Raw genomic sequence first — 56347 nt, 5'->3', positions numbered from 1 at the left:
GCATGAATGGCACCATATTGTTCCAGCTCATTGCGGCGAACCAGCCGTATGGCCTCGCGGAAGGTGGAACTCACCTGTTCGACCAGGGCGAGGCCCAGCGCGTCCATGTCGGGAAAGTGGCGATAGAAGGCCGCCGGCACGATACCCACCTGACGGGTGACTTCACGCAGACTGACGGCGCTGAAACCCTGGCCATCGGCCATCAGGGTCAGTGCGGCGTCCAGCAGGGCCTGGCGGGTCTGCTGTTTCTTTTCTGCGCGTATCAACAAAGTCATATACCCAAGGTAATCATGCAATTGCGCTGCAATGTAGCAGAAGGCGGCTACCTTGGGGCAGCCTGTAGAATATTTAGTGAACAACTGTTGACTGAGTTGCATTTGACTGGCATCTTGGTAAACACTTGTTCACTTCTCAATCTCAGACATGCCGCTTATCCCCGCTGCGCTCGTCAACCTCGCCCTGCCGCTGACACGTCCGCTGGCCGCCTTTCTGCGCGAGGACGTATTTGATTACTACGGCCGCCTGCTGCACCCCCAACTGCAATTGCGCCGGGTATTCGCCCGGCTCAAGGCCCGCCGGCTGGAGGGCGAGGCCACCGTGGTGCTGACACTATCGCCCAGCCGTAACTGGCGTGGTTTTCGCGCGGGCCAACATGTGGCCGTGACGCTGGAGAAAGACGGCGTGCGGCATACCCGCCGCTACAGCCCCATGCGGGCAGCCAATGGCCGTATCGAGATCGCCATCAAGCGCCTGAAGGAAGGCCTGGTCTCCAGCCTGCTGCACGAGGAGGCCGACTCCATCGGCTATCTGGAGATAGGCCAGGCCGAAGGTGACTTCGTGCTGCCCGATACCTTGCCGCCCCGTTTGCTGTTCCTGGCTGCCGGCAGCGGCATTACCCCCATCCTGGCCATGCTGCGCGAGCTCAAGGCCCGTGGCTATCAGGGCGAGCTGAATCTGCTCTATTACGGCCGCCAACGTAACCAAATGGCTTATCTGGACGAGTTGCGGGCCTACCCAGGCCTGCATCTGCATGTCTGCCTCACCGGGGAGCAAGCCCAGGCGGGGGAGCAGGCTGGACGCTTCAGCGCCGCCCAGCTCGATGCCCTGGTACCCAAGGCCGAGGGCAGCGCGGTGTTCGCCTGTGGCAGCCATGGTTTTACCGAGGCAGTGCAGGCGGTATGGCAGCAGCGCGGTTGGCAAGGTCTGGCCTGTGAGTCGTTTACGCCGCCTACCTGGCACCTGGAAGACGATAAGCCGGTGACGCTGACCTTTGCCAGGGCACGCCGGCAGCTGGCTGGCCGTACCGGCGGCACCTTGCTTGAGCAAGCCGAGGCGCATGGCCTCAAGCCTGCCAGCGGTTGCCGCATGGGTATCTGTAATACCTGTACCTGCCAGAAGCGCGAAGGCGCCGTGCGCGACCTGCGTACTGGCGAGATTTCCACCAAGCCTGACGAAACCATACGGCTGTGCATCACGGCACCCGTGGGCAATGTCGTGCTGGATCTGTAAACGAGGCCACCATGAGTAAAAGTCTGAGCTTGAACCCAGACCAGCTGGCGGCCTTCGGGGCCGAGCTGGATGCCCTGCGCAACCGCCACCTGGCCGAGCTGGGCGAGGCCGATGCACGGTATATCCGCCGTGTCCGTGCCAGCGTACGCATTACCGAGCTGGCTGGCCGGCTGATGCTGTTTGCTGGTTTTTTCCCGCCCACCTGGTGCCTGGGTGTGCTGCTGCTGGCCTTCTCCAAGATCGTGGACAATATGGAGCTGGGCCACAATGTGATGCATGGCCAGTATGACTTCATGAACGACCCGGAATTTTCGGGCAAGCACTTTGAGTGGGACCATAGCTGCACCAGCGATGCCTGGCGACGCACGCACAACTACCAACACCACACCTACACCAATGTGCTGGGCAAGGATCACGACATCGGCTACGGCACGGTGCGCATCTTTGCCGAACAACGCTGGCGGCCCTTCTACCTGCTGCAGCCCCTGTGGGCATTGCTGCAGGCGGTGTTCTTCGAGTACGCCATCGCGGTCTTCGACCTCAAGCTGGACCGCTATCTGCGGGGCCGCGCCAAACTGTCCGAACTCAAGGTCAAGGCGCCACCGGTGCTGCGCAAGCTATGGCGCAAGTTCATCAAGGACTATGTGTTCTTCCCGCTGATCGCCGGGCCGCACTGGCTGGCGGTGCTGGCCGGCAATGCGGTGGCCAATCTGCTGCGTAATCTGTGGACCTTCACCGTGATCTTCTGCGGCCATTTCACCGAGGACGCCGAAGTCTTTCCGCTATCCGTACTCAAGGACGAGACCCGTGGTGGCTGGTATGTGCGGCAGCTACGCGGTTCCTCGAATCTCTCGGGCAGCCGTTGGCTGCACTTCCTGACCGGCAATCTCAGCCATCAGATCGAGCACCATCTGTTTCCGGATATCCCCGCGCGCCGCTATGCCAGCATGGCGGTGGAAGTACGCGAAATCTGCCAGCGCTATGGTCAGCATTACAACACCGGCAGCTTTGCCGGGCAGTTCTTCACCGTGCTGGTGCGCCTGTTCCGCCACGCCTTCCCCAGCCGGCCGGCCATGCAGCCTGTTTGAACCCGGCAGTCACTGGCATGCAAAACGGCACCCCTGGAGGTGCCGTTTTGCATGGTGCCGCGAGATACCTTAATTGGCCGGCTTGCTCAGGGCCATGGCTGCCATCTTGCGGGCTGGTTCGTCGCGTCCGTCCTTGGCCAGCTTTTCCAGGGCCAGCTTGTGTGCGGTGGCCAGGGCCTCCGCCGCAGGCACGGCCACGTCCGGTACTACACCCGTGCCTTCCCAGTTGGTCTTGCTGATGGGGTTGATGGCGCGGCCGGTGGGAACAAACACGCTGAAGTGCGCGTGTGCCCGATAACGGTCGCCGGGATGGGCGCCGCCGCCAGTGGTTTCGCCGACGAGGGTGGCGCGCTTGAGGTTCTTCAGGTTGTAGCTGAACTCCTCGGCTGCCGAGAAAGTACGCTTGGCGGTCAGCACATAGACGGGGGTGTCAGCCATGCGGGCACCCGGCACATGGGCATGGGTCCAGTACTGGGTGGTTTCATTCTGTGGCCGGTAATAGAGGTCATTCAGGTGTACCGGGGTGGTGCCAAACAGGTAGGAGGTGATCCATTGCACCATCTCCGGGCTGCCGCCGCCGTTCTCGCGCAGGTCTACAATCAGCGCCTCGCTGTTGGCCAGCAGGTTCATGGCTGCGGTGGCAGTGGCGCCTCCGACCGAGGGGTCTTCAAAGCCGTCCAGCTTCAGATACCCTACATTGCCCGGCAGCCGCTCAATCTTGCTGAAACCATAGTTAAGGGCCCGAGCCTGGCGGGCATAGCGTGCCAATTCCTCGGCCGACTCACTGGCCGTGGTGCGGTCGTCGGCAATGGGTTCGTGCCGATAGCGGGCATTCAGGTGCTTGTCGCGGCTCAGGGCCTGCATGTCGGCGGTCAGCTGCTTGGCAAACTCGGTGGCGCTGGTGAGCTTGTCGTATTCGCCACGCTGTTGCCGTGCCTTGAGGTCTTGCACCAGCTTGTTGGCCATGTCGGGGAAGACATAGTTGTCACCCAGGTACTTGATGGTATTGCTGATGACTTCCTGGCGTACCTTGGCGTCTATGGTCATGTCGGGCTGTGCGGCTTGCAGGTCGGCGCTGAGCAGGCCGGTGGCCAGCAGGCCGGCAAACAGGGTGCGTTGTGAGCGTTGCATGGAAGTCATCTGGGTTCTCTATCTTCTATTGTAGGATTGCTGCTGAGACCGCCAATCTTATCGAGGTGCGCACGGAGATTGGTGAGTATTTCTGTGGTGTTTTGAAGATTGAACAGTGGAAAAATCTGCAATGGATAAGTTGGACAGAGATATTGTTGATCTGCTGCGACGCGACGCTCGGCTGACCTTCCGCGAGCTGGCCGAGCAGGTACACCTGAGCGCCAATGCGGTGGCGGAGCGCGTGAGGCGGATGCAGGCACAGGGCATCTTGCAGGGTTTTCATGCACGGGTGGACATGGGGGCGCTGGGTCTGCCGCTGGAGGCCCTGATCGATATCAAAATGCGGCCCGATACCTCGGCAGCCAACTTCGAGGCCGTGATACAGACCATACCGGGTATCGTTGAGGCGACGCTGCTGACCGGAGCGTTTGACTATATGGTGCGCGCTGCCTGTGCAGACCAGCAGGATCTGGTACGGCTGATAGAGGCGCTGCGTGAACGTGCCGGCGTACAGGAGACATACAGCCGGCTGATTCTGAGCCAGGTGCCGGTCAAGGGCAGATTGGGCCGCTAGGCCCTTGCTGCTGGCCCACGACATCATGGGCCAGCAGGGTGCAACCGTCGGTCGAAGCTGTGACGGTTGCTACGCGTGTCAGGGGGTGACCAGCCCATCCATGCGGATGACCTCGAAGTCAGCGCCCTTCACGCTACCTAGCTCGCGCACCAGTTTGTCATTGTTCCAGCGGTCATCAGGCGCGCCGCTGACATACCAGTTGCTGCCGTTGTCGGCCACGATCATGCCGTAAGTCTTCATGGCTTGCAGTATGGCCCGGCTCTCGGTGCTGAAGCTGGCGGGTATCGCATAGCTGGCCTTGAGCCTGACCCGCATGCCCATGGGTGCACGATTGGGGTCGGTGCTGCTGGCGGCCCAGTGGGTGGCAGGGGGCACATAGGCCCGTCGCGACTGGCTCACAGTGAAGCGCAGCGCATGGCGTATCGTGCCGCTGGCGGCTTCATCGTACCTCACCAAGCCAGGAAAGATGGGCAGGCCTGCTGCATCGGCACTGGTCCAGCCGGGCTTGCCGCCGGGGCGCACGATGTTGGAATCCAGGTGGAAGACAGCGCCGGCATCGGCGTTCCAGCTGCCATCGCTTTGGGGGAAAGCGCGATACAACTCATACAGGCGGTTGTTGTCCTTATCTACGACCAGCACATGTCTGTCGCCATCGAATGCTCCGCCATCGGGCCGTTTGCCCTCGATAGGTGCATTGCCCGGCACCGGATACGGGCCAGGGTCGCTTTCGTCGCCATAAGCGGTGAAGCGGATATTGACCTTGGCCTGGGTGCCGGCGACCACCACATAAGGTATGCCTATGGGCGCGCCTTCGTACAGGCCGGCACCGAAGTCCGGATGCAGGCCACGGGTCAGCCCTATGGTGGTAAGGATATTGGTGGAGTTGGAGTCTACCGGTGCTGCCGAGATATCCTGGTTCCAGGCATTGCTGGCCGGGAAGGGTAGGCTGCCGTTCAAGGCAGCACCTATGCCCAGGCTGGCCGCCGCCATGCTGCCATAGCTGCCATTGCTGTTGCCGCTACCCACGGTGACGGTGGTGCTGGCCGTGATGGTGCCGGCGGCATTGCTTGCCGTGAGCGTGTAAGTGGTGGTGGTAACAGGTGCAACAGCAACACTGTTGCCACTGACCAAGCCCACGCCAGGCGAGATGCTGAGGCTGGTGGCATGGCTTGATTGCCAGCTAAGCGTGCTGGATTGGCCCGCGGTGATATTGGCCGGCGTGGCGCCGAAAGACTGGATGCTGGGCTGGCTGGCACCGGGCGTGGTGGTTCCGCCGCCACCATCGCTGCCTCCACCGCCACCGCAGGCGGCAAGTCCAAGCAAGAGCGGTAGCAGGTAGTGAGTGCTATTCATGACGTTGTCCTGAGTTGTTTGGGCCGATGATAAGCAAACCTGACCCGTCGCGCATGTAAATAGCACCGAAAATCCGCTGTCCGGACGCAGCACAACGGCGAGATTCATACCAGAATGAGATGACGGGTCGGAATCGAGCCGTGGTTGATGGAGAGCATGGTGCTGATACCGCTATTGATGGCGACGCTGGCCACCCCTGCAGAGACGGTGATCTTCTATTATGAGACCCGTCCGCCGCTGACCTATGTCGAGGGCCAGGGCCTGGGCGGCTTGGTGGGCGGCCCGGCCTATGCGGCGATGCAGGCTGCTGCTGTCCCTGCCAGCCTGGTGGAAGCACCCTTCAAGCGCCATATGGCGCTGATAGAACAGAACCGGGAGCGGGCCTGCGCCATCGGGCGTTTCAAGACACCGGAGCGTGAGCGGCTGGGCAGGTACAGCCTGCCCATCTACCGCGACGGCAGCTTTGTGGCCATGGTACGGGCGGGCGATCATCGTATGGGCAATGGCAGCAAGCTACTGCCGCTATTGGGCCGGCGTGACATACGGGTGGTACTGAAGGAGGGCTATTCCTATGGCCCCACGCTGGATGCGGCCTTGGCACAGATGCAGGCGCAGCGCATCAACACGCCGGACACAGGTAGTGGCATTGTCCGTATGGTGGCAATGAATATGGCCGACCTGACATTCGCCGCAGAGGAGGAAGCGCGCACGCTGCTGGCGGAGCATGACGAACAACGGGGCGTAGTGGCCGTACGCCGCTTCGGCGATATGCCGCCGGGCGAGCTGCGCTACTTTTTTTGCAGCAAGCAGGTGCCGGACAGCGTGATGGACAGGCTCAATGCGGCCCTGCCGCCGCTGAAGTGAACGGCGCTAGCCTGCAGCGGGCTTCTGCGTCTGCATTGCATGTGCCATGTGGGCAAAGCGAACGGTGGCGATGCAACCGGGACCATCCTCACGGTTCTGCAGGGTCAGGATGCCATGATGGGACTCACTGATCTGTCGGCATAGCACCAGGCCTATGCCTGAACCTGTTGGCTTGGTGGTATAGAAGGGGATGAACAGATTGTGCGGGTTGGCAATGCCGCAGCCCTGGTCCAGCACACTCAGCTGCAATGGTTGTGCCTGCCAGCGCAGGGTGACATTGCCGTTGCCGGCTTCCACACTGTTCTTGAGCAGATTGATCAGCAATTGTTCGATCTGCGCGGGGTCGCCAAAAAAGGGCAGGGGAGCCGTGGGGCCATCCAGCGTGATGCGGCCCCCGGGTAGCAGGCTGGGCAGGCGCTGCAACAGGTGCTGCAGGTCGAATACCTGCTTGTGTGGCTCGGGCAATCGAGCCAGCGCGGCGTAGCGCCGGACAAACTCACCCAGGCGTTTGCTGCGTTCTGCAATGATCTCCAGGCCTTGCTGCAAATCGTCGAGATGGGCCTGCGGCCCCTGCGGGCCGTGTAACAGCGTGCCCAACGTGGCGCTGATACTGGCGATAGGGCCTAGCGAATTGTTGACCTCGTGACTCAGCACCCGTATCAGCTGCCGCCACGCCTTCAGCTCCTCGCTGCGCAAGACTTGCTTGAGATCAGTCACGAACAGCAGGGTGTGCTGCTTGCCCTCGACGCGATAGCCTTGGCACCGCAGCTGCCATAGACCAGCCCCGCCGGGGAACACCCATTCGACGACCCCCTGAGGATCGCGGGCCAGCAAGTCGGCCAGGCCCAGTTGCGCGGTTGTTTGCCCCTGCAAGGTGGCCTGGTTGCGGCCCAGCAGCCTGCAGGCTGCCGGATTGGCGAGTTTGAGCCGGCTCTCGCCATCGAAGGCAATAATGGCGACCTCGATACCATCCACCACCCTATCAACCAGCCTCAAGGCTTCTTCTGACTGCAGCCGCTGCCTGTGCAGGCTGCTTGCGAGCTGATTGATCTCGCCAGCCAGCTCACCTAGCGCATCGCCCTGCTGTTGGCGCATGCGCAAGGAGTAATCGCCCACACGTATGGCAGCGACCAGATTGCTGATGGTGCGCCGCTGGCTGAGGGTGCGACGATACAGGCCTATGGCACAGCCCAGAGGCAGCAGGCCAGTCAGTACCAGCAGCAGTATCCGGGGGTAGACCAGCCAGGGCAGTTGCCATACCAGCACGGCCTGTATCAGCCACACCGGCAGGCTGGCCGCCAGCATGGCCAACAGCCAGGCTTGATCTTGAGTAAGGCGCCCAAGCCTCACGGCTTACAAACCATATTTCTGCAGCCGACGGTAGAAGGCTGACCGGCTCAGGCCCAAGGCCATCGCAGCGGCACTGGCACTACCGTTATGGCGGCTCAGGGCAATGTGTATCAGCAGCTTCTCGGCGTCCTCCAGCGACAGGGTGTCGAGCCCTGCGGAATCGGCGGGGCGTTGCCCAGGCGCAGCCTGATGGGGCAAGGCCAGGTCTGCCGTTTCAATGACGCTGCCACGGCACAACAGGGTGGCACGCTCCATGGTATGGGCCAGTTCACGGACATTGCCAGGCCAGGCGTAGGCTTGCAGGGCCTGGATGGCAGAGGCCGACAAGGGCCGGCCGGGCTTTTGATAGCGCAGGGCCTGGCGACTCAGTTCATGTTGCGCCAGGGCGAGCAGGTCCTCTTGCCGCTCACGCAGCGGCGGCAGATGTATCGCCACGCTGTTGAGCCGGTACAGCAGGTCCTGCCGGAAGCTGCCTTCGGCGACACGTTCGGCCAAGGGCGCATTGGTCGCTGAAATCAGCCGTACATTGCTGAGTTGCGCTCGACTGGAGCCCAGCCGCTCGAATTGGCCGGTCTCTAGCACCCGCAACAGTTTGGCTTGCTGGCTCAATGGGATATTGCCGACTTCGTCGAGAAACAGCGTGCCTTGATCTGCCAGTTCAAAGCGCCCTATCCGTGCTTCCCGTGCATCGGTAAAGGCGCCTTTCTGGTGCCCGAACATCTCGCTCTCGAACAGGCTGTCGGCAATCGCCCCCATGTTGACGGTGATCAGGCTGGCATCAGCACGACGGGAGTGGCGGTGTATCCAGGCGGCCAATTGGCTCTTGCCGGTACCGTTCTCTCCCGTCAGCAGAATGTTGACGTCGGTCGAGGCGACCGACGCCAACTGCGCCATGACGGCTTGCATGGCGGGCGACTGGCATATCCAGGGGCGATCCTGGGCCTCTGCCTTCAGCAGGGTGTTCTCGGCGGCCAGCCTGGCGCCACGCCGGTGGCTCTGCCGCAGTTGGGTCAGATTGCGCACGATGCAGGCCAGGCGGGTGTTGTCCCAGGGTTTCTCGATAAAGTCGCTGGCACCCAGTTGCATGGCCTCTACGGCAATGCTGACCGTGCTCCAGGCCGTCATGGCCACAATGGGTAAATCGGGCTGGCTGGATCGCACCTGGGCAATCAGATCCAGACCTTCGCGTCCCGAGGTCGTGTCACGGCTGTAGTTCAGGTCGGCCAGCAGCAGGGCGTAGTCTTGCTGGGCGATGGCAGCCAGGGCCTCCTCGGGCGATGCCACCAGGTCGCAATGCCAACCCTCGCTCTTGCAGAATAGGCGGAGGGCGGCACGCACGGCGACGTCGTCATCACAGACTAGCAGTGGCAGGGGGGCAGGCGCGGTGGTGTTCATCAGTGCTGACAGAAACCCGTCTTCATCTTGGTGCGGGGCGCTTGAGTGTTGCAGTCGTACTGGCGGTTGCAGCAATACGGGCTGGGATCAGGCGTACTCCACCTGTAGGCACCGAGCATGAGCGGACGCTGGCGCTTCCGCTCATGCTCGCCTGCAGGCGCGACTCGCAGCATACAAAGAAATGCCACACTGCGCCTGTTCCTTGCCTATTCGTAGCGTAAGGCTGCGCTGGGGATCAGGGCGATGGCCCGGCGTGCCGGAATCAGCGTCGCCAGCAGGATGACGGCGGAGATCAGCAGGCTGACCAGCAGCATGGCCAATGGTACTGCAAGGCCAACCTGGTAGAGCAGTTCCGCCATGGCCGTGGTGACGCCCCAGCCCAGCAGCATGCCCAGTGGCAGGCCAATCAGCAGCTGCCTTACCCCTCGCCGCAGCAGCAGCCAGACGATGGCGCCATCGGTGGCGCCGATGGCGCGGCGCACACCGACCTCGTGGGTACGCAAGGTCACGGCACGGGCAGTAATGCCGTAGATGCCGCTCACTGCCAGCAGCAGGCTGATCAGGCCCAGTGCTACGAACCAGGCCCCCATCAGATCCAGGCCACCCGTATTGTCCTCATGCAATTGCTCGAAGCTGAACAACTCGGTCGGCGCCAGATTGGCATCGGCGCGGCTGATGGCCTGGCGCAGCAGTGCCAGTGTCGATGCCATGTCGCCACCGCCTACCAGGGCAATGCGCAGGGTATCGGGCACAGACTGGCGCAGGGGGCGGTAGACATTGGTCTGTACGCTGTCGTCACCGCCGCTGGGGCTGCCTTGCACCACTGGGCGGCTGACGCCTACCACGGTGATCCACTCGCCATCTGGCTCTGCAGCATTGATCCTGAAACGCTTGCCCAGCGGTGACACGCCAGGCCAATGCCGGTTGGCAAAGGCGGTATCGACCACCGCGACCTTGAGAGTATCGGCACGATCCTGATCGTTCAATGCCCGGCCGCTCAGTATCGGTATTTCCAGCGCAGCAAAGTAAGTGCTGTTGACACTGTAGAGCCCAGCATTGGGATAGCGGTCGTCGGTAATGGCGTGGCCTTCAGGCTGGATAAGTGTGCCTTCTGTCCTTCCATCACCGGGCAGCGCATTGGTCAGGGCGAAATGAGGCTGGCCGGGCAGGCTACGCAGGGCGGTATCCAGGCGTTGGAACAACTGCTCACGAGCCACTTTGTCGCGGTAGCCGGATATACCGTTGCGATCACCCAGGCGGGCAGTGGCCACGTCCTTGACCCGACAGCCGTAGTCGGCATGCAGGGTCTGGTACATGGCGTAGGTCAGGACACAGGCGGCCACCAGCAGCATGCTGCTGACCGCAATCTGTATCACCACCAGACTACCGCTTAAACGGCCGGCAGCCCGGCCTTGGCCATGGCGGGTACCATCGCGCAGCACCATCATCAGATCAGTGCGAGCATTGCGCCAGGCGGGTAACAGGCCGATGACCAGCGTGGAGACCAGCGTCAAGCCCATGGCAACCAGCACGATGGGCAGGGATAGGCCGAATTGCAGCCAGAAGGGCGCCTCTGGTGCGCTAGGCATGGCCAGCAGCACCTGATTGGTGGCAGCCAACGCCCAGGCTGCAAAAAACAGGCCGACCAGGCAGGCGCCTACCGAGAGCAGCAGGCCTTCGGCCAGCATATGACGCAACAGGCGATGGCGGGGTGCGCCCAGCGCCGAACGTATGGCGGTCTCCTGCTGTCGCTCGCTGGCGCGGGCCAGCAGCAGGTTGCCGGCATTGATCCAGACCAGCAGGAGCAGCAAGCCTGCCGCGCCACCCAGGGTCAGGTACATCGTGCTGACACCTTGTGTCGGTGACTGCACAAAGGGCACCACCATGGCACCTATCACCTTGTTGGTCTTGGGCCAGCTGGCGGCCAGGCGCTGGGCGATCACCGATATATCGGCACCGGCCTCGGTGATATCTACCGCCGGCTTGAGCCGCGCCAGAATCGTGACACGGTTGTCATCGCCAGGTGCGAAGTGTTTGGGGGCGGCAAAGGGTAGCCAGAGCTGCTCGGAGATGGGAAAGCGAAAGCCGGCAGGCATGACGCCGACGATGGTGGTCGTCACCCCGTCAACCTTGATCTGGCTGCCAATAATGGCAGGATCCTTGGCAAAGTGCTGCTGCCATAGGTCGGCGCCGATCACCATGACAGGTGCGGCTCCCGACAATTCGTCGCCGGCTTCCAGCTTACGCCCCAGCAGTGGCTGCACACCATGCAGTGCCCAACTGCCGGCAGTCAGGCGCGCGGCCACGAAGTTTTCAGGGTAGCGCTTACCCCCTATGGCGACCCGATTGCGCTGGGTGGGGTAAAGGTGCTCAAACCGGGTTTGCGCTTTGCTGTATTCCACAAAGTCGCTGTAGCGTATCTCGCTGCCGTTCTCCCGCCCGTCGTAGGTCTCCTTGATCACCACCAGCCTGTCGAATGAGGGCCAGGGCAGCCGGGTGAGCGCAATGGCGTGTATGGCGGCTGCCATGTAGATGGCAAAGGCCAGGCCTGCAGCCAGGGTAAGCAGGGTGAGCAGCGAAAAGCCCGGGGCTTTCAGCAATAGCCGCAAGGCATAGCGGAGGTCGGTCCACATGTTATTGCGCTCCCCAGGCCAGTTCGCGGCCTTGTGCCTGGCCCGTGGTGTTGAGATGGTCCTCCACCACGCGGCCATCAAAGAGCGCAACCGTACGCTTGGCCAGTGCCGCCGAACGCGGATCGTGGGTCACCATGCACAGGGTGGCGCCATCGGCATGTATCTGGTTGAGCAGGCTCATCACCAGCTCGGCATTGCGGGAATCCAGGTTGCCAGTCGGCTCATCGGCCAGTATCAAGGCAGGCTGCCCCACCAGGGCGCGTGCCACGGCAACCCGCTGTTGCTGACCGCCCGAGAGCTGGGCAGGGTAGTGCCGGGCACGATGCGCCATGTCTACCCGTTCCAGCGCCTCCTTGACGCGTTGCCTGCACAGCTGCTTGCTCAGGTCATCGCGGTACTGCAGTGGCAGGGCCACGTTTTCTTCCACGCTGAGATCAGAGATCAGGTTGAAAGCCTGGAAAATGAAGCCGATCTCGCGATTGCGCAGGCGGGCACGGGCGCGGTTGTCCAGCGTTTCGACAGCCTGCCCGGCCAGTGTATAGCGTCCGCTGCTGGCGTTATCCAGCAGGCCCAGTATGCCCAGCAGGGTGGACTTGCCGCAGCCTGAGGGGCCGCTGATGGAGACAAACTCGCCCTTTTGTATCTGCAGGTGCACTTCGTCCAGTGCGCGGGTCTCGATTTCATCGGTCAAGAACGATTTACTGATGCCTTGCAGGCTGATGACGGTGTCTGACATGGTGGGTTCCTGGGCAATACGGGATGTGGCAGCCGTTATCGGCTGAAGAGTACGCGAAGCCGTGAGAGTTGGTGTAATGGTCAGGGTTGGTCGCAGGCTCCTTGCTTCGAGGTGGGTGGGCCAGAGTCTGTTGGCGCAGGCAACCCTGGCGTTGTCGCCAGGGTTGCCCTGGTGCCTGCTCACCGCAGGCTTACCCGTTGATGGGTGCGCCAGCTGCTGGTGTCAGACACCACGATACGATCACCGGCCACCAGGCCAGCCTTGACGACGATGCGATTGATGGCGGCGGTGCCGAACTGCACGTCCAGGCGTTCGGCTACGCCATCGGCGCCTATGCGGTAGACACTGGCAGGGCTATCTGGCTGGCTGAAGACCGGGCGGGCCACCTGCAGCACATTGTCGATACGGGCCACTTCAATGCTGCCATCCACGCTCAGGTCGGGCCGGGTGCCCTTGGGCAGGTCACCGCGGAGCTTTACATCTACCCGCACGGTGCCATTGCTGACGCTGGGCGCCACCCGCAGCACTTCGGCGGGGATCAGCGCGTTGCGTATGTCTATCTTTGCGGTCTGGCCAGGGGCAAGATCACGGGCCTGGGATTCCTGTACTTGCAGTTCGGCATAGAGATCACCCGCCTTGGCCAGCTTGGCCAGCGCCGTTCCCACCGCCACCGCCTGACCCGGCTGTAGCTCCAGGGCCTGCACGGTCCCGGCCACGGGTGCACGTACGCTCATGGCGGCTACCTGGTCTTCGGCGCGCTGCAAGGTCTTGCGTAGGCGTGACACCACGGCTTCGCGGGCCGCCAACTGGGCCCGCAGGTTGGCGCGGCCTTTCTGCAGCCGGTCACGCTCCAGCGTGAGGGTTTCATTCAACTGCTTGAGATTCAGCTCGCTGCGCTGAAAACTCAGGCGCGAGACTATGCCTTCCTTGACCAGGCTGGCCTCTGCCGTCAATTGCAGCCGGGCGCTTTCCGCTGCGTACTCGGCCTTGGCGATGGTGGCTTGCTGGTTCAGTTGCTCGCCATCCAACTGGGTGCGCAGGGCGTTCAGCTCGGCTTCTGCCTCCTGCAAGCTCCAGCGGGTTTCTTCAGCCAGTTGGTTGAGGGCGGGGTTGACCAGCTGCACCAGCAGGGTGCCCGCCTGTACCTGTGCACCCGCCTGCACGGCCACCCGTTCGACCCGGGCATCACTCTGGGCTGAGATCAGGTGCACATCACTGGCCCGCAGCATGCCGCTGCCATGCACGGTCACCTGCAATGGACCGCGCTCCACCACGCTGGTGCTGACACCGAGCTTGTCTACTTTCAGGCTGCCGGGGTTGGATCGCAGGCCCGCGACCACAATGCCGGTCAGCAGTATGGCGGCAAGAGCTGTCCAGACAGATCGGCGTTGCCAGAGGCGGGGTTTACGGCTAGGGCGAGGAACATCCATGGTGCTTCCAAATGATCGGGGTGACCAGAATGGAAGAGCAGATAGGGTGCCAGATTGTTAATCTATTGATTATTATGGAATTTGTTCGTTTCTTGGAAGGTGGCCTGACTATCAAAGTCCCATATGTGGGATCGCCGTCATCCCAAAAATGGGACGGATACTCCCGTGCCATGGTGTTGCGTGTAAATCTCGAGCTGACCCCCTGGCGATCACCACCCATGGGTGTGCGCGGCAAGAGGGGGTACTTACTCAGTCTGTAATCGTGAGATTGACGGTGGATCCGTCCGGTAGGTCTTTGATCTGATAGGCGAGTAGGCCAGAGCAGCGTATCAGCTCCAAAAGGGGCACTGTGCCGAGATTGGTCCGATCGTAAAGGCCGCCCAAGACGCCGGGAATCTTCAGGCAGTATTTATGGCCATTGTTTAGCTCACCCAGCAATGACCTTGCTTCATTCACGAGGGCTTGCATGTACCAGTCATGCAAGAAATCCTGGTCCAGTGATAGCTTCTCGAGTTCTGTGGCATTTGCCGCGACAATTTCACAGTAGGCATCCTCAGGGCAAAGTCGCCAGTAGCAGCCATCGTCATCGCGCAGCATCAAATTACCGAAAGCATTCTCACCGACCAGCTCCATTGGTCGAATGCCGGTCCATCCCCATGCCTCTTCAACGGCGCCCAGTATGGACATGGCTAGCCCTTCAGCACGCTCAAGGCCAACGCTTCTGCCACCTTGATGCCATCCACGCCGGCCGAGAGTATCCCGCCGGCGTAGCCTGCGCCCTCGCCGGCCGGGAACAGGCCACGGACGTTGAGGCTCTGGCAGTCCTCGCCTCGGGTAATACGCAGGGGGGAAGAGGTACGGGTCTCGACTCCGGTAAGGACGGCGTCGTGCATGTCGAAGCCCTTGATCTGCTTGCCGAAGGCCGGCAGTGCTTCGCGTACGGCCTCGATGGCGTAGGCGGGCAGGGCGGTATCGAGATTGCCCAGCTTGACCCCAGGCTTGTACGAGGGTTCCACGCTGCCCAGTTGGGTAGAGGCGCGGTTGGCGATAAAGTCGCCCACCAGTTGGCCTGGCGCTTCGTAGTTGCCGCCGCCCAGCACGAAGGCGCGGGATTCCAGCTCGCGCTGGAACGCCACGCCTGCCATGACCCCACCGGGGTAGTCGTCAGGGGTGATGCCGACCACGATGCCTGCGTTGGCATTGCGCTCATTGCGTGAATACTGGCTCATGCCATTGGTGACCACACGGTTGGGTTCTGAGGTCGCCGCTACCACCGTGCCGCCAGGGCACATGCAGAAGCTGTAGACCGACCGGCCGTTGCTGGCATGGTGTACCAGCTTGTAGTCGGCTGCGCCCAGCAGGGGGTGGCCGGCATGCTTGCCGAAGCGGGCCTGGTCGATCAGCGATTGTGGGTGTTCGATGCGGAAGCCGACCGAGAACGGCTTGGCTTCCATGAACACGCCACGATCATGCAGGGCCTGGAAGGTATCGCGGGCACTATGGCCCAGTGCCATGACGACATGGTCGGTACGCAGCTGTTCGCCGCTTTCCAGTACCAGTCCACGTACGGCACCGTCTTCGATCAGGATATCGGTTACTTTTTGCTCGAAGCGGACCTCGCCCCCCAAGGCCGTGATGGTCTCGCGCATTCTTTCGACCATGCCGACCAGGCGGAAGGTACCGATGTGCGGCTTGCTGACGTAAAGAATCTCGTCGGGTGCGCCTGCCTTGACGAATTCGGCCAGTACCTTGCGGCCCAGATGGCGCGGATCCTTGATCTGGCTGTAGAGCTTACCGTCGGAGAAGGTACCGGCGCCGCCTTCGCCGAACTGCACGTTGGATTCCGGATTGAGCACATTCTTGCGCCACAGCCCCCAGGTGTCCTTGGTACGCTGGCGCACCTCCTTGCCACGCTCCAGCACGATGGGGTTGAAGCCCATTTGCGCCAGCAGCAGCGCGGCAAAGATGCCGCAGGGGCCAAAACCCACTACCACCGGCCGGTGCTGGAGATTGGCAGGCGCCTGGCCCACGAAATGGTAACTGGTGTCGGGCGAGGGGCCGATCTTGTTATCGCCGGCCATGCGCTTGAGTAGGGCGGTCTCGTTGGCGACCGTGATATCCAGGGTGTAGATCAGGGTCAATGGATGACCACGGCGGGCGTCGTAGCTGCGCTTGAACACCTCGAATGCCAACAGCTCGGCAGGCTTGATCTTGAGCCGTTGGGCAATGGCTGCCGGCAAGGCTTCGGGAGCATGGTCTAGTGGCAGGCGGAGTTCGTTCAGGCGCAGCATGGTGTTTCCAGTCGGGAAGGCAAGTTCACGGCAGGGTCTGGCCTGCCGGTTCAGCGTAATGCAAAGCCGCCGGACACGAGGCCGGCGGCAACACCCTCTATTGTAAGGCATCCTTAGGTGAAGAGCCTGATATGAACTTTCAGGCGCTATCGTGTCGATGCCTGCAAGCACTGCGCCGTCATGGTGAGTTTGCCTACAAACCACCATGGTGGTTATGGCATAGTGCGCGCCCCTGCACTGCACGAAGAAAAACATGAAGCAACACCGTCGCATGTCCCGTCGCCAGCAACTGTCGCGCCTGCTGGTGCCATGCACCCTGGCCTGGTCGGCCGCTGCAGCCGATATCGGCGAGGGAGCGCTTGTGCCGCCAGCGCAACCGCCTAGCGAGACCTTGGTCGTGAATGGCAAAAAGGCGGGGGAAACCGATCTGCGTCGTCAGTCCACGGCAGGCAAGATCGTGGTGGGCCGGGAGGAGATCAGCCGCTATGGCGATAGCGGGCTGGGCGAGGTGCTCAAGCGCTTGCCAGGACTGAGCGTCTCGGGCTCGGGCCGTAGCCTGCAGGTACGCATGCAGGGCATGGGTAGCGCCTATACCCAGATACTGATTAATGGCGAGCCGATAGCCCGTGGATTTTCGCTGGATACGCTGACGCCTTCGCAGATCGAGCGCATCGAGATACTGCGCGCGCCCACGGCTGAATACAGCGCCCAGGCCATGGGCGGCATACTCAATATCGTGCTGCGCGAAGGTAGCCGCAAGCAGACGACAGAACTGAGCTTGCGGGGCCGCTACAGCGGGCAGGATCAGTATGCCCAGCCCCAGCTCAATCTGCAGCGCTCGGACCAGTTGGACCGGCTGGGCTACACCGTGGGTGCCCTGCTGCGCCATTACGACCAGACTGAACACGATACTTGGCAGCAGATGCAACGCTACGATGCTGCCGGGCTGCAGCAGCAGGATGAGCTGACGCTTGATCGCTATAGCGCGCGCGGCGTGTTGTTCAATCTGATGCCGCGATTTAACTGGCGCTACGGCGAAGGCGATAGCCTGAGCTTGCAGATGCTGCTGTCCCACAATGTGGATACAGGCCAAGGTGAGGTGCAGCGCCGGTCTTTGCTGGCAGGTACCGCGCCTGACTACGATGGCTCGCTGGGCAGTGTGGACTGGCGATGGGGGCGGGCGCAGGGCACCTTGATACGGCAGATGCCGTTGCTGGATGGTGGCAAGCTGTCGCTGCGCTGGATGGCCGGACAAGGCAGTAGCCATGAGGACAACCGGCGGGTGTTCAGTGGTGTGCTGTCGCCTGGCACACCGCTGCTGGTACACGAGAGGCAGCACAACCGTGACCTCAGGCTGGCGCACAGCGGCAAATGGTCGCTGCCCTTGAGCGAGGCTGAGCACAAGCTGGAACTGGGTTACGAGACCGAGTGGAAGCAACGGCGCGAGCACAAGACCCGAATGGCGGACGGGGTGGACTTGGACGCCGGGCTGGGGCGTGAGTTGACGGCCTCGACCTGGCTGTTGGCTGCCTATGGGCAGGATGAGTGGTCGGTGAACGAACAATGGTCCATCTATGCCGGCCTGCGTTGGGAGCAATTGGTCAGCCGCAGCCGCGATGCCCAAGCCAGCCTGGACCGCCGTAGTCGAGTGCTGAGCCCCAGCCTGCAGACCGTCTGGCGATTACCGCATAGCAAGCAGGACCAGTTACGCTTTGGCGTATCGCGCAGCTATGCCGTGCCAGACCTGGGCAACCTGCTGACCAAGCCACGGCGGGTGGACGACAATACCGAGCTGACGCCAGACCTGGCGGGCAATGCGGCACTTAAGCCCTCACTGGCCTGGAAGTTCAATGCGGCCTACGAGCACTATCTGAGTAAGAACGGCATGCTGAGCGCGGCCCTGAACCATCAGCAAATACAGGATATGGTACGGCAACGTACAGGCAGGGAAGGGGAGCGCTGGGTGCGCCGCCCCTACAACCTTGGCCGGGCCAGCCTGACAGGCGTGGAGCTGGAGGCCAAGTTTACGCTGGCCGAGCTGATGGAACAGGCCATACCCCTGGACCTGCAACTGGCCTATAGCCGCTACTGGTCGCAGGTACAGGACCTGCCGGGGCCTGACAATAGACTGGAGGATCAGGAAACCGAACGCCTGAAGCTGGGGATGGATTACCGGCTGGCGTCGCTGCCCTTGACGCTGGGGGGTAGCTACAACTGGTCGCCCGGCCAGGTGGTGCAATTGGAGGCCGGTACCCGGCGCCGCAAGGGTCGTGAGCGCTCGCTGGATATGTATGCGGCGTGGCGCTTCAGCCCACAGGCGCAACTGCGGCTGACCGCCAACCAACTGGGTGCCGGTGACGACCGGCAGACGGAGTCACGGCAGACCGAGGCGGGCCGGAGCGAGCAGCACAGCGTGGAGCGAAACGCGACCTATTGGTCGGCCACTCTGGAACTAAAGTACTGATCGGAAAACTGTTTAGGGCTGCAGGCCGGAGAGGGCCTGGGGTAGAATGCGGCTGCCATGCTTACTACCCAGGTCCACTGATGTCCGCTCGTCCCGATTCGCCCTGTGTGGCACGTTGTTCTACCGCCCTGGGGGACGAAACCTGCATGGGTTGCGGCCGCAGCTTTATCGAGGTGGCGCAATGGGTGGCCATGACGGATGCCCAGAAGGAGGCCGTATGGCAAAGACTGACGGCCTACTGGGCCGCCCGTGGCGAGCCGCCACCCTGGCTGGCGCGCGGCCGCAATGAGGCAGAAACATTGACGTGGGACTGAGGGACCTCGCCAGGAATCGCAGCCCGGAACGTTAGTTGACCAGCCGCCCGCCGCTGGTAAATACCGCCAGATCCACCAGGCTCAGTGCCCGTCGACGGGTGCTGTCCAGTTGTAATCGCACTCCCCCCATATCGCTACGGTAGCTGGCCAGGCTCTGGTGCAGCTTGAACGGGCTGGCATCGCCACCGCCCTTGCGCAAGGCATCCACCAGCATGCGTGCCGCCATATAGCCTTCCATGGAGGCGTAGCTGGGTGGCTCATCGCGGTATTTCTTGAGAGTGCCGACAAACTCGCGTGCCACGGCCGAGGTCGGATTGTAGGGTGAGGGCACCAGGGCGCTGATGGCTACCCAGCGAGCCGCCTCTGGCCCCAGGAACTCCTGCAAGGTCTGCGGATTGATCCAGCTCAGGGCGTAGAAAGCGGTACCTGGGCGGCGCTGCTGGTAGGCCTGCACAAAGGCCGCCGAGGCAATGGTGGGCGCGGCCAGGATGATGGCCTGCGGATTGATGCTCGCCAGCGTATCGGCCGCGCCGTCTACCTCCAGGCTGTTGCTGGCCAGCCTGACCCGCCCCACCAGCTGGGTCTTGCTGCCTTGCAACTGCTGGATGATTTCCACGCCGGCAGCTCGGCCCAGGGCATCGTCGCCGGTCACCAGGGCAATCCGGTTCAGGCCCGAGCTGGTGGCAATTCGGCTGATCTTGGCCAGCTCGTCGGCTGAACTGGCACGCAGGTAATAGACCGGGTTGGCGGAGGGCAGATTGATGCCCACATAGGGGGCAACCATGGGTATGCCCTGGCTGGCAATGCTGCGGTCGGCCAGCACGGCCTTGACGTTGTCGGCACCGAAATAACCAAACAGGGCGGCAGGCGCATACTGGGCCACGCCCTTGCGGCTGAGCGCCACGGTATTGGCCTGTTCGCCCTTGTCGTCTTCCACCACCAGCCTGACTTCGCGCCCAGCGATACCGCCTTTGGCATTCAGTTGGTCCAGGTAGACCTGGGCGCCGGTGACAAAATCACGGCCGGTGTCGCCATTGGGGCCGGATAGGTCGGTTACCTGCAATATATGGATGGGATTGCCTGCAGCCATGGGCTGCAGGTGCATCAGGGCCAGTATCACGCCGGCCAGCAGTAGAGGAGTGCGCATGCCAGATCACCTTGCAGATTGCGAATGGTGACAGTGTGGCGGGCAAATATTGTGGCCTGATGAAGGAAGCGCTAATGAAGCAGGGCGAGGTGCCTATTCTTCTGCTTCTTCTTCGGCATTGCGCATGCGCGTGAGCACTTCCTGTACGGCTGCCTCGCGGTCTGCCTCGCTCAGTTCGAGATTGTTCTGCTCTGCTGCGGCATCCACCATCTTGCGTGCCAGCTCTTCCTGGCTGTCCGTGGAATCGGTCGTCACTTCGTCCGCACTCTCTTCTGTTGTGGCAGGCGTCACACCTGTCTTGAACGGGCTGCTGGTATAGCTGCTAACACCGGAGGAAATCGTCAGCAGGATGGCTACTGCGGCACCTGCGATCACCCAGGGGCCATTCGGTTCATTGGGGGCGCCGTAGTCATTGGTATCGGCATTGCCGGGGACAACCCATAAGGCCAGCGAGCCGAGGACGATGATGGCATACACCACCATGGCTGCCTTGGGCGAGCCGGTGATCAGCATCATGCCGCTGAGCGGGAACAGCAGCAGCCATTTGCCGCTGAGGCCGATATCGTGCAGCCGCAATGCCATGTAGCGCAGGCTGAACACCAGCATCAGGACGACCATTGCAGCAATGGCAACCCAGCCCAATGCCACGGCGCCGAGGATGGCGGCGAGCACCAGGGGAAACAGGAAGGCCGTGCTGTAGGCGATATAGCGCAGGCGGTTGAGGCGGCCTTCAAAGCTGAAAGAGAAGAAAGCCGGGGTATGCGTTTCTTCCTGCTGCTCCTCCGTTCGGCCTGGCTGCCGCCGATAAGGATTGCCGTCGGCGTTATCGCGCGCCGTGGGTTTGGGCTCGCGCGCTGCAGCCATCATCCGTGGCATGTCGGCGCCGCACTCACGGCAGAGCGTACGCTTGGGCTGCACAAACTGGCAGGAGGGACAGGTGATGGTTTCCACCTCAGGCACCGGCGCTGCCGCAACGGGCGATGCTGCCGGCGCATGTGATGGCTCGGGTGCCAAGGGAGCGACAGGCGCCAGGCTCAGCGGCGCCGTGGCAGGTGCCTGTACCACTGGGGCGTGCAGCACTTCCACGCCTATCTCTCCCAGTACCTGCTGATAGCGCGGTAGGGCAGCAATGGGCAGGGCCTTTTTGATTACCGTGGGCTGGCCTGCCAGCATGGCCTGGGCTTTTTCCTCACTGACCTTGAGCAGCTGCGCCAGGGCGGCGACGGCGGTAGCGTGTTGATAGCCCGGCAGCAACAGGCCGCTGAGTGAGAGTTGAACGTGGTCGGACATGGCGGAGCGAGGAGGTGAATAAACAAACGAGCCGCGCATCATCCCTGTCTATGTAGAGGCTGGCAAGCTTGTTCTTCACCGGTTGGTACGCCCACTGGGGTGCTCTAAGTATTTGATTTGCCTGGCTTGGCTATGACTTCGTCATTGAGCGTTGCTGATGGCGGATTTCCCGGGGGGCGCCTGACATTTCGTCGGCACTGTACGTCATTCGCGCCCGTCTACCTGCACTTGGTCGCAAGCCGGTCGCGACTTGCCAAGCACTCAGCCACTATGCCAACCATGCAAGGCGGGCAGGGGCCTGCCAGATAAACCCACCAGGAGCCAAACCATGCAACGCAACCCATTGAACGACCTTTTCCAGTCCTGCCTGATTCTGGGTCTGCTGGCTTTGTTCAGTGTCGCCATCGTGTCCGATCTGCGCCAGCCTGCAACCCAGCAGGATGCCGCGCAGCAGCAAGTGGCGCAGACCGCCAAGGCGGCTCGCCATGCTTGAGCCACTAGCGATAGTTTCCCCACCGGGGCCGGGCGGCAGAACACGATGTTTGCCGCCAGCCCACTGAGCAGCCCGTGAGTTCCCTCACGGGCTGTTTTGTTTTGCGGCCAGGGGTTAGGTGGTGACCTGGAATCCTTCGGCCTGCTCGCGCAATTGCCGGTAGTGCGCCAGCAGCGTGCGGCGATCCGATGAGACTGTTTCGTCAGCCAGCGCACCGCAGGCACGCAGGGTGTCATGGTGCTGGGCGACAGCATCCAACAGCCAGTCGCATCGGGCCAGGGTACGGGGGGTGCAGGTCTGGCCGCGCAGATCGTCATCCAGGTCCAGCCGGTGCGAACGCCAGCCTTCCTGCCAGTACAGCGCCTCCAGCTCGCCCTTGAGCGCCTGGCGCCAGTGCTTGATGATGCCATCCAACCAGTCGCGCACATCCAGCGTGGCCCCTGCTGCGTTCAAGTCTGCACGCAGCCGCAGATAGCATTCCAGCGCAATTTCCTTCTCCAGCCGGAAGGCCGCCAGGGTGGCATCCTGCCCCTGGGCCTGTTCCAGTTGCAGCAACCAGGCAAAGTAGTTGCGGGTCTCGAAGCGCTCGGCCAGATGGTGCTGGGGCACATCGTTGCCCATGCCGGCAGAGTTAAACTGGCGCAAGGGATCAAACCGGTACATATAGCCAAAGTCGAACAGCCAAAGCTGCCGGCCATCATCCAGCAGATTGCCCGGGCAGTAGTCCCATTCAAACAGGCCATGGCGTACCAGCTCGGCACCGCTGTCGAACAACTGCAGCAGCTTGCGTTCGTCCCACTGCTGCACCGTGCCGCCCTCTATCCACGGCGAAACGATGATGCCATGGGCCAGCGAGCCATACAGCGTCGGTACCATGCCGGCAAAGCCGCCGTGGCGGGCCTGGATTTCGGCAATGTCACGCCGCCGCTGCAGCTCATTCAGGAACGAAGTCTGGCCGTCCAGATTCTGCACCAGGCATTGCGAACGGGCTTTCTTGATGGCATAGCCCACACCACCCTGCTCTAGGTGATGCACCCAGGCGGTAAGGCCAGACGATAGCGTTGCGAGCACCCCGTCATCGCCGGGCACCAGTGCTGCCAGCTGTGTCGGGTTGCGTGGGCAGAGGCCGGGATGGCCGAGTTCAAAATCCTGGCCGCTGGCGATAAAGGCCAACTGGGCCTGGTGGCGTAGGCTGTCTAGGGTAGGCATGCCGGGCATGATACCGGGGTAGTCATAAACTACCGAGTACAGGCCCAGCTTAGCTCATCGTCACCCAGTGATGGCTGGAGTCCACCACAGGCGCTCAGTTCGTGCTGGGGCGTGTCATCTCCAGCGGCACCATCCATTCGGCGTACTGCTGCTCGGTCAGGTAAGCCAGGGCCAGGGCGGCGGCCTTGAGGGTGGTGCCCTCCTTGTGGGCCTTCTTGGCGATCTCGGCGGCGCGGTCGTAGCCGATATGGCGGTTGAGGGCGGTGACCAGCATCAGGTTCTTGTCGAGGTTTTCATTGATGCGCGCCAGCGCCGGGGCGATGCCCATGGCGCAATGCTCGCGGAAGGCATCGCAGGCGTCGCTGAGCAGGGTGATGCTCTCCAGCACGTTATGCACCATGACGGGCTTGTAGACGTTGAGCTGGAAATTGCCCTGGCTGCCGGCAAAGGCCACGGCGGCATCGTTGCCGTACACCTGTACGCACACCATGGTCATGGCTTCACACTGGGTGGGGTTGACCTTGCCGGGCATGATGGACGAACCCGGTTCGTTCTCGGGTATGGTCAGCTCGCCTATGCCACAGCGCGGGCCGCTGGCCAGCCAGCGCACATCGTTGGCCATCTTCATCAGGCCGCCGGCCAGGGTACGCAAAGCGGCCGAGGTATTGACCAAGGCGTCGTGGGCGGACAAGGCAAAGAACTTGTCGGCAGCAGCGCGGAAAGGGTGGCCGGTCAGCTTGGCGATGTGCGCGGCGGTGCGATCGCCGAATTGCGGATGGGCATTCAGGCCCGTGCCAACGGCGGTGCCGCCGATGGCCAGGTCGTATAAGCCCGGCAGGGCGCTTTGTACGGTGGCGAGGCCAAAATCCAGCTGTGCCACCCAGGCGCCGATCTCCTGCCCCAGGGTAATGGGCGTGGCATCCTGCAAGTGGGTGCGGCCGGTCTTGACTAGGCCGGCGTGCTGGGCCGCCTTGTCGGCAAGCACATCGCGCAACTGGCCTACGGCGGGAAACAGGCGGCGGGCCAGCTCTTCAACCACCGCAATATGCATGGCTGTAGGGAAGGTATCGTTGGACGACTGGCCGCGATTGACATGGTCGTTGGGGTGCACGGGCTGCTTGCTGCCCAGCGTGCCACCGGCCAGCTCGATGGCACGGTTGGCGATCACCTCGTTGGCATTCATGTTCGATTGGGTGCCGGAGCCCGTCTGGAATACCACCAGGGGGAAGTGGTCATCCAGTTTGCCCGCGATGACCTCGTCGGCTGCCGCCACGATCAGCCGGGCCGGCTCGGCCGCCAGTTCACCCAGTTCGGCATTGGCTTCGGCGGCGGCACGCTTGAGCAAGCCCAGCGCGCGGATGACTGGCCGCTGCCAGCGAAAGCGGTCCACACCGATAGGAAAGTTATGGATGGAACGCTGGGTCTGCGCCCCCCAGTAGCGGTCGGCGGCGACGTCAACGGCGCCCATGGAATCGGTTTCGGTGCGATGCTGGCTCATGCGGGATTGTCCTGAAAGCGTACGCGAGAAGCCCGACCCAAATAGGGGTACGGGGCTAGATGAGAATCATTCTATTGTAGTGCGCCAGCATAGTCACCCCGGCGTAGCGCGTCGTAGCTGATGCCTAGTTCTGCACGATAGCTTGCATCCAGCTCGCCGCGCTTGATGCGGGCCTGTACCTCCTGCTCATAGCGCTCGAACAAGGGTGCCAGATGGGGTTTGTAGAAATGCTGCTGCGGCTGTGCGGCAATCAGCGGCGGCAACATCCGTATCTTAAGCTTCTTGCTCTTGGCAATCTGGCGCATCCAGATCAGGTCGTCGAACATGACATCTACCCGGCGCGCAGCCAGCTGGCGTACCCCGTCTATGGCGTCACCCACCATGACACTGCGCCAGCCATGGTAGCCATGTATGGGCGCCGGGTAGATATAGTCGGTCACCATGGCGACCCGCAGGCCGTTGAACTGTGCCAACTGCTCATAGCGCTGCAGGGGTGATTGCTGCGGCACCCAGGCGCCTACCAGCCAGAACTCGGTGGGAATATTAGTGGCCAGCCAGTGGGCAGGCAGGGCTTCCTTGTCGCCAAACAGCATGATGTCGATGCGGCCGGCATGGGCAGCGGCCACACAGCGGCTCTGGGTGGCCGATTGCAGCTTAAGGCCCAGGCCCATGTCGTTGAATATCTCCCGCATCAACGCCACCGTGATGCCGTAGTGGCCCCGCTCCGGGGTATAGGCAGCATAGGGCGCCCAGTCATCGAAGCAGACGGTGAATTGCTCACGCGCCTGGGCTGATGCCAGGGTAAGCCAGAAGATCAATAACACGGCAAGGCGACGCATGGTGGTGTGCGATCCGTAATTCCCGTTATTCAGGTTTAGTGTGTTTGCCGACAATTGGCAGTATTAAATGGTTCCGGCCGGTCTTGCTGGCTTGCTATGGTGTATGCACTATGATGCAAATATCGCAATTGTTGCCCTATCAGAAAGTGTCTGCCCATGAGCAAGCCGGTACTGATTGTCGACGATAGCCGCGTGTCGCGCATGCTGGCGCGCGCCTATCTGGAGGAGATGCGCCCTGGCTGGGTATTCTTTGAAGCAGCCAATGGCGACGAGGCCATCGCGGTGGCCGAGCGCGAGCCTATAGAGCTGGTGACGCTGGATGTGAATATGCCTGGCATGTCTGGCCTGGCTGCCGGTGAGCGTATCCTGCAGATACGGCCGGGTATCCACGTGGTGGTGCTGACGGCCAATGTGCAGAGCAGTGTGCGGCAGCGGGCCGAGACCCTGGGCATGCACTTTCTGCAGAAGCCAGTGACCGAAGCCACCATTACCCGCCTGCTGGAGTTGGTGGAGGGCGAATGAACAACTACCTCAGCCCGCTGCAGCATGATGCGCTATGCGAGATTTTCAATATCAGCGTAGGGCGAGCTGCGGCTGCCATGAGTGGATTGGTGGGCGAAGAGGTCAGCCTGTCGGTGCCGGCCATGCGGTTTTGCCGGCTAGATGAATTGAATGACCGCATAGGTTGGGCGCAGTGGCGCCATGTGGATGCCGTGGCCCAGCATTTTGCCGGCAGCTTTGATGGCGATGCCCTGTTGATGTTTGCCGACGACGATGGCGAAGAAGTGGTCCGCCTGATGCTCAATTCGCTGAAGCAGCCGGTGGATGTCGAAGCGCTGACCAGCGATGCCCTGGCCGAGGTAGGCAATGTACTGTTGACCGCCTGCCTCTCGGCCCTGGCCGATATCATGGCCGAGGATTTCGATTACTCGCTCCCCAGCCTGTGCAGCGGCAAGGGGGTGGATGTGCTGCTGCAGCGGGGGGCCGAGCCGGAATGCCAGGTACTGTTCCTGCACATACAGTTTCTGCTCGAAACCAAACGCATTGAAGGCTATCTGGCGTTCTTGCTGGGTGTCTCCTCACTGGATGGCTTGCGCAACGGGGTCGACCGGTTCCTGGGGCACCTGGGGGCGGCGGTCAATCACGGATGAGCGACGCCATGCGCCCCAATGAATTGAGCATGACGGTGCTGATGACACCGGACATGGCCAATTTCTCGGGCAACGTCCATGGTGGCGCCATACTCAAACTGCTTGATCAGGTGGCCTATGCTTGCGCCAGCCGCTATGCCGGCAGCTATGTGGTGACGCTGTCGGTGGATCAGGTCACCTTTGCCCAGCCCATCCATGTGGGCGAGTTGGTCACCTTTCTGGCCAGCGTCAACTACACCGGCCGCAGCTCCATGGAAATCGGCATCAAGGTGGTGGCCGAGCATGTGCGCCAGGGCAGCGTACGCCATACCAACAGCTGTTTCTTTACCATGGTGGCGGTAGACGACGACGGTAAGCCCGTTGCAGTGCCACCGCTGGCACTGGATAGTGCCGAAGCCCGTCGGCGCTATAGCGAGGCCCAGCTCAGACGCCAGCACCGGCTGGATTATGCCGAGCAGCGCGAAGCCATGAAGCAAGGCAGCAGCCAGGCCAAGGCCCCAGATTGATCAAACTACGCCCAGGCGCCCTTGGCCGGTTCGCCTACCAGTCGTTCTCATCCAGGCCCAGTACCGGCAGGCGCATGCCAGGGTCCTGTCGGTAGAACTGGCGCAATTGCTCGTAGATGGCCGGGTACTCGGCATGCAGCAGGTGCGGCAACTCAAAGAAGTATTCGGATAGCACGGCAAAGAACTCGGCCGGATTGGTTGCGCCATAGGGGTCGATACGTACCGGCTCGCCGTAGTCTACCCTGCGGCGAAAATCCTGATAGCCCCGCTCGAAGGCACGGCTCCAATCGGCCTGCACCATGCCGGCATGCAAGGGCGGAAAACCATCGGCGCGGCCATTGAGCATGTCGAGCTTGTGGGCACACTCGTGTATCACCACATTGCGGCCATCCAGTGCTGGCCCCTGGCGGCTATCGGGCCAGGACAGCAGGATAGGGCCATCGCTACGCGCCATGCCCGACACATTCTGCGCCCCCTCATGCATCAGGCCCTGCTCATCGCGCCAGGCCTCGCGGCTGACAAAGGCACCGGGGTAGATCACCACGTCGTGCCAGCCCTGATAGGCCGTATCGTCCAGATTGATGATGGGCAGGCTGGCCTGCGCCGCGATGGTCAGCAAACGGTTCTGGCTCAGCGCAAAGCCATGCGCCCCACTGATGGCCTTGTGGCTCAGGAAGTGCCGCATGCGGTCTTCCAACCTTTGCCACTCCTCTGTACTCAGGCCTTGCAGCAAAGGCATCTGCCGGCCCAGCTCCGGCCAGGCTGGGTTGGCCAGCGGGTCATGCTCGGATTTGCGGCTGAGGAAGTTGAACATGGTGGTATCAGTAGTCGTAGTACCGATCAGATGCAGCCGTAGTTGCCAAACACAAGAGGGGTCTACACTGGTGGGATCCCGCCACCATCGAGCTGGTCATCTTGCAAGGAGCATGTCATGTCGCGTCTCGCCCGTCATACCTGCCTGATCCTCTTCACCGCAGCCGTCTGGGCCAACCCCGCCATCCGGCCGGGCATGTGGTCCATTACCAGCAAGATGAATATGGAAGGCATGAAGGTCAATATCCCGCCGACGACCGTCAAGCAATGCATGAAGCCCGAAGACGCCCAGAACATGACCCGCCCGGCCATGCCCAAGAGCCCCGATGGCAAGGCGCCGGCCTGCACCATGCTGAGCAACAGCATGACGGGCAACACCATGGTCTACCGCATGAAATGCACCGGCGCCCAGCCCAGCGAGATCAGCGGCAGCATGACCTTTGGCACGGACAGCTACAGTGGAAAGACCACCGTGGACAGCATGGGGCCGCAGGGGCGGATGCGCATGAGCACCGAGTTCAGCGCCAAGCGTTTGGGCGACTGCAAATAGCAGCACCGATTTTATTGAAAGCCTGTGTAAGAAAAGCGTGGGCGGCCAGACCAAGGTGCACGGCGGATGCGTTCGGGCTCTGCCGGCAACACCGGATAGCCAGCGTTGCCGGCCAAACCCGATGCCGCACCGACGATACCTCCCCACCTTTTACTCAGGAGCACAGCATGAACGCACGTACCCTCAAATCGGCCACTTCCTTCGCCCTCGCCGCCGGCGCCTTGGCACTGGCCGCTGGCGCCATGGCCGCCGATGCCCCCAAGGGCTCGTCCGGCAAGGCAGTTGCCGCCAACGACAAGGTGCACTGCTACAACGTGCATGACTGCAAGGGCAATAGCGACTGCAAGACCGCCGAGCATGGTTGCAAAGGCCAGAATGCCTGCAAGGGCCATGGCTTCAAGGCCGTGACCGCCAAGGAATGCCTCAGCAAGGGCGGCACCATAGGCGACCTGTAATCGGCCATGCCAGGCACCCGGCCCCAGGCCGCCAGACGGTGGCATGGCCCGGGTGCAGCGCACCGATAGCGCGCATTGCCTGCGCTGCGGCTGCCTGGCGGTTGCCGTAGCGATCCTCCTCTACACCGAGCTTCTGCCGCCATGTTCAAACCACCCCACGCCCCAGCCGGTTTTGGCCTGGGTTTGCGCACACCGCATTACCGGGATTTCCTGGAGTCTCCCCAGCGGGTCGACTGGCTGGAGATCATCAGCGACAACTTTCTGGTCGAGGGCGGCAAGCCGCTGGTGATGCTGGAGCGCATCAGGCGTGACTACCCCATGGCCATGCACGGCGTTGCCATGGCCATAGGCAGTGCGCAGGGGCTGGACAAGGCCTATCTGGCCCGCATCAAGCAGCTGGCAGACTGGCTGGAACCCATGTGGGTGTCGGATCACCTGTGCTGGACCGGCTTTGCCCCCCATGTGCTGCACGATCTCTACCCACTGCCCTATACCGAAGAGTGCGCCCGCCTGCTGGTGGCGCAAATACGGCAGGCCCAGGACATGCTGGGACGCCGTCTGGTGCTGGAGAATGTCTCCAGCTATGTAGGCTACCGGGCCTCGCAGGTACAGGAATGGGAGTTCCTCCACCATGTGCTGGTCGAGGCCGATTGCGAGCTGCTGCTTGATGTGAACAATGTCTATGTCAGCAGCGTCAATCACGGTTTTTCGGCCCAGGCCTATCTGCAGGGCATCCCCGTGGACAGGGTGCGGCAGATCCATCTGGCCGGCCATTCGCGGGTGGATGAGCACATCATCGATACCCACGATCATCCCGTCGCCGCCCCGGTCTGGCAGCTCTATGCGCAGGCTTGCCAGCGCTTTGGCCAGGTGGCCACCATGATAGAGCGCGACGACAATATCCCACCCCTGGCCGACTTGCTGCAGGAGCTGGACCAGGCCCGCGCCATTGCCGCCGAGCACTGCAGCAGTGGCAGTGCCGTGGTGCCCGCCTTGCATGCGTGGCAAGCCCAGGCTACCCACCATGCCGATTTGTTGCAGAGCCAGCAGCAGGTGGCTGCGCAGGTGCTGGACGATGCCGTACAAGGCATACCGGACTGCATCGTGCCTGACGGTATCCTGGCGGGCGAGACGGGGATGGCAATCTACCACCACGCCTACCGGGCACGCCTGCTGGAGGTACTGGCGGATAGTTACGGCAAGACCGAAGCCTATCTGGGCAGCGAGCTGTTCCAGCAACTGGCGGCGCGCTATATAGCGGCCCAACCACCCCGGCAGCGTAACCTGGGGCGCTATGGTGCAGGCCTGGCCGATGTGCTGGCGCAGGCCTATCCCGACAACTCTGAGCTGGCTGATCTGGCACGGCTGGAATGGGCCCTGCGCACGGTGTTCGACGCGGCCGACCAGGCCAGTTGGGACAGGCAGTCCATGGCGGGCGATGATGCTGAAGCCTGCCTGGGCCAGCCTGCCATCGTGCACCCTACGGTCAGCCTGCTACCGGTACGCAGCAATGCCTTGGCCATCTGGCAGGCCATAGACGCCGACGAGGACGTACCGGAGGCCGAACGCTGGCCCCAACCTCGCCAGATACTGGTCTGGCGCAAGGGTCTGCAGCCGCATTTCCGCTCGATAGCCGAGGCAGAGGCGGCGTTTCTGGTGGCGCTGCAGCAGCAAGGCTGCAGTATTGCCGAACTGGCCGACGCCTGGGGTGGCACCCCGGCACTGCCCGACCCCGCCTGCCTGGCAGCTTGGCTGGCAAGCTGGTGGGATGACGCGTTGTTGAGCCGCACCGTGCCCAGCGATCAGGCAGGCGTGTCCGCCACGCCCACCGCCTCCCTGGTTGGCCTGGCCTGAGCGGGCTGGGCGCCCAGCTGCTGCCAGGTCACGATCTTCAGCTCCCCCTCATAGGTCTCTACCAGGGCGGTCAGGCTCTCTACCCAATCGCCATCGTTGCAATAGAGTATGCCGTCGATTTCGCGCATTTCGGCCTTGTGGATATGGCCGCAGATCACGCCATCCAGCCCCCGTGCCTTGGCCTCGCGCGCCACGGCCTGCTCGAACTGGCTGACAAAGTTCACCGCCTTCTTCACCTTGTGCTTGAGGAACTGCGATAGCGACCAGTATCCCAGCCCCAGCTTGGCCCGCACATGGTTGAACCAGCGGTTGAGCTTGAGCGTGACGGTATAGGCATGATCCCCCACGATGGCCAGCCAGCGCGCGCACTGGATTACCCCGTCGAACAGATCGCCATGCAGCACCAGCAGACGGCGGCCATCGGCGGTGGTATGGATGACCTCATCCTGGATATCGATACCGCCAAATGCCAGGCCGATGAACTGCCGCACCACCTCGTCATGATTGCCGGCGATATAGACCACCTGGGTGCCCTTGCGGGCCTTGCGCAGAATCTTCTGGATGACATCGTTGTGCTCCTGGTTCCAGTACCAGGAACGTTTGAGCGCCCAGCCGTCTATGATGTCACCGACCAGATACAGATAGTCCGAATCGTTCTGCTTGAGAAAATCCAGCAGATAGGATGCCTGGCAACCGGCCGTGCCCAAATGCACGTCGGATATCCAGATGCTGCGGTAGTGGTGGCTGGCGGGCTCGCTCACGGTCAGGCCAGGTAGTTGATCTCGACCCAGCATGCCCCGCTAATGTGACAAGGCGTTGACGCGGCTCAGTGCCTTGCCGGAAACCTCGGTTTCCAGGCAAGACAAGGTGCGGGTACATGCCACGATGCAGCATGTATTTGATATGCAACGATAAAACCCTGCCTGGCAAGCGATGCCGCAACGCGTTGAGGCTGCTGGCAGCGCCCTTCAGCTCGCACTGTCGTAGGCCTGCCGCAACCAACCCAGCAGCGCCTCATCCACTTCCTCCGGCTGGCTCAGCCTGACCTTGTACTGGCACATGCCACCCGCCGGCAGCGCCTGCAGGCGCTCGGTCGGGCTCAGGCTCTTGTGGTTGATGCCGACCTCGACACAGGTCTTGGTCGCCGGCCCCACCATGGCAAACTGTTTCTTGCGCCGCAGGCTGACACAGGTCTTCTTGGGCGCAGTCTCAAACTCGCCAAAACTGGCCAAGGCCGCCATGAGCTTGTCGTGTATGGGCCGTAGCGCGGCTTTCGGACCGCTGTAGAGGCCATCGAGCACTTCATCCCCCGACAAGCCCTGGGCCGCCGCAGCGCTCCCGCCATCAGACTGCAGCGCATGGTGCACCAGGGTATTGGCATCGCCATACCCCAGGCCCAGCTCACGCTGCAGCATATCGCGCAGCTCGCCATGCTTTTTCAGGCTGCTCTGCCGCACCAGCGCCACCAGCTCATCCAGACGCTTGCCGCTGCGTTGCTCGATATTGGCCAACTGCGTGGCCAGGGCCTTGGCGGTATCGCTCATCATGGGTTCCTGTCTTGGGTGTGATTACAGCTTAGTGCGTGGTTGTGGGTGTGTATGGAAAAAATGCGCGAGGGGAGCTGTGAGGTTTTTGGTGTTAATATTGACTGAAAGATCAAATCGTAGGGATGATTTTGGTCAAAATGGAATATCTATATCCCTGGAGTTTGCAATGTCAACTAAGTAAATAATTTGTGATGCGCTTAATGCTAATACATACTCGGTAACCTCGAGTGTAACTTTTCCTCCTTGGGTGCCGCCGTGACCAACTCCTTCGCCACCACTTCTAAAGGCGTAAATGCCTTCAAAGGTTTGACATATGGCTTTGGGTACAGCTCCATTGTTGGGGTTTCGTAGCCACTTTGTTAGGTCGCCAAGTGTTGATGCTTTAGATGTGGGAAAGAGCGCTTTTCCAGCTGCTTCAACTGCACATACTGCTTCTTTGACGGAATTCTCATAATCTGGGTTGGTCGGATCTCTAAAGAATTGTAACGCTTTTTCATAGTGTCTTCGTGCCCTTAGTAGCTCAGGTTCGCCTAAAACTACTTATGTCCTTGTTACAAGATCTGTGGTGTGCTTTCTTCCGCGACGCCGGACTGTGCCTTCGTTAAACTCATATGCCAAGCGTTCTTCAAGGAATAAGCGCTGAATTTCTTCGGCTATGTATGCTTGAATTTCGCCACGTGAAGTGTGAATTATGTGGTTATCATTGTTGTCGTGATATGCAACTTCACTGGGTAAGTGTGTATACAGGCGTTCGCAGAAATCATAGCATTTTTCCCATGAAAGATTATCAAGAGCTTTTATGGCATCGTTTTGTGCTGCTTTGAGGCTGGTCGCCGAATTCAAATTATATTCAACAGGTGGCAGCCTACTGATGCGGTGTATTTCGCGCGCAATCACAACCCAGTTGGGAATGTATCCAGAATCCACAAGATAAATTAAAAGGTGAATTAGGCCAATGCGTGCCGAATTAGGAAATTTGTTATCAATTTGGCTGTGTGGTCCTGTAGTCCTGGATGAAAATGGTGGGTGGGGAGGCGCTGTCATTTGTTTCTATTCCTATCGTTGAAGGCAAGCTGGTTGTCCCAGTAGAGACTAAGCGCATCCACTCTGATTAGACATTTAATTATCATCGATCAAACTGAATAGTAGACTACGCATAAGTGAACCGCGAGCTGGGTGCGAGTTAGCAGCACGGGTGGCCATGTTGACCAGTAGTCGCCATGGAATTCCACACCCGCCGGCAAGGAGTTTTGCTATGTCAGTCAGCACACAGACACCCCTGGCGATGTAGCCCGCGATAAGCCGCCCTTTTGGCACATAAACAACATCACAAACCATTTCACCCCGATCACTAGTGCTTGATGTGGATTTGAAGTGGTATCTTATTGGTTCTTTCTGTCCCGCCACTACGGATACTCACTATGCGCTATGCCATCCTGATTGCCGGCCTGCTGTGCAGCAGTGCCTTTGCCGCCGAACCCACCAGCAGTGCTGCCACGCCGGCAGCATCGGCCAAGCTCGACTGCGTGCAGCCGGAGTTCCCCGGCGCCAAGGCCAGGCCGGCCAAGATCGAGGCCTTCAACAAGCTCTATCAGGCTTATGGTGACTGTGTGAATGCGTTTATCCAGAGCCAGAATGCCATCGTGGCGGCGGCTGAGGCGCAGCGAAAGCTGGAGCTGGAGAGGGCCAATGCGGCCATAGATGCTGGTAATGCGGCGACGGCGGCCTACAAGGAATACGCGGCGCGGATAGAGCTGGCCAGCAAGGGCAAGTAGGCCGTAAGCGGCGCAAAAAAAAGCGCCCGCGTGGGCGGGCGCTTTATCTGGAGCGGGAATGGATCAGGCCGACATGGCCAACATCAGGCCGTTCAGGCGCTTGACGAAGCCTGCAGGGTCTTCCAACTGGCCGCCTTCGGCCAGCAGGGCCTGGTCGAACAGGATATGGGACCAATCGCCAAAGCGCTCGCCACCCAGCTCGCTCTTGAGCTTGGCCACCAGCACATGGTCGGGGTTGATTTCCAGAATGGGCTTGCTGCCGCCGATGTTCTGGCCGGCTGACTTGAGCAGGCGCTCCATATTGCCGCTCATGCCATGCTCTTCTGCCACCAGGCAAGCCGGGCTGTCGGTCAGGCGGTGGGTTACCCGCACTTCCTGCACGCTGTCGCCCAGCACTTCCTTGACCTTGTCGGTCAGTTCCTTGAAGTCGGCGGCCTTGGTCTCCTGAGCCTGCTTCTCGGCTTCGTCTTCCAGCGCGCCCAGATCCAGCCCGCCCTTGGCCACCGAGGCCAGCGACTTACCGTCGAATTCGGTCAGCGAGGAGACAAACCATTCGTCCACGCGGTCGGACAACAGCAGGACCTCGATACCCTTCTTACGGAAGATTTCCAGGTGCGGGCTGTTCTTGGCAGCGGCAAAGGAGTCGGCAGTAACGTAATAGATCTTGTCCTGGCCTTCCTTCATCCGGGCCAGGTAATCCTTCAGCGATACAGACTGCTCTTCGCTGTCGCTGGCCGTGGTGGCAAAGCGGCACAGGCTGGCAATCCGCTCGCGGTTGCCCATGTCCTCGCCCACGCCTTCCTTCAGTACGCGGCCGAATTCTTTCCAGAAGGCGGCATAGTCGTCGGCGCGGTTCTCGGCGATGTCCTCCATCAGGCCCAGTACCTTCTTGACGCAGCCTGCCTTGATGGTGTCGATATCCTTGCTGTGCTGCAGGATTTCGCGGCTGACGTTGAGGGGCAGGTCATTGGAGTCGATTACGCCACGCACAAAGCGCAGGTACTGCGGCAGCAGCTTCTCGGCGTCTTCCATGATGAATACGCGGCGCACGAACAGCTTCACGCCATGGCGGCGCTCGCGGTCATACAGGTCGAACGGGGCTCGCTTGGGCAGGTAGAGCAGCTCGGTGTATTCCTGCCGGCCTTCCACCTTGGCGTGGCTCCAGGCCAGCGGTTCTTCCCAATCGTGCGAGACATGCTTGTAGAAGGCCTTGTATTCCTCCTCGCTGATGTCGTTCTTGCTGCGTGCCCACAGGGCCGAGGCCTTGTTGATGGTTTCCAGCTCGTCCGAGACGATGACTTCGCCGTTCTCGCCGTAGCTGTTGCCCTTCTTCATGCGTATGGGCAGGGTGATATGGTCGGAATAGCGCTTGATGATGGATTTGAGGCGCCAGTCATCCAGGAATTCGTCTTCGCCGTCCTTCAGGTGCAGCACGATTTCGGTGCCACGGCCGGCTTTTTCCACGTCTTCCAGGGTGTATTCGCCGGCGCCTTCGCTTTCCCAGCGGGTGGCGGCGGTCTCGCCGGCCCGGCGGGTGGTCAGGCTGACGCGGTCGGCCACGATAAAGGCCGAGTAGAAACCCACGCCGAACTGGCCGATCAGGTTGGCGTCCTTCTTGGCATCGCCGCTCAGTTGCTCGAAAAAGGCCTTGGTGCCGGAACGGGCGATGGTACCGATATTGTTCACCACCTCCTCGCGAGTCATACCTATGCCGTTGTCGCTGAGGGTGATGGTGCGGGCATCGCGGTCGAATGCCACATCGATGTGCAGGCTGCCGTCGTTCTCATACAGCGCGTCGTTGTTGAGCGCTTCAAACTTGAGCTTGTCGCAGGCGTCGCTGGCGTTGGAAACCAGTTCGCGCAGGAAGATTTCCTTGTTGGAGTACAAGGAGTGGATCATCAATTGCAGGAGTTGCTTGGTTTCTGCCTGGAAACCGAGGGTTTGCTTGCTCATAAGAAATTCACCTTGTTGATAACAGGGTTTTGGGACTGATGAGTCAGCAGATGGGGGCGGCGGCTGTGGTTTCAAGCACCCTGTTGCGGGGTGCGCGGCATGGCATGGGCGAGGGGCACCCACCCGGCACGCCTATCGGGTTACTGCTTGGGTATGGTGGGGTGTGAGTAGCGCCGATAACCTTGCCACTCACCCCACTCTCTAAGACCAGCTTCTCTCTCTACTGCTACATGTACTTCTCATGGTATGGACTGCACACAGACGCTTGAAGCCGCCCACCTGGCCCAGTGCTACTGCCTTGGACGGGCGCTTGCCGCGCTTTTCCTCCCCCTGACAACAAAGGTACAGGGCTTATGCCGCAGCCGGTTTGACCTCGATCACGATCTTGCCGCGTGCACGGCCGCTCTGGCTGTGCAGCAGGGCCTGCTTGGCCTGGGCCAGGGGGAAGACACGATCTATGACGGGTGCCACCAGGCCGGCTTCCACCAGATCGCTGATGCCGCGCAGCTGCTGGCCGTCAGGCTGCATCAGCAGCATGTCCCACTGCACCTTGTGCTGACGCGCCAGCTTGTCGTTGCCGCGATTGAGCCAGCCAAACAGCCAAGGCATGAAGAATGGCAGCTTCTGCTTGCGTGCCCAGGCTGCCGTGGGCACCCCCAGAATGCTGACCAGCATGCCGCCGGGCTTGAGTACCGAGAAGGAGCGGCGCTGGTTGTCGCCCCCCAGGGTCTCCAGCACCATGTCGTAGTTGCTGAGTACGGTATCGAACTGCTGTTGCTGGTAATCCACCACGGTGTCGGCGCCCAGCGAGCGGACCAGTTCGACATTCCTGGCGCTGGTGGTGGTGGCTACCTTGGCCCCCAGGGCACGGGCGATCTGGATAGCGATGGTGCCTATGCCGCCAGCACCCGCATGCACCAACACCCGCTGGCCGGCCTTCAGGCTGGCGCGGCCGAAGGCTTGCCAACTGGTCAGGGCCACCAGGGGCAGTGAGGCGGCCTCGGCGTGGCTGAGGCGTGCAGGCTTGTGGGCCACGAACTGCTCATCCACCGCCACCAGCTCGGCAAAGGTGCCAAAGCGTTCGCCATCCACCCGCGAATACACCGCTTCACCAGGCTGGAAGCCATAGACCTCGCTACCAACGGCCTTGACCACGCCCGATACATCAAAGCCCATGATGTAGGGGAATTGCAGCTTGCGTACCGCCTTCAGCTCGCCCTGCTGCATCTTGAAATCGATGGGGTTGACGCTGGCTGCGTGCACTTCGATCAGCACGTCGCGTGGGCCCACGACGGGTGCGGGCATGTCGCGCAGTTCCACGACCTCTTCAGTCTTGCCGTAACGGGTTACCACGATGGCTTTCATGTTTCGCGTCCTTATCTGGATGTGCGCAGCGTTGCGCTCGATAGGGCGTATCCTATATTTGCACCACTAGTCGAACTAGACGGCAATATTGGGAAGTATTGTTCTATTGATGAAGCAAGTGGGCCAGGCCATGCAAACAGCAGATCTCAATGACTATCGCTATTTTGCCCAGGTGATCGAGGCGGGTGGTTTCTCGGCAGCGGCCCGGCTGTTGGGCATACCCAAGTCGCGCTTGTCGCGCCGGGTGGCCGAGTTGGAGGCTGGGCTGGGCGTGCGGCTGATACAGCGCAGCACCCGCAAGCTGACCCTGACCGATGCGGGCCAGCAAGTGCTGGTGCACAGCCAGGCCCTGCTGCGCGAGGCCGACGCGGCAGCCAGGGTGGCCGCCAGCCTCAAGCAGGAACCCAGCGGCCTGGTGCGTATCAGTAGCCCCAGCGTGCTGGTGGATTCCGGCCTGGGCCGGGTGTTTGCCGCGTTTCTGCACGCCTATCCCAAGGTGGCGCTGGAGACGGTCTTGACCAGCCGGCGGGTAGACCTGATCGAAGAGGGCGTGGACGTGGCACTGCGGGTGCGGCCCAGCTACGACGAAGACCTGCAATGGCCCACCTTGCGGCTGGCGCAGTACGGCACCTGCCTGGTGGCCAGCCCACAACTGCTGGCCGGCTATGCACCGCTACGGCAGCCGGACGACCTGCTCCAGCTACCGGCGCTGGGCGCCATCGAGGCGGATCGCCGCATCCATTGGCGTATGCGGGGGCCGGGTGGCGTGCCTACCGAGATCATCTTGCCGCCGCGCTTGGCCAGCGAGCACTTCGGCCTGCGGCACCGTGCCTTGATAGATGGGCTGGGTGTCTCCATGATGCCCGAGCCCTTGGTGCGGGCAGATTTGCAGGCGGGCCGGCTGGTCGAGGTCTTGCCGGCCTGGCGCTTCCCCGTGGTCAGCCTGCAGGCGGTCTACGCCAGCCAGCGCGGCCTCTCGCCCGCCGTCCGTGCCTTGCTGGATTTCCTGCTGGCACAGCTGGAAGCCGACCAGTCCTGGGAGATGCTGGGCCATGAATTGCCGTAGCGGCGCTGAGCTGCGTACCAGGCCGAGCTTGTGCACTGGCCTGGCACGCAGGTGGCGGCAGGGCTGCGATGGCGGCTGTCCGCTGGTGGTAAAACGAAGTTACGGCAGCAGGCCCAGTGCCTTCAGGCAGGCCTTGCCCAGCGGCATGCGCTTGGGCGCGTCTTCCAGCGTGGGCATGTCGATATTCAGCGCATAGCCGTATACCTTGTCGCCTCGCTGCAGATAGCCCACCCACCAGCCTATGGCCGGTTTGCTGTTGGTCGCCCAGCCAGTCTTGCCATAGAGCGTGTAATCGGCGGTCTTCTCCAGCTGCATGATATCGCGGGTCATGCTCATGGCCTTGGCTGAGAAGGGCAGTTGCCCCAGCCCCAGTCGGGCAGTAAAGCGGGCCTGCTGCTCGGCGGTGATGGCCAGTGGGCCATCCAGCCAGAATCGATCGACCACCGGGCCGATATCGCCGTTGCCGTAACCCACAGCTTTGACATAGGCCTGCAGGCGCTGCTGACCGATGCGGCGGGCGACCTCCTGGTAGATAGGCACGTTGGATAGACGCATGGCATCGCGCAGATCCATGTCACGCTCCCAGGCCGGCAGCCACTGGGGCTTGCCGCCATAGGGCAGGATCTCTTCGGCATCGCGCACCGCGCCGCTGTCGAAGGCAGCCAGGCTGTTGAATATCTTGAAGGTGGAGGCCGGCGTATAGGCCGTGGTGGCGCGTTTGGGGTTGTACACCGTCATCTGGTCGGCGCTGGCGTCGTACAGCACAAAAGTGCCCTTGAGGCCGGCAGCGTCGAAGTGCCGCTGCAGGGCATCCGTTTCGACGACACCGGCCGCACGCGGCGCCTGGCTCAGCAGCAAGCAGCTCATCAGGGTCAGTAAGCGTAGTGGGTAAAGCATGGTGTACCTCTTGGTGGTGGATGGGTAGAGCCATGCTAAGAGAGCGCCAAGGGCAAATTGAGCGCATCGGGCGTCACCGCGGCCACGGCTGTAACGTCTGTAACGCAAACTTGGTCGGCTGGTCGGCAGGCCGCACAATGGCGGGCCTTGCTGGATAACCGGAACACCATGTCGATTGCCCTGACTGTAGAACTTGCCGTACCCCAGACTGTAGGCGGGCAGCGTGCAGCCCACCAGTCGCTCTGGCTGCTGGCCCGGCTCTGCCAGGCTCGGCAGGGGGGCGAACCCGGCGGGCTGGTACGGTTGGCGGAGCTACGCCAGCAGTTTCCCGCTGCGCGCAGCCTGCGCATGCTGGTGAGCCGCGCCTACCGCGACTTTGCCCGCTGGGGCATACGGGCAGGCTGGGGTGATGACAGTAGCCGCGATCCGCGTTTTCTTAATCCCGATGGCCGCAGCCAGGGGCCTTTCTGGTTGCCGCAGGCCGAGGCGGAGAGGCTGTGCCTGATGGTGGAAGGCCGGCAGGCCACGCCGGGCGAGGTGGCCGATTTCCTGGGGCAATCGCGCCCTGTTGCCCCGTCCGCCAGGTCGGCGGAGCAGGGGGTGGAGTTCTGGCTGACCCTGGCCGCTGCGCAGCAGGATTTACGCCAGGGCCGTTTACTGGCGGTGCTGGATGCCAGTGGCGGCCGGCAGGAACGAGGTGCGCTGGCAGGGTTCAAGGCAGCATCGGGGCTGGCAGGCAATGGCCTGCAGCAGGCCTTGGCTGCGCTGGGCGAAGCCAGTGCCTGGCGTAGGCTGGACGACCTGGGGGCGGCCAGGCAATTGCTGGCCCAGTTGCGCCGCACGCTCAAGAACGATGGCGCAGGGGAGAGTGGTTACCTGGATGCCATGGAGCATATCCTGTCGGCCTGGGTGGCCTGGGGCCAGCGCGAGGCCGAGCAGGCCGAGGCCATACTGCGCGAGATGCGTCAGGTAGAGCCCAGGGCCTCGGTCGTCCGCCACCACCCCCGCATCCGCTTTGAGTGGTACAACCTGGCCGCCCTGATTGCCCGAGCCAGGGCGCTGGCTGGGCAGGGGCCTGATCTAGTCCTGCGCAAGCAGATGGCGCAACAGGCACTCGACCATTTTGCCCGCGCCCTGGAAGCGGCCTTCGAGTTTGGCTCATTCGATGCGGCGCAGCAGGTGGCGGCCAATACTGGCATGGCCATCTGGCTGTTTGCCGAGGAAGGTCTCTGCGGCGAACCACAGACGGCCAGCCCAGCCGCCATGCGCTGGCTGCTGCTGAGCGAATGGCTATGCCGCTGTGCGGGCAGTGGCGCCTTGTCGGCCTGGAATGCCATCTACCTGATGCGTATCGCCCGAGGCCATTGCCCCCGTACCGAGTCGCCATCGCTGGCGGCTTTTCGCAGCTATCAACCCCTGGTGCCGGAAACCATCCTGGCGCAGGCCGGCCAGCTACCCTGGCTGGATGCGCAGGCGCTGCTGCCTGTCAGTTGGCTGGCGCTGGCCGAGTCGCTGCTGGCGGCACAGCAGGAAAACCGCGCACGCTACAGCCTGCTGCAACGCTGTGGCTTGCGCCTGGAGCATGCCTGGTATGCCCTACATGGCGGCGCCGTGGCGGCGGCACAGGCTTCGGTGCAGCAATTGCAGCGGGAGCTGGACGGCCTGCCCGCGAGTGACCGTGCCTACTTTTGCGAGGCGCTGTCGCGGCTGCCTACCCGGTGTGCATAGCTTCGGCGACCAAAAAGCCACACCCGTCTGCCTGACTGCCACAATGATAGGCAGGTCCTTCACTGCTGCGCTGCAGCAGGCTGATAGAATCCAGCGGAATCAATTACTTCGGAGCAGGCCATGAAGCGGGTCATTTTCAACCAGAAAGGTGGCGTCGGTAAGTCCACGATCGCAGTCAATCTGGCGGCCATTGCGGCACACCAGGGACGCAAGACGCTGCTGATCGATATCGACCCGCAGTGCAACTCCAGCCGCTACCTGCTTGGCGATGCCGCCAAGGAAATCAGCCCCACCCTGGCCGAGTATTTTGAGCAGACGCTGAACTTCAGCCTGTTTTCCAAGCCAGCCAGCGCCTTTGTCCACGCCACCCCGTTCGAGAACCTGTTCCTGATACCCTCCCACCCGGAAATCGGTGAGCTGCAGTCCAAGCTGGAATCACGCCACAAGATCTACAAGCTGCGCGACACCCTCAATGAGCTGGCGAAGGAATACGATGAGATCATCCTCGATACGCCGCCGGCCTATAACTTCTTTACGCAGTCCGCCTTGATCGCGGCAGAAGGTTGCCTGATACCGTTTGATTGTGATGACTTCTCGCGCCAGGCACTCTATACCCTGATGAACAATGTCGGCGAGATACGGGCGGACCATAATCCGGCGCTGATCGTAGAAGGCATCGTGGTCAACCAGTTCCAACCCAGGGCCAGCCTGCCACAGCGGCTGGTCAACGAATTGAAGGAAGAAGGCCTGCCGGTGCTGGACAGCAAACTGTCCAGCTCGGTGAAGATCCGCGAATCGCATGATCGAGGCTTGCCTATGATACATCTTGATGCGCGTCACAAACTCAGCCAGGAATTCCTGGCATTGTTCCAGGAACTGCAGTCGGCCTAGCCGTACTGCAGCGCAGCCCTGATGCGGCGTCGTGCCGCCCTGGCGGTCGCTAGCCTGCTACTGGGATTCGTCTTGACGGCGGGCCTGGACGCTTGGCGCGCCCGCCATATGGAGAGCCTTGCCTTCAGCCATTTTCAGGGCGAGGCGATAGAGCGGGTGTCCAATGCCGAGTACGGCATGCGGCGTGCGCAAGAAGGCATCGAGGGCATGCGTGCCCTGTTCAAACTCAATCCCGATCCCTCACCCGAGCAGTTCACCCTGCTGGCTTCGGCGCTGCAGCGCACGCCGGGGGTGGATACCCTGCTGGCCGCCGAGCCGGTAGGCGGCGAAGCCAGGGCGGGCTTCGAGGCGCGCTGGCGCCGGCTCTACCCGGATTTTTCCCTGCGTTTCCGCAATGCCTTGGGGCAGCAGGTGCGCTCACCCGCGCGGCGTGACTACCTGCCCATCGTCTATGGCGCCCTGTCGGTGCCGTCGCAGTTCAGCATAGGGCTGGATCTGGCGGCAGACCGGCAACTGGCGCCCACCTTGTCGCGCCTGCCAGTGCATGAGGTGCGACTGTCTGCGCCTTACCGCGCGGCAGGAGGGCGAGTGGCCGCCCTGCTGCTGGGCTGGCAGGGCGAGGAGCAACCCCCGCGCCTCTTGGGGCTGGCCATTACCCCGGCTGACGTGGCCTTGAGCCTGCCGCAGAGCAAGGCCATCCAGGATGTCTGGTTCGATGTGACCGACCCCACCCGGGCCGAACCGCTTTACCCGGCCGAACTCAACAACGCCGCGCTGCCATTGCGTCTGCTGGCCAGCCGCGATGTCAGCCTGGGCGGGCGGCAGTGGCGGCTGGAGGCCAGGCTGGTGGAATCAGCCCTGGCAGAAGCCCGCACGCAGGGCCGCGAGCCCTTGCTGCTGCTGGGGGGGCTGCTGTCCTTGCTAGCGGCGGCGCTGGCGATGCGCAAGGTCAACCCGGATGAAACCGAGCTGAGCCCGCTGGAGCTGGAGAACCGCAGCCTGCAGCAGGAACTCAACCGTGCCCGCACTGCAGCCAGCGAGGCACGGCGTGATGGCCTGCGCTTGCAGACCATACTGGACACCACCAGCGAGGCCATTGTCCTGATCGACGACCAGGGCCGCATCGAGCGCTTCAACCGGGCGGCGGAGCGGCTGTTCGGCTATGAGATGGATGCCGTGCTAGGGCTCAATATCGGCATGTTGCTGCCCTCGGTGCAACGCAGCCGGGGCGACGAATTGCCGACCTTGCGGCTGGACCAGGAGCGGCTGCTGGGCAGCCGCGAGTTGCTGGGGCAGAAAAAGGATGGTGCCGCCTTCCCGGTCGAGCTGTCACTCAGCCAGTTCACCCTGGGCGACAGCCATTATTTTGTCGGGGTGATCCGTGATGTCAGCGACCGGCGCCGGGCCGAGCGCATGTTGTTCGAGAGCGAATACAAGCACCGGGCCATTCTCGACGCCGCCCATATCGGCATCTATGTGCTGCAGGACGACCAGCTGCGTTATGTAAACCCGGCCTTTGCCGCCTATTTTGGCCACAACCCGGTCGATCTGATCGAGCGCCGCAGCTTGTACGACCTGATTGCCAGTGCCTGGCGCGAGGCGCTGGCGGTGGCGATCTCGCCCGAGCGCTCGGGCGGCAAGCCGACCGAGGTACTGATGCAGCGCCCCGACGGCAGTCGTTTCTATGCCCTCATCACGGCCAAGCCCATCCTGTTCGACAATCGCCCAGGGCTGGCGGGCTCGCTGCTCGATATCAGTGAACGCAAGGCGGCTGAAGAGGCCATGCTGCGGGCTGAAATCCGCAATGTGGCGATTCTGGAGGCCATTCCCGACCTGATGCTGCAGCTCAACAACACCGGCGTGGTGGTGGATTGCCGGGGCCGTGCCGGCAGCGGTGAATTCGGTTTGTCGCGCGAGGTGGTGGGCCAACATTACCGCAGGCTGCCAGGCGAGTTTGCCATCAAGCTGGATTTTGCCCTGACCGACGGTTGGCCCGCCCGGGTGCGCAGTTTCGAATACAGCCTGCCCCTGGGCGACGGCGACCGCCAGTTTGAAGCGCGTGTCACCCCCGCCAGCGAGGGCGAGTGGCTGGTCATGCTGCGTGATATCAGCGACCGCAAGCAGATCGAGGCTGAGCTGATACGCCACCGCGACCACCTGGCCGACCTGGTGCGCGAGCGTACCGCTGAGCTCAATACCCTGTTCACCGCCAGCCCGCTGCCCACGGTATTCCTCGGCCAGCGCAACATACTGGAGGTCAACGCCGCCTTCGAGCTGCTGTTCGGCTATACCCGCTCTGCCCTGATAGGCCAATCCATCCGCATGCTGTTTGCAGATGAAGGGGCGTTCGAGCGGCTATCAAACGAGGCCTACCTGCCCATGGTGGGGGGCAGCGTGGTCACCCTGGAAGTCCGCTACCGGGCGGCAGATGGCCGGCTGGTGCTGTGCGAGGCATTCGGTAAGGCCATCGACCCGGCAGACCCGCTGGCGGGCTCCATCTGGATCTACCAGGACATCGGCGAACGGCGGGCCGGCGAAGAGGCCATGCGGGTGGCCAAGGATCTGGCCGAGGCGGCGAATATGGCCAAATCGGAATTCCTGGCCAATATGTCGCATGAGCTGCGCACACCCATGCACGCCGTATTGAGTTTTGCCGAGTTGGGCGAGCGGCGTGCTACCGATGTGGCGCCAGACAAGCTGGCCCACTACTTTGGTCGCATACGCCAAAGCGGCCAGCGTCTGCTGCAGATATTGAATGACCTGCTCGACCTCTCCAAGCTGGAGGCCGGCAAGATGACCTACGACATGCAGCCGTTGGAGCTGCCGCCCATCGTGCGCGAGGTGGCCAGCGAATTCATTCCCCTGGCGCGCGATCGCGGCCTGCGCATCCATATCACCCTGGTGGACGATCTGCCACGGGTGAAGGGGGATTCCCTGCGGCTGATACAGGTGCTGCGCAATCTGGTGTCCAATGCCGTCAAGTTCAGCCCCGAGGGCGGGAATGTCACCCTCAGCGCCTGGCAGGAAGGCGGCTGCATACAGCTAGCCGTGGATGACGAGGGCGTGGGCGTGCCGCCGGACGAGCTGGCCACCATCTTCGACAAGTTCATCCAGAGCTCCAAGACCAAGACCGGCGCTGGCGGCACCGGCCTGGGCCTGGCCATCTCGCGCGAGATCATCGAAGCCCACGGTGGCGGCATACGGGCTGAGAACCGGCCTGATGGTGGCGCGCGTTTTGTGGTGAGCCTGTTGATTGCAAATCCCGCACTACAATGGGAAGTAGACTATTCCGCTGTACGCAGCGGACCAGGAGGAAATCCATGACCGGTAGCAACAAACCCCAGCCTACCCTGCTGCTCGTCGATGACGAGCCCTTCAATCTGGAAATCCTGGCCGAACACCTGACCGAAGCCGGCTATGCCGTCGAGTTGGCATCGGATGGCGAAGAAGCATGGAACTGGCTGACCCGTGCCGGCGACAGCTTCGATGCCGTGCTGCTGGACCGCATGATGCCCGGCCTCAATGGCATGGAGGTGCTCAAGCGCATGCAGGCCCACCCGCAGCTATCGGGCCTGCCGGTGGTGATGCAGACGGCAGTTGGCTCGCCCGAGGCCGTGCGCGAGGGCATGGAGGCGGGCGCCTACTATTACCTGACCAAACCTTTCGAGCGCGACATGCTGCTGGCGATTGTGGCTGCTGCGGTAGCACAGCATCGCGCCCGCCGTTCGGTCAAGCAGGCCGCTGCCCAGCCACTCGATGGCCTAGCCATGCTCTGCGAGGCCCGCTTCCAGCTGGGCACCCTGGATGAAGCACAACGGGTCGCAGCCTTGCTGGGCAAGCTGACGCCAGCGCCAGAGCGTACCGTGCTGGGCCTGACCGAGCTGATCGTCAATGCCATCGAGCATGGCAATCTGGGCGTGGGCTATGCCGAGAAGAAAGCCATGATGCAGTCTGGCCGCTGGCGCGAGGAAATAGAGGCCCTGCAACAGCAGCCCGAGCATGTGAACAAACGGGTGAAGATTGTAGCCCGCCGGCAGGACGGCAGATTGCTTGTGGAGATCGAAGACGAAGGCGATGGCTTTGACTGGAATCGCTTCCTCGACTTCGACCCCGCCCGCGCATTCGATCCCAATGGCCGAGGCATCTCCATGGCCCGCGCCATGAGCTTTGAATCGCTGGCCTACCAGGGCGCCGGCAATGTGGTGATTGCCACCATCCTGCTGGCACCGCCGGAACAGGTGGCGGGCGGGCTTTGAGTGGGGCGTGGTGTCAGCGGGTAGTGCTTAACTGAGCTTCTAACTGACTAGGGCTGGGCGTGGGCTGGGATTTCCCTGCTTTTGGCAGGAGTGGGGTGTGCCTTGAATTGTGGATTGGCAAGCCGAGTTGCATTGCGATATAGCAACGCGGATGTGAAGATTCCTAAACGTGGAAAAGTCGCTACAACACTACAGCGGCATAAACAAATAGGGAGGATGCATGGCTCAATCGACACCACAGGCCGCTATTTTGGACGAACAGGGCCACCGACTTCTTGCACTGCTGGTTCAAATGCTGCCTAAAGTCAAACCCAATGACCCCAGAACGTTTGTCGGCTACAAGCAAGTCCACGAAACACTAAAGCTTCCTCAGCTGGGAGATACCTTTGGCGTAAGCCTTCAGAAACAAGGGCTGAACTCTCTCGCTGCATGGACTGCTAAAGCCGGCAAACCCGGCATCACTGGCTTAATTATCGATAAGGACAAACTTACGCCTGGACCTGGCTACTACAAGCTATTTGGCAAGGATCAGGACGATGCCAACTGGTGGTTGACTGAAATCCAGAACGCTAAAGACTTCGATTGGACCCCGTACTTGGCGGGTAATGAAGCCCAAAGTGACGATACTACCGACAACAGCTGGAGCCGCGATGAGTTGCTTGCATCTGTTGCTGCCTACTTGGATATGCAACAACTAGAGCGAGCCGGAACCCAATTCATCAAGAAGAAGTACTACGAAGAACTCGCAGGAAAGTTCGGCAGGACAGTAAAGTCATTCGAGTACCGGATGCAGAACATTTCATATGTTCTATCTCTCATGGGACGCGACTGGTTGTCAGGTCTGAAGCCTGCCAAAAATGTTGGTGCCAACGTTGCGGCGCAGATCGAGGAACTGATTGCCGAGGTAGAGGGCAAGCAAATAATACCCATAGTAGCTTTCGAAATTGCCGTTCGCGAAGACGTTAAAAGGAAGCAACTGCCCCAGCCGCTAGGAAGTCGCGATCCCAAAACAACAACGTCCACAGTAACACAATATCAACGCGACCCATCTGTGAAGGCTTGGGTGCTTAAACAAGCTAATGGCATTTGCGAGTGCTGTGATCAACAAGCTCCATTTGCTGGCTCAGATGGTCTTCCTTATCTCGAAGTCCATCACGTTCGAAAGCTTGCAGAGCAGGGAACGGATACTACCAGCAATGCTGTCGCCGTATGCCCGAACTGCCATCGCGAACTTCACTGTGGAGAACAAGCTAAGAATCTGGTCGAAAAATTGTATTCGCAAGTTGTACGACTGATTCGAGAGTAGTTGCTATGACCCCCGGCACTTATCAACTTACTCTCTTTGATAATACGCTGAATGCCTCGTTGAAGCTTTGGCTAAGTTTGAAGACGGTGACGTCGGCGAATTGAAGGCGGGCCTCATCCAGGCCTGTGCCAGTACCGCCGCTTGATCTCCCGCCAGCGGCTCACCGCTAACCCGTTCGGTGCAAAGTCCAGCCGTACCGCACCATCCACATCGCTGCGCAGTACCTTGGCACCTGCGGCTTGATAGCGTGCCACCACGGCGGGTCTGGGATGGCGGAAATGGTTGCGATAGCCTGCCGTGGCGATGGCCAGGCGGGGTGATACGGCATCGATAAAGGCAGGGCTGGAGGCGGTGTCCGAGCCGTGGTGCGGTATCACCAGCACGTCGGCGGTCAGGTCCTGCGCCTGCCCGACCAGCAGGGCTTCTTCCTTCATACCGATATCTCCGGGCAGCAACAGGCTGCCACCCGGCCCGCTGATCCTGAGTACACAGCTGCTGGCGTTATCGCCGCCTACCATGCTGCCAGCCGTTTGTGGGTGCAGCATGGCGAACCGTATGCCATCCCATACCCACTGCTGGCCAGCCCGGCAGGGTAGGTGAGGCGGAATGGGGCGGCCTGCGGGCAGCTTGTTGGCGGCCAGTGCAGTGCCGACGATGCGGTTGACACCGACCTCCTGCAGCACCAGTGCGGCACCGCCGGTGTGGTCGCCATCGTTATGGCTCAATACCAAGGCGTCCAGCGTCTTGATGCCGCTGGCGCGCAGGGCCGATGGCACGGTACGGCCACCTCCGCCCTCGGGGCCGGTATCGAACAGCAGCGCATGCCGGGGAGTCTCTACCAGCACGGCCAAGCCCTGGCCCACGTCATAGACGGTGGCGCGGAAGTGGCCTTGCGGCATTGCTTGGTGCAAGGGCAGCAGCAGGGGCAGGAGCAAGGCGCAGCAGGCCGGTTTGCCCGGTGCGCCCCGTGGCAACAGCAGCAGGGCCGTGGCCAGGGCGGCGGGCAGTATCAGCCAGCCTGCCGGGGCTGCCTGGGTCCATTGCAGGCGGCTTTCTGCAAGCGGCGAGATCAGCCAGAGGGTTTGGGTCAGCAGCCAGTGGGCCAGTTGCAGCAACAGGCCTGTAGGGTCCAGCGCACCCAGCAGGGCCAGCGGGGTAACGACGCTGCTGATCAGGGGTATCGCGATGGCGTTGGCCAGAGGCGAGGCCAGTGGCAATTGCTGGAACAGCAGGAGTAGCAGTGGCAACGAGCCCAGCGTGGCGGCCCATTGCACTGTCCCCCATTGCAGCAATCGCTGGCGCCAGCCCTGCGAATGGCCGTGTCGGCCAGACAGTGCCCAGAGCATGGCCCCCACGGTCAGATAAGACAGCCAGAAACCTGCAGACAGCACCGCCCAGGGGTCGAGCAGCACCGTGGTGCCCAGTGCCAGGGTCCAGATGGTGGAGATGGACAGCGCACGATGGCTGGCCAGGGCGATGGCCGCCACTACCAGCATGTAGAGCGTACGTTGGGTCGGCACCGAAAAACCGGCCAACACGCTATAGGCCAATGCCCCCGCCACGGCGGCGATCAGGGCGGCCTTGCGGGCGGGCAGTTGCAAGGTGAGACGGGCGGAGCGTCGCCACAGCCAGCCGACGGCGGCACCGAGCAGGCCGGCGACCAGGGTGACATGCAGGCCGGAGATGCTGACCAGATGGGTAATGCCGGTCTGCCTGAACAGGCGCCATTGATCCTGGCTGATGCCGGACTGCTCGCCGATGACCAGGGCGACAATCACGCCGGCAAAGGGCTGCTCTGGCAACTGCTGCTGTATGCGCTGCGCCAGCCAGGCGCGGCTGCGGTGCAGCAGCGAGCCGGGGCCTTGGTCATGGGCATCCAGCAGGCTACGGCTGCGCTTGGCGATGCTGCCGGTGGCACCTATGCCTTCACCCAGCAGCCAGGCCTGGTAGTCGAAGCTGCCGGGGTTCAGGCTGCCATGGGGGCGCTTGAGCCGCACGGTCAGGCGCCAGCGTTCGCCTGCATGCCAGTCTTGGGCGGGGCGGGCGTAGTCGTTCAGCAGCAACAAGGCCGGCACCCCGGGCGGTGCCTGCTCCACCGCAAAGCGCAGGCGCGGGCCGTACTGGCTGGGCTGGGGCAGGCCGGCCACCACGCCCTCGATCTGCAACGGCTTGAGTTCCAGGCTGCTTGGCAGTTGCTGCGCCAGCCTGATATCGGCCCGCCAGGTGGCGTAGCTGGCACCCAGCCCCAAGGCAGCCAGCAGGCATAGGCCTATTCGCCAGCGCGGCTGACGCCAGGCCCAGGCCGCAGCCACGGCGGCTAGCAGCAGGCCCGGCCATAGCGGCGGCAAGGCTGCCTGAAACTGCAGCCAGACGACACCCGCCACGAATGCGATAATGACCAGCCGCATGGCTCTCCTTGTACGGCCGGTATCGGCCCAGACCCTATCCTATGCTGCCCCCATTGTTTTGTTCCAGTTCCGAGCGCCATGACCATGCCCAGCAGTTGGCGGCGCACTACGGTTTTGTGCTGCTTGATGCCTTGCCAGAGCAAGGCCACGCCCTGGTGCTGGATGCCCACAGGCTGGCCTTGTGCAGCCTGGGTAAGGGCGCACCGGGCCCGGTCTTTGTGGATTTTGTGGGTGGAGCGGCAGATTGGCGGCGCAAGCATGGCGGTGGACGGGGTCAGGGCGTGGCCAAGGCTTGCGGCCTGAAGGGCGGTAGCACCCCGCATGTGCTGGATGCCACGGCTGGCCTGGGTCGGGATGCCTTTGTGCTGGCCTCGTTGGGCTGCCAGGTAGACATGCTGGAGCGCTCGCCGGTGGCGGCCAGTTTGCTGGCCGATGGCTTGCTGCGGGCACAGGACAGCGATGAGGTGGCCGCCATTGCCAGCCGCATGCGCCTGCACCACGGCATGGCCAGCGAGTTGATGCAGGCCTGGTCGGCCGACCGGCCCGAGGTGATCTATCTGGACCCGATGTTCCCGGAGACCAAAACCAAATCGGCGCTGTCCAAGAAAGAGATGCAGACCTTTCAGCAGGTAGTGGGGGCTGATGCAGATGCCGATGCCTTGCTGCTGCCGGCAAGAGCACTGGCAACCGGCCGGGTAGTGGTGAAGCGGCCGCGCCATGCGCCGCTGCTGGCAGGCGCCAAGCCCAGCTATAGCCTGGAGGGCGATAGTGTGCGGTTTGATATCTACCTAGGGTAAGTCCTAATAGGGACGTATCCTGTGTCCACGGTCTGTGTCGTTGCTCGCCATCTGGCATTTATTGATTATTTAAATCAATGGCTTATTGTTTTTCTGGCGCGGTGGAGACGGCCTCGCCAGGGCGAGAGGCGCGGGGCAAAACCGGCGCTGCCGGGCTGGCCGGCCCGGGCCGATGGTGGGCTGCGGCAAAGCAGCGTGCATCTGTAGTCTGCCACGATTAGACTACGCGCGACCCAGGCACCGGCACCCCGGTGGCACTACCAGAAAATGACCGCCAAGCGCGGCGTGGAGACATCAGCATGGCTATCAGCGTTTTTGATCTGTTCAAGGTCGGCATCGGGCCGTCCAGCTCTCACACCGTAGGCCCCATGCGTGCAGCGAGGCAGTTCATGCAGCGGGTGGAGCGCGAAGGCCTGCTGTCCAAGGTGGCCAGTATACGGGCTGAGCTATATGGCTCGCTCGGGGCTACCGGCAAGGGCCACGGCTCGGATACCGCAGTGATACTGGGCCTGCTGGGTGAGGAGCCGCAGCTGGTGGATACCGATCAGGTACCCGCCATGGTGGCAGCCATACGCGCCAGCAAGCGGCTCAAGTTGCTGGGTAGCCAGGAGATTGAGTTCGACGAGCCGCTGCATCTGGTACTGCACAAGCGCAAGACCCTGCCATACCACCCCAACGGCATGATCTTCAGTGCCTACGACGCCGAGGGCAGCGAGTTGGAGCGGCGTGCGTATTACTCGGTGGGGGGCGGCTTTGTGGTGGATGAGCACGCGGTGGAAGGCGGTTTCACCCCGCCGACGGCCGAGGTGCTGACACATCCCTTTACCACCGGCGCGCAGCTGCTGGCGCTGGCCGAGCGCCATGGCAAGCCTATCAGCCAGTTGATGCTGGAGAACGAACTGGCCTGGCGCAGCGAGGCCGAAGTCAGGACCAAGCTGCTGGATATCTGGCAGGTCATGCATGCCTGTGTAGAGCGTGGCTGCCGTACCGAAGGCATCCTGCCCGGTGGCATGAAGGTGAAGCGCCGCGCCTATGATATGTACCGGCAACTGGCCGGCAAGCCCGAGGCGGCACTTCGTGATCCGCTGACAGTGCTGGACTGGGTCAACCTCTACGCCCTGGCTGTCAACGAGGAAAACGCCGGTGGTGGCCGGGTTGTGACGGCGCCTACCAATGGGGCGGCGGGCATCGTGCCGGCCGTGTTGCACTATTACGTGAATTTCGTGCCGGGTGCCAACGAAGACGGCATAGTCCGCTTCCTGCTCACCGCAGGCGCCATCGGCATCCTGTTCAAGACCAATGCCTCCATCTCCGGTGCCGAGGTCGGCTGCCAGGGCGAGGTGGGCTCGGCCTGCTCCATGGCGGCAGGCGCCCTGTGCGAAGTGCTGGGCGGTACGCCAGCACAGGTGGAGAACGCTGCCGAGATCGGCATGGAACACAATCTGGGCCTGACCTGCGACCCGGTGGGTGGCTTGGTGCAAGTGCCCTGTATCGAACGCAATGCCATGGCGTCGATCAAGGCCATCAATGCGGCGCGCATGGCCTTGCGCGGCGACGGCACGCACTATATCTCGCTGGATCGGGTGATACGCACCATGCGCGATACCGGGCGCGACATGCATGTGAAGTACAAGGAAACCGCACGAGGCGGCCTCGCCATCGACATCGTTGAAGTGCCGGTCAACGTCGTGGAATGCTGACCAGGCGGTTCGCAGCCGGTGGGGCCTGCATTTCATTCCCGTCTGGCGGTAACCCAGGCCATTGCTGGCGCTGACTGTCGCGGAAGCACTGCAGCGCCGGCCAGCTTTGATAAGCTGGAGCCTGCTTGATCAACAAAGGGGAGCAAACACCATGTCACAAGTCCTATTGCCCGACGAGGCCGAACGTTCAATGAAGAATCTGGTGCTGGCAGTCTATATCCTGCTGGCCGTCTCCTTGATGACCGCCATACCTACTGGCCTGATCGGCGTCATCATTGCCTACGTCAAGCGTGACGAAGCCAGGGGAACCTGGCTGGCCGAGCACTTCCGCTGGCAGATCGAGATATTCTGGTACTCGCTGGCAGGCTGTATCCTCGCCAGCCTGCTGTTTGTCACCCTGATCGGTATTCCGCTGGCCATCATCGTGGGTGCTGGTACCTGGCTGTGGATGGTCTACCGTCTGGTCAAGGGCTTCCTGCGCCTGAACGACAACCGGGAGCCTCAAGCTTGAGGGTAGTGCTGCAGCGCGTCAGCGAAGCCGCCGTGGCGGTCGACGGCCAGACCGTCGGCCGCATCGGCCCCGGTCTCCTGTTACTGGTGGGGGCCGAGGCCGATGATGGCGAGGCTGACATCGGCTGGCTGGTACAGAAGCTCTGCAAGCTGCGGGTGTTTGGCGACGAGCAGGGGGTGATGAACTGTTCCCTGCTCGATGTCGGTGGGGAGGTGCTGGCTGTCAGCCAGTTCACCCTGTTTGCCAGCGTCAAGAAAGGCAACCGCCCCTCCTGGAGCCGCGCTGCGCCGGGGCCGGTATCGCAGCCGCTGTTCGACCGCTTTGTCGCAGCCCTGTCCCTGGCATTGGGGAAACCCGTCCCCACAGGCGTGTTTGGCGCCGACATGCAGGTCAGCCTAGTCAATGACGGCCCAGTCACGCTGATGCTGGATAGCCGCGCGCCCGAGTAACCTCTCACACCGCCTGACCGCCGGCGCTTGCTGCAGACCATGGCGGCGCTGGCGGTAAACACCCGTTGACGTTGCGGGCGTAGTTGTAATACATTGCAGACCTTGGCGCCGATTTGACCCTCAGCTTGCGGGCGCTTGATAAATGCGGCTAAAGCGTGGTCAGCGTCAAGGCGGTCCAGTACCGCATGCGCTCCAACCCGCTAGCCTCAGGCAGCGGGTTTTTTGTTTTCCAGACCAGGCGTGTGCCTGGCACTGTGCAGCCTAGACAGCAGTAAACGCGCCGATTTAATCGACAACTTGCGGGGCGCGTGACGGTAAGCCGTCGAACCTAACCCGCTAAAGCGACGCCCGGTGGCCGGGCACGCTGTCGTAACACGCTTCTGGAGCCCACCATGTTTGATTGTCTCGATACCTCCGCGTCCGCTTACAGCACCTACGGTAATGACCGCGCCGTCTTGCACGACGCCACCATTGATGCCCGCACCGTGTCGCAACAACTGGCACGCCGCCATGCTGGCCGCAACTGGCTACGCCTGAGCGCAGACAAGGGCCAGCAGACCTTGCTGGCCAAGGCGCGTGAGGTAGCACTGTATTTTGAGGCTCAAATAGAGCGTCTGCCGGATGGCAGCCTGCTGATACTGGACCTGACCCTGAACGAGACCCTGGCACTGAGCGAGCGCTTTGGCCGGGAGCTGGCCCTGGAAGCCAGTATTGCCGGGCAGGGCCACTACAGCTAAGTCCTTCTGCCTTTGCACCGTCACGGGGCGCTTGAGCCAAGGCGGGCTAGAATGGAAGACCGTGTTTGCAGATCCGGTTTGCCCCATGCCCTTGAAACGCCTTACTACGCCAGCCATCAAGACTGAAGCCGCCGCGCTCTGGCAATTGGCCTGGCCCATGCTGATAGGCCAGTTGGCTACTGTTGGCATGGCCGTGGCCGATGTGGCCATGGCTGGCCATGCCAGTGCCGAGGATCTGGCGGCAGTGTCGCTGGGTGCCTCGGTCTGGTCCATCATCATCGTGACCCTGATGGGGGTCATGATGTCGGTCAATCCTACCGTGGCCCACCACGTGGGGGCGGAAGAGCATCACCTGATACCGCATGTGGTGCGGCAGGCGCTGTGGAAAGCCTTGGGTGTGGGCGTGGTGGCCTTGCTGGCAGCCCAGGCCTCGGCCTTGATTTTCGATGTGATGCAGCTGGACCCCGCCGTGCGCGACATGGCCAAGGCCTTTGTGCAGGTGACCAGCTTTGCCCTGCCTGCCTTCGCCTGCTACCGCGTGCTGTATGGCTACAGTGCCAGCCTCAACGAGACCAAGCCCATGATGGTGATTGCCCTGTTGGCACTGGGCATCAATATCCTGCTCAACTGGTTGCTGATCTACGGCAAGTTTGGCCTGCCCAGATTGGGCGGTGTGGGGTGTGCCTGGGCCACGCTGGTTTGCGTCTGGTTTAACCTGCTTGCGCTGCTGTGGTGGATGAAACGGTCGCCGGTCTATCGGCAGACTTGGCCGTTTACCCGCTACGAGGCGCCGCACGGGCCGGAGATACGCAAACTGTTGCAGATAGGCCTGCCCATAGGTGTGACCTATTTCGCCGAGTCCAGCGCCTTTGGCCTTATCGCCCTGCTGGTGGCCGAGTTCGGCGCTGCTGAGGTGGCGGCGCACCAGATTGCCCTGAACTTTTCATCGCTGGTGTTCATGGTGCCGCTGAGTCTGAGCGTGGCCTTGATCACCCGCATAGGCCACGCCCTGGGCGAAGGCGATCCGGCCGCGGCGCGCTTCAGGGCCTGGGTGGGGGTAGGGGTGTCGCTGGCTTTTGCCATGGTTTCAGCCACCTTTATTGCCCTGTTCAACCACCAGATTGCGGCTGCCTACACCAGCGATGCCGCCGTGGCGGCGACGGCGGCCCATTTGCTGATCTTTGCCGCGCTGTTCCAGCTGTCCGATGCCACCCAGGTATCGACCAGTTCAGCCATCCGGGGCTACAAGGTGACCCGCCCGCCCATGGTCATCCACATGGCGGCCTTCTGGGGGTTCTCATTGCCGCTGGGCTGCATACTGGGCTTGGCGCCAGACTGGCTGCCGTGGCGTCAGGAGCCGATGGCAGCGCAAGGATTCTGGATATCGCTGGTGGTGGGGCTGACCGTGGCAGCGCTGGGATTGACCTGGTTCCTGGATCGTCTTTCGCGGAGCCGCCTGTTACGGCATGCGCCATAGCAAAACAAAAGGCCCGTGAGGGCCTTTTGTTTTGGGGGGTGCAGCAAGCCTGCAACCGTCAATACATGGTCATGACCAGATGGCTGCCCAGTACCTTGCCACTTTCGTCGACGGCCACCATGCTGAAGCCATTGCCGATGTCACGCACCAGCAGCTTGTCGCCTTTTTCCAGGCCACCGTAGTCGTGGGTGGACTTGGTACGGCTATCCGATGAGGCACCTACGCTGCCCACGCCGGTGCTGATGGACCAGGAGGTCTTGAGGGTGTTGTAGCCGCTGGTAAGGGCGGCGGTATCGCCCGCCATCACCACCGATGCCTTGGACGTGCTGTGCTCGTAGTAGGTGCCGGTGTTGGAAGCGCAGCCAAAGCTGCCCGTGCGGCGTGCACCTTTGTTGAAGATGGCGGTGTTGCTGCCGTTGACCTGCTTGACCAGCAGAAAGTCTTCGGTATCCAGATTGCCGCCTACTTCAACCAGATCGTGGTGCTTGAAACCATAGTCACCATAGGTGCTGACAAAGCCATAGCCCTTGTTAGGGTCGAAATTGGC

The 56347-nt window shown here is 62.1% G+C and carries 50 protein-coding genes (2 of these 50 only partly in view); 26 read left to right on the top strand and 24 right to left on the bottom strand.

What is annotated here, in order from left to right:
* Positions 1-275: the beginning of a TetR family transcriptional regulator gene (locus QWZ03_RS02530; protein WP_290331285.1), read on the bottom strand. Its footprint begins 373 nt before the window's first position; 275 of the gene's 648 nt are visible here — the first part of the coding sequence; it begins with the start codon at positions 273-275; its stop codon lies beyond the left edge, outside the window.
* Between the two features lie 148 nt (positions 276-423).
* Here QWZ03_RS02530 and QWZ03_RS02525 point away from each other — a divergent pair, with 148 nt between their 5' ends.
* Entirely contained in the window at positions 424-1509 is a 1086-nt protein-coding gene (locus QWZ03_RS02525) for a ferredoxin reductase (protein ID WP_290331284.1), read from the top strand.
* A gap of 11 nt (positions 1510-1520) precedes the next feature.
* A complete protein-coding gene (locus QWZ03_RS02520) occupies positions 1521-2597 on the top strand; it encodes a fatty acid desaturase family protein (RefSeq protein ID WP_284194559.1) in 1077 nt (358 codons plus the stop codon).
* Positions 2598-2666: 69 nt separating this feature from the next.
* Here the strand turns inward: QWZ03_RS02520 and QWZ03_RS02515 are convergent, their stop codons facing one another.
* Positions 2667-3728, bottom strand: a complete 1062-nt coding sequence (locus QWZ03_RS02515) for a S41 family peptidase (protein ID WP_290331283.1) — start codon at positions 3726-3728, stop codon at positions 2667-2669.
* Between the two features lie 130 nt (positions 3729-3858).
* Between QWZ03_RS02515 and QWZ03_RS02510 the strand changes: the two genes are divergently transcribed.
* Positions 3859-4302, top strand: coding sequence for an Lrp/AsnC family transcriptional regulator (locus QWZ03_RS02510; RefSeq protein ID WP_284194557.1), 444 nt, complete (start codon positions 3859-3861; stop codon positions 4300-4302).
* Between the two features lie 78 nt (positions 4303-4380).
* On the opposite strand, the gene QWZ03_RS02505 is transcribed toward QWZ03_RS02510, so the two are convergent.
* Positions 4381-5655 (bottom strand): hypothetical protein, encoded by a 1275-nt coding sequence (locus tag QWZ03_RS02505; RefSeq protein WP_290331282.1) that lies wholly within the window; start codon positions 5653-5655, stop codon positions 4381-4383.
* 156 nt (positions 5656-5811) lie between these two features.
* Here QWZ03_RS02505 and QWZ03_RS02500 point away from each other — a divergent pair, with 156 nt between their 5' ends.
* The gene (locus QWZ03_RS02500; protein ID WP_290331281.1) at positions 5812-6519 is read left to right on the top strand and encodes a transporter substrate-binding domain-containing protein; all 708 of its coding nucleotides are present in this window, start codon (positions 5812-5814) and stop codon (positions 6517-6519) included.
* Positions 6520-6525: 6 nt separating this feature from the next.
* On the opposite strand, the gene QWZ03_RS02495 is transcribed toward QWZ03_RS02500, so the two are convergent.
* The 7 genes from QWZ03_RS02495 to QWZ03_RS02465 all read right to left on the bottom strand — a co-directional run bounded on the left by QWZ03_RS02495 (position 6526) and on the right by QWZ03_RS02465 (position 16354).
* A complete protein-coding gene (locus QWZ03_RS02495; protein ID WP_290331280.1) occupies positions 6526-7824 on the bottom strand; it encodes a sensor histidine kinase in 1299 nt (432 codons plus the stop codon).
* 48 nt (positions 7825-7872) lie between these two features.
* On the bottom strand, positions 7873-9264 hold the full coding sequence (locus QWZ03_RS02490) for a sigma-54-dependent transcriptional regulator (protein ID WP_290331279.1): 1392 nt from the start codon (positions 9262-9264) through the stop codon (positions 7873-7875).
* A gap of 206 nt (positions 9265-9470) precedes the next feature.
* Positions 9471-11897 carry an ADOP family duplicated permease gene (locus QWZ03_RS02485; protein WP_290331278.1) on the bottom strand — a complete coding sequence of 809 codons (2427 nt, stop codon included), beginning with the start codon at positions 11895-11897 and terminating at the stop codon, positions 9471-9473.
* A 1-nt stretch (position 11898) separates the two neighbouring features.
* Positions 11899-12633, bottom strand: a complete 735-nt coding sequence (locus tag QWZ03_RS02480; RefSeq protein ID WP_290331277.1) for an ABC transporter ATP-binding protein — start codon at positions 12631-12633, stop codon at positions 11899-11901.
* A gap of 179 nt (positions 12634-12812) precedes the next feature.
* Positions 12813-14063, bottom strand: coding sequence for an efflux RND transporter periplasmic adaptor subunit (locus QWZ03_RS02475; RefSeq protein WP_290331276.1), 1251 nt, complete (start codon positions 14061-14063; stop codon positions 12813-12815).
* A gap of 249 nt (positions 14064-14312) precedes the next feature.
* On the bottom strand, positions 14313-14750 hold the full coding sequence (locus QWZ03_RS02470; RefSeq protein WP_290331275.1) for a T6SS immunity protein Tdi1 domain-containing protein: 438 nt from the start codon (positions 14748-14750) through the stop codon (positions 14313-14315).
* A 2-nt stretch (positions 14751-14752) separates the two neighbouring features.
* A complete protein-coding gene (locus QWZ03_RS02465; RefSeq protein ID WP_290331274.1) occupies positions 14753-16354 on the bottom strand; it encodes an NAD(P)/FAD-dependent oxidoreductase in 1602 nt (533 codons plus the stop codon).
* A 253-nt stretch (positions 16355-16607) separates the two neighbouring features.
* Here QWZ03_RS02465 and QWZ03_RS02460 point away from each other — a divergent pair, with 253 nt between their 5' ends.
* Both QWZ03_RS02460 and QWZ03_RS02455 read left to right on the top strand, forming a co-directional pair.
* A complete protein-coding gene (locus QWZ03_RS02460) occupies positions 16608-18818 on the top strand; it encodes a TonB-dependent receptor plug domain-containing protein (protein ID WP_290331273.1) in 2211 nt (736 codons plus the stop codon).
* 80 nt (positions 18819-18898) lie between these two features.
* Positions 18899-19132, top strand: a complete 234-nt coding sequence (locus QWZ03_RS02455) for a DUF1289 domain-containing protein (protein WP_308447502.1) — start codon at positions 18899-18901, stop codon at positions 19130-19132.
* 31 nt (positions 19133-19163) lie between these two features.
* On the opposite strand, the gene QWZ03_RS02450 is transcribed toward QWZ03_RS02455, so the two are convergent.
* Together QWZ03_RS02450 and QWZ03_RS02445 are read right to left on the bottom strand one after the other, a co-directional pair.
* Positions 19164-20279 carry an ABC transporter substrate-binding protein gene (locus tag QWZ03_RS02450; protein WP_290331272.1) on the bottom strand — a complete coding sequence of 372 codons (1116 nt, stop codon included), beginning with the start codon at positions 20277-20279 and terminating at the stop codon, positions 19164-19166.
* Between the two features lie 93 nt (positions 20280-20372).
* Positions 20373-21569 carry a DUF805 domain-containing protein gene (locus QWZ03_RS02445; RefSeq protein ID WP_290331271.1) on the bottom strand — a complete coding sequence of 399 codons (1197 nt, stop codon included), beginning with the start codon at positions 21567-21569 and terminating at the stop codon, positions 20373-20375.
* A 328-nt stretch (positions 21570-21897) separates the two neighbouring features.
* On the opposite strand from QWZ03_RS02445, the gene QWZ03_RS02440 reads away from it, so the two are divergent.
* The gene (locus tag QWZ03_RS02440) at positions 21898-22062 is read left to right on the top strand and encodes a hypothetical protein (RefSeq protein ID WP_290331270.1); all 165 of its coding nucleotides are present in this window, start codon (positions 21898-21900) and stop codon (positions 22060-22062) included.
* Positions 22063-22176: 114 nt separating this feature from the next.
* On the opposite strand, the gene QWZ03_RS02435 is transcribed toward QWZ03_RS02440, so the two are convergent.
* The 3 genes from QWZ03_RS02435 to QWZ03_RS02425 form a co-directional block, all read right to left on the bottom strand.
* On the bottom strand, positions 22177-23271 hold the full coding sequence (locus QWZ03_RS02435; protein ID WP_290331269.1) for a protein kinase family protein: 1095 nt from the start codon (positions 23269-23271) through the stop codon (positions 22177-22179).
* 94 nt (positions 23272-23365) lie between these two features.
* Positions 23366-24769 carry a class II fumarate hydratase gene (gene fumC / locus QWZ03_RS02430; RefSeq protein ID WP_290331268.1) on the bottom strand — a complete coding sequence of 468 codons (1404 nt, stop codon included), beginning with the start codon at positions 24767-24769 and terminating at the stop codon, positions 23366-23368.
* 71 nt (positions 24770-24840) lie between these two features.
* A complete protein-coding gene (locus QWZ03_RS02425) occupies positions 24841-25608 on the bottom strand; it encodes a substrate-binding periplasmic protein (protein WP_290331267.1) in 768 nt (255 codons plus the stop codon).
* A gap of 156 nt (positions 25609-25764) precedes the next feature.
* Here QWZ03_RS02425 and QWZ03_RS02420 point away from each other — a divergent pair, with 156 nt between their 5' ends.
* Genes QWZ03_RS02420 through QWZ03_RS02410 form a run of 3 tightly spaced genes read left to right on the top strand, consistent with a single transcriptional unit; the run spans position 25765 to position 27265 of the window.
* Positions 25765-26130, top strand: a complete 366-nt coding sequence (locus tag QWZ03_RS02420) for a response regulator (protein ID WP_284194545.1) — start codon at positions 25765-25767, stop codon at positions 26128-26130.
* Positions 26127-26759: a chemotaxis protein CheX gene (locus QWZ03_RS02415; protein WP_290331266.1), complete on the top strand. Its 633-nt coding sequence runs from the start codon at positions 26127-26129 to the stop codon at positions 26757-26759. Before QWZ03_RS02420 ends, QWZ03_RS02415 begins: the two co-directional genes overlap by 4 nt.
* Positions 26756-27265, top strand: a complete 510-nt coding sequence (locus QWZ03_RS02410) for an acyl-CoA thioesterase (RefSeq protein WP_441302630.1) — start codon at positions 26756-26758, stop codon at positions 27263-27265. Before QWZ03_RS02415 ends, QWZ03_RS02410 begins: the two co-directional genes overlap by 4 nt.
* 34 nt (positions 27266-27299) lie before the next feature.
* Here QWZ03_RS02410 and QWZ03_RS02405 read toward each other — a convergent pair whose 3' ends face one another.
* The gene (locus tag QWZ03_RS02405; RefSeq protein WP_290331264.1) at positions 27300-28079 is read right to left on the bottom strand and encodes a M90 family metallopeptidase; all 780 of its coding nucleotides are present in this window, start codon (positions 28077-28079) and stop codon (positions 27300-27302) included.
* A 117-nt stretch (positions 28080-28196) separates the two neighbouring features.
* On the opposite strand from QWZ03_RS02405, the gene QWZ03_RS02400 reads away from it, so the two are divergent.
* The 3 genes from QWZ03_RS02400 to bufB all read left to right on the top strand — a co-directional run bounded on the left by QWZ03_RS02400 (position 28197) and on the right by bufB (position 30937).
* On the top strand, positions 28197-28628 hold the full coding sequence (locus tag QWZ03_RS02400; RefSeq protein WP_290331263.1) for a DUF3617 domain-containing protein: 432 nt from the start codon (positions 28197-28199) through the stop codon (positions 28626-28628).
* A 167-nt stretch (positions 28629-28795) separates the two neighbouring features.
* Positions 28796-29083, top strand: coding sequence for a BufA2 family periplasmic bufferin-type metallophore (bufA2, locus tag QWZ03_RS02395; protein ID WP_284194540.1), 288 nt, complete (start codon positions 28796-28798; stop codon positions 29081-29083).
* A gap of 141 nt (positions 29084-29224) precedes the next feature.
* Positions 29225-30937, top strand: coding sequence for an MNIO family bufferin maturase (bufB, locus tag QWZ03_RS20865; RefSeq protein ID WP_308447501.1), 1713 nt, complete (start codon positions 29225-29227; stop codon positions 30935-30937).
* Here bufB and QWZ03_RS02380 read toward each other — a convergent pair.
* From QWZ03_RS02380 to QWZ03_RS02370, 3 genes are all read right to left on the bottom strand, one after another.
* Positions 30886-31731, bottom strand: a complete 846-nt coding sequence (locus tag QWZ03_RS02380) for a UDP-2,3-diacylglucosamine diphosphatase (RefSeq protein WP_308447500.1) — start codon at positions 31729-31731, stop codon at positions 30886-30888. The two genes, bufB and QWZ03_RS02380, sit on opposite strands and share 52 nt — an antisense overlap.
* Before the next feature lie 174 nt (positions 31732-31905).
* Entirely contained in the window at positions 31906-32484 is a 579-nt protein-coding gene (locus QWZ03_RS02375) for a DUF5655 domain-containing protein (RefSeq protein WP_290331262.1), read from the bottom strand.
* Between the two features lie 540 nt (positions 32485-33024).
* Positions 33025-33528: a hypothetical protein gene (locus QWZ03_RS02370; RefSeq protein ID WP_290331261.1), complete on the bottom strand. Its 504-nt coding sequence runs from the start codon at positions 33526-33528 to the stop codon at positions 33025-33027.
* 377 nt (positions 33529-33905) lie between these two features.
* Here QWZ03_RS02370 and QWZ03_RS02365 point away from each other — a divergent pair, with 377 nt between their 5' ends.
* Positions 33906-34259, top strand: coding sequence for a hypothetical protein (locus tag QWZ03_RS02365; RefSeq protein WP_290331260.1), 354 nt, complete (start codon positions 33906-33908; stop codon positions 34257-34259).
* 63 nt (positions 34260-34322) lie between these two features.
* Here QWZ03_RS02365 and htpG read toward each other — a convergent pair whose 3' ends face one another.
* Both htpG and QWZ03_RS02355 read right to left on the bottom strand, forming a co-directional pair.
* Positions 34323-36212, bottom strand: a complete 1890-nt coding sequence (gene htpG, locus QWZ03_RS02360; RefSeq protein ID WP_290331259.1) for a molecular chaperone HtpG — start codon at positions 36210-36212, stop codon at positions 34323-34325.
* A 351-nt stretch (positions 36213-36563) separates the two neighbouring features.
* Complete coding sequence (locus tag QWZ03_RS02355) at positions 36564-37577, bottom strand: NADP-dependent oxidoreductase (RefSeq protein ID WP_290331258.1); 1014 nt, start codon at positions 37575-37577, stop codon at positions 36564-36566.
* Between the two features lie 130 nt (positions 37578-37707).
* Between QWZ03_RS02355 and QWZ03_RS02350 the strand changes: the two genes are divergently transcribed.
* Positions 37708-38643 (top strand): LysR substrate-binding domain-containing protein, encoded by a 936-nt coding sequence (locus tag QWZ03_RS02350; protein ID WP_290331257.1) that lies wholly within the window; start codon positions 37708-37710, stop codon positions 38641-38643.
* Positions 38644-38742: 99 nt separating this feature from the next.
* Here QWZ03_RS02350 and blaOXA read toward each other — a convergent pair whose 3' ends face one another.
* Positions 38743-39540 (bottom strand): class D beta-lactamase, encoded by a 798-nt coding sequence (gene blaOXA / locus QWZ03_RS02345; protein WP_290331256.1) that lies wholly within the window; start codon positions 39538-39540, stop codon positions 38743-38745.
* 168 nt (positions 39541-39708) lie between these two features.
* Here blaOXA and QWZ03_RS02340 point away from each other — a divergent pair, with 168 nt between their 5' ends.
* The 5 genes from QWZ03_RS02340 (at position 39709) to QWZ03_RS02320 (ending at position 47721) form a co-directional block, all read left to right on the top strand.
* On the top strand, positions 39709-41268 hold the full coding sequence (locus tag QWZ03_RS02340; RefSeq protein ID WP_290331255.1) for a hypothetical protein: 1560 nt from the start codon (positions 39709-39711) through the stop codon (positions 41266-41268).
* A gap of 120 nt (positions 41269-41388) precedes the next feature.
* Positions 41389-42159, top strand: coding sequence for a ParA family protein (locus QWZ03_RS02335; protein ID WP_284194528.1), 771 nt, complete (start codon positions 41389-41391; stop codon positions 42157-42159).
* Positions 42160-42180: 21 nt separating this feature from the next.
* Entirely contained in the window at positions 42181-45483 is a 3303-nt protein-coding gene (locus QWZ03_RS02330) for a PAS domain S-box protein (RefSeq protein ID WP_290331253.1), read from the top strand.
* On the top strand, positions 45480-46415 hold the full coding sequence (locus QWZ03_RS02325) for a response regulator (protein ID WP_290331252.1): 936 nt from the start codon (positions 45480-45482) through the stop codon (positions 46413-46415). The genes QWZ03_RS02330 and QWZ03_RS02325 overlap by 4 nt, the downstream gene beginning before the upstream one ends.
* 220 nt (positions 46416-46635) lie before the next feature.
* Positions 46636-47721 (top strand): HNH endonuclease, encoded by a 1086-nt coding sequence (locus QWZ03_RS02320; RefSeq protein ID WP_290331251.1) that lies wholly within the window; start codon positions 46636-46638, stop codon positions 47719-47721.
* Positions 47722-47834: 113 nt separating this feature from the next.
* Here QWZ03_RS02320 and QWZ03_RS02315 read toward each other — a convergent pair whose 3' ends face one another.
* A complete protein-coding gene (locus QWZ03_RS02315) occupies positions 47835-50129 on the bottom strand; it encodes a DNA internalization-related competence protein ComEC/Rec2 (protein WP_290331250.1) in 2295 nt (764 codons plus the stop codon).
* Between the two features lie 41 nt (positions 50130-50170).
* Between QWZ03_RS02315 and QWZ03_RS02310 the strand changes: the two genes are divergently transcribed.
* The 6 genes from QWZ03_RS02310 to QWZ03_RS02285 all read left to right on the top strand — a co-directional run bounded on the left by QWZ03_RS02310 (position 50171) and on the right by QWZ03_RS02285 (position 55800).
* On the top strand, positions 50171-50926 hold the full coding sequence (locus QWZ03_RS02310; RefSeq protein ID WP_290331249.1) for a class I SAM-dependent methyltransferase: 756 nt from the start codon (positions 50171-50173) through the stop codon (positions 50924-50926).
* Between the two features lie 299 nt (positions 50927-51225).
* Positions 51226-52626, top strand: a complete 1401-nt coding sequence (locus QWZ03_RS02305; RefSeq protein WP_290331248.1) for an L-serine ammonia-lyase — start codon at positions 51226-51228, stop codon at positions 52624-52626.
* 151 nt (positions 52627-52777) lie between these two features.
* Entirely contained in the window at positions 52778-53137 is a 360-nt protein-coding gene (locus tag QWZ03_RS02300) for a DUF4870 family protein (RefSeq protein ID WP_284194522.1), read from the top strand.
* On the top strand, positions 53134-53586 hold the full coding sequence (dtd, locus tag QWZ03_RS02295) for a D-aminoacyl-tRNA deacylase (RefSeq protein WP_284194521.1): 453 nt from the start codon (positions 53134-53136) through the stop codon (positions 53584-53586). The genes QWZ03_RS02300 and dtd overlap by 4 nt, the downstream gene beginning before the upstream one ends.
* Before the next feature lie 392 nt (positions 53587-53978).
* A complete protein-coding gene (locus QWZ03_RS02290) occupies positions 53979-54323 on the top strand; it encodes a hypothetical protein (RefSeq protein ID WP_290331247.1) in 345 nt (114 codons plus the stop codon).
* Between the two features lie 85 nt (positions 54324-54408).
* Entirely contained in the window at positions 54409-55800 is a 1392-nt protein-coding gene (locus tag QWZ03_RS02285) for an MATE family efflux transporter (RefSeq protein ID WP_290331246.1), read from the top strand.
* Positions 55801-55858: 58 nt separating this feature from the next.
* Here QWZ03_RS02285 and QWZ03_RS02280 read toward each other — a convergent pair whose 3' ends face one another.
* A protein-coding gene (locus QWZ03_RS02280) for a hypothetical protein (protein WP_290331245.1) crosses the window boundary here: on the bottom strand, positions 55859-56347 show its 3' portion. The gene runs 453 nt beyond the window's last position; only the last 489 of its 942 coding nucleotides appear in the window; the start codon falls outside the window, past its right edge; its stop codon occupies positions 55859-55861.

It is taken from the genome of Chitinimonas viridis (assembly GCF_030409555.1).
Lineage (GTDB): Bacteria > Pseudomonadota > Gammaproteobacteria > Burkholderiales > Chitinimonadaceae > Chitinimonas > Chitinimonas viridis.
The sequence above is the reverse complement of the archived record's forward strand: the minus strand, read 5'-3'. Positions and strand labels throughout refer to the sequence as shown.

Coding starts and splice junctions, on each gene's coding strand:
- QWZ03_RS02525 (WP_290331284.1), top strand. CDS start 424: ATGCCGCTTATCCCCGCTGCGCTCGTCAACCTCGCCCTGCCGCTGACA.
- QWZ03_RS02520 (WP_284194559.1), top strand. CDS start 1,521: ATGAGTAAAAGTCTGAGCTTGAACCCAGACCAGCTGGCGGCCTTCGGG.
- QWZ03_RS02515 (WP_290331283.1), bottom strand. CDS start 3,728: ATGCAACGCTCACAACGCACCCTGTTTGCCGGCCTGCTGGCCACCGGC.
- QWZ03_RS02510 (WP_284194557.1), top strand. CDS start 3,859: ATGGATAAGTTGGACAGAGATATTGTTGATCTGCTGCGACGCGACGCT.
- QWZ03_RS02505 (WP_290331282.1), bottom strand. CDS start 5,655: ATGAATAGCACTCACTACCTGCTACCGCTCTTGCTTGGACTTGCCGCC.
- QWZ03_RS02500 (WP_290331281.1), top strand. CDS start 5,812: ATGGTGCTGATACCGCTATTGATGGCGACGCTGGCCACCCCTGCAGAG.
- QWZ03_RS02495 (WP_290331280.1), bottom strand. CDS start 7,824: ATGCTGGCGGCCAGCCTGCCGGTGTGGCTGATACAGGCCGTGCTGGTA.
- QWZ03_RS02490 (WP_290331279.1), bottom strand. CDS start 9,264: ATGAACACCACCGCGCCTGCCCCCCTGCCACTGCTAGTCTGTGATGAC.
- QWZ03_RS02485 (WP_290331278.1), bottom strand. CDS start 11,897: ATGTGGACCGACCTCCGCTATGCCTTGCGGCTATTGCTGAAAGCCCCG.
- QWZ03_RS02480 (WP_290331277.1), bottom strand. CDS start 12,633: ATGTCAGACACCGTCATCAGCCTGCAAGGCATCAGTAAATCGTTCTTG.
- QWZ03_RS02475 (WP_290331276.1), bottom strand. CDS start 14,063: ATGGATGTTCCTCGCCCTAGCCGTAAACCCCGCCTCTGGCAACGCCGA.
- QWZ03_RS02470 (WP_290331275.1), bottom strand. CDS start 14,750: ATGTCCATACTGGGCGCCGTTGAAGAGGCATGGGGATGGACCGGCATT.
- QWZ03_RS02465 (WP_290331274.1), bottom strand. CDS start 16,354: ATGCTGCGCCTGAACGAACTCCGCCTGCCACTAGACCATGCTCCCGAA.
- QWZ03_RS02460 (WP_290331273.1), top strand. CDS start 16,608: ATGAAGCAACACCGTCGCATGTCCCGTCGCCAGCAACTGTCGCGCCTG.
- QWZ03_RS02455 (WP_308447502.1), top strand. CDS start 18,899: ATGTCCGCTCGTCCCGATTCGCCCTGTGTGGCACGTTGTTCTACCGCC.
- QWZ03_RS02450 (WP_290331272.1), bottom strand. CDS start 20,279: ATGCGCACTCCTCTACTGCTGGCCGGCGTGATACTGGCCCTGATGCAC.
- QWZ03_RS02445 (WP_290331271.1), bottom strand. CDS start 21,569: ATGTCCGACCACGTTCAACTCTCACTCAGCGGCCTGTTGCTGCCGGGC.
- QWZ03_RS02440 (WP_290331270.1), top strand. CDS start 21,898: ATGCAACGCAACCCATTGAACGACCTTTTCCAGTCCTGCCTGATTCTG.
- QWZ03_RS02435 (WP_290331269.1), bottom strand. CDS start 23,271: ATGCCTACCCTAGACAGCCTACGCCACCAGGCCCAGTTGGCCTTTATC.
- fumC (WP_290331268.1), bottom strand. CDS start 24,769: ATGAGCCAGCATCGCACCGAAACCGATTCCATGGGCGCCGTTGACGTC.
- QWZ03_RS02425 (WP_290331267.1), bottom strand. CDS start 25,608: ATGCGTCGCCTTGCCGTGTTATTGATCTTCTGGCTTACCCTGGCATCA.
- QWZ03_RS02420 (WP_284194545.1), top strand. CDS start 25,765: ATGAGCAAGCCGGTACTGATTGTCGACGATAGCCGCGTGTCGCGCATG.
- QWZ03_RS02415 (WP_290331266.1), top strand. CDS start 26,127: ATGAACAACTACCTCAGCCCGCTGCAGCATGATGCGCTATGCGAGATT.
- QWZ03_RS02410 (WP_441302630.1), top strand. CDS start 26,756: ATGAGCGACGCCATGCGCCCCAATGAATTGAGCATGACGGTGCTGATG.
- QWZ03_RS02405 (WP_290331264.1), bottom strand. CDS start 28,079: ATGTTCAACTTCCTCAGCCGCAAATCCGAGCATGACCCGCTGGCCAAC.
- QWZ03_RS02400 (WP_290331263.1), top strand. CDS start 28,197: ATGTCGCGTCTCGCCCGTCATACCTGCCTGATCCTCTTCACCGCAGCC.
- bufA2 (WP_284194540.1), top strand. CDS start 28,796: ATGAACGCACGTACCCTCAAATCGGCCACTTCCTTCGCCCTCGCCGCC.
- bufB (WP_308447501.1), top strand. CDS start 29,225: ATGTTCAAACCACCCCACGCCCCAGCCGGTTTTGGCCTGGGTTTGCGC.
- QWZ03_RS02380 (WP_308447500.1), bottom strand. CDS start 31,731: ATGCTGGGTCGAGATCAACTACCTGGCCTGACCGTGAGCGAGCCCGCC.
- QWZ03_RS02375 (WP_290331262.1), bottom strand. CDS start 32,484: ATGATGAGCGATACCGCCAAGGCCCTGGCCACGCAGTTGGCCAATATC.
- QWZ03_RS02370 (WP_290331261.1), bottom strand. CDS start 33,528: ATGACAGCGCCTCCCCACCCACCATTTTCATCCAGGACTACAGGACCA.
- QWZ03_RS02365 (WP_290331260.1), top strand. CDS start 33,906: ATGCGCTATGCCATCCTGATTGCCGGCCTGCTGTGCAGCAGTGCCTTT.
- htpG (WP_290331259.1), bottom strand. CDS start 36,212: ATGAGCAAGCAAACCCTCGGTTTCCAGGCAGAAACCAAGCAACTCCTG.
- QWZ03_RS02355 (WP_290331258.1), bottom strand. CDS start 37,577: ATGAAAGCCATCGTGGTAACCCGTTACGGCAAGACTGAAGAGGTCGTG.
- QWZ03_RS02350 (WP_290331257.1), top strand. CDS start 37,708: ATGCAAACAGCAGATCTCAATGACTATCGCTATTTTGCCCAGGTGATC.
- blaOXA (WP_290331256.1), bottom strand. CDS start 39,540: ATGCTTTACCCACTACGCTTACTGACCCTGATGAGCTGCTTGCTGCTG.
- QWZ03_RS02340 (WP_290331255.1), top strand. CDS start 39,709: ATGTCGATTGCCCTGACTGTAGAACTTGCCGTACCCCAGACTGTAGGC.
- QWZ03_RS02335 (WP_284194528.1), top strand. CDS start 41,389: ATGAAGCGGGTCATTTTCAACCAGAAAGGTGGCGTCGGTAAGTCCACG.
- QWZ03_RS02330 (WP_290331253.1), top strand. CDS start 42,181: ATGCGGCGTCGTGCCGCCCTGGCGGTCGCTAGCCTGCTACTGGGATTC.
- QWZ03_RS02325 (WP_290331252.1), top strand. CDS start 45,480: ATGACCGGTAGCAACAAACCCCAGCCTACCCTGCTGCTCGTCGATGAC.
- QWZ03_RS02320 (WP_290331251.1), top strand. CDS start 46,636: ATGGCTCAATCGACACCACAGGCCGCTATTTTGGACGAACAGGGCCAC.
- QWZ03_RS02315 (WP_290331250.1), bottom strand. CDS start 50,129: ATGCGGCTGGTCATTATCGCATTCGTGGCGGGTGTCGTCTGGCTGCAG.
- QWZ03_RS02310 (WP_290331249.1), top strand. CDS start 50,171: ATGCTGCCCCCATTGTTTTGTTCCAGTTCCGAGCGCCATGACCATGCC.
- QWZ03_RS02305 (WP_290331248.1), top strand. CDS start 51,226: ATGGCTATCAGCGTTTTTGATCTGTTCAAGGTCGGCATCGGGCCGTCC.
- QWZ03_RS02300 (WP_284194522.1), top strand. CDS start 52,778: ATGTCACAAGTCCTATTGCCCGACGAGGCCGAACGTTCAATGAAGAAT.
- QWZ03_RS02290 (WP_290331247.1), top strand. CDS start 53,979: ATGTTTGATTGTCTCGATACCTCCGCGTCCGCTTACAGCACCTACGGT.
- QWZ03_RS02285 (WP_290331246.1), top strand. CDS start 54,409: ATGCCCTTGAAACGCCTTACTACGCCAGCCATCAAGACTGAAGCCGCC.